A 55,073-nucleotide genomic window follows, 5' to 3' on the forward strand; every position below is an offset into this window, starting at 1 on the left:
TCGGCGCCGGGTCGGTCAAGGTCCATATCGCCAACCTCGACGGCATTCGCCGCACCTTCACCATTGACGAACTTCTGCCTGCCGGCTTCGCGCTTCACGACTGAGGCGGCCGGCGGCCTGATCCCTTGAGCATAAGGACGATGAGACCCATGAGCGGCTCTGGTCACGATTGCGCGGCAGTAGTCCGCGCCGCCCGCCCGGGCACCTATCGCATTGGCATGATCCTCGGCTCCGGCCTCGGCGAGCTCGCCGGCGAGCTGGAAGATGCCGTGCATATTCCGTATTCGCAGCTCCCGGGCTTCCCGGTCTCGACCGTGTCCTCGCATGGCAGCGAGCTCGTGGCCGGCACCATGCACGGTGTTCCGGTGGTCATCCTGTCGGGGCGCGCGCATTACTACGAGAGCGGCAATCCTTCGATCATGCGCACCCCGGTCGAGACGCTGAAGGCGCTCGGCTGCGAGATCCTGTTCGCCACCAATGCGGCCGGCTCCCTGCGTGAGGAAGTCGCCCCCGGCCATCCGATGCTGATCACCGATCACATCAATTGGTCCGGTCTCAATCCGCTCATTGGCGAGGAAGACGAGAAGCGCTTCCTCGACATGACCACCGCCTATGACCTGGAGCTGCGGGCCGCCATGCACCGCGCGGCCAAGCACGAGGGCGAGCATCTGGCCGAAGGCGTCTACATGTGGTTCTCCGGCCCGTCCTTCGAGACGCCGGCCGAAATCCGCATGGCCCGCATGCTGGGCGCTGATGCGGTCGGCATGTCCACCGTGCCGGAGGTGATCATGGGGCGCTTCCTCGGGATGCGCGTTGCCGCCATGTCGATCATCACCAATCTCGGCGCCGGCATGCAGGCCCACGGCCTGTCGCATGACGAGACCAAGTCCGTCGCCAAGCTCGGTATGGAGCGCATGAAGCGTCTGGTGCGCGGCTTCGTGAAGGAGATCGCCCATGGCTGACCAGTCCGCTTCCGCCGCACTGGCCGCCCGCGCTCTGGCGCTGGTTGACCTGACCAACCTCAACGACGGCTGCACGGATGCCGACATCGATGCGCTTTGCGCCCGCGCCGTGACGCCGCATGGTCAGGTCGCCGCCGTCTGCGTCTACCCGGCCTTTGTCGCCCGCTCGAAGGCGCGCCTCGCCGGCACCGGCGTGAAGGTCGCCACGGTGGTGAACTTCCCCGCCGGCGGCGATGACACCGCCGCTGTCGTCCGCGAGACGCAGCTGGCCATCGCTGACGGGGCCGACGAGATCGACCTCGTCATGCCTTACCGCGCCTTCGTGGCTGGCCGCCGCGGCTTTGCCGAGGAGCAGATCATCCGCGTCAAGGCGGCCATCCTGGCGCCCGCCCAGCTCAAGGTGATCCTGGAGACCGGCGAGATCGGCGACCCGCTGCTCATCCATCAGGCCTCACAGGTGGCGATTGCTGCCGGGGCCGATTTCATCAAGACCTCCACCGGCAAGGTGAAGGTCAATGCCACGCTCGAGGCGGCGGAGATCATGCTCACCGTCATCGAGGAGACCCGCCGCGATCACGGCCGGCCGGTCGGCTTCAAGCCCGCCGGCGGCATCCGCACGCTGGACGATGCCGCCGCCTATCTGGCGCTGGCCGACCGCATCCTCGGGCCCAACTGGGCCACGGCCGCGACCTTCCGCTTCGGCGCCAGCGGCCTGCTCGATGCGCTTCTCGACGTGATCAAGGGCGGAACGGGTTCCGCACGCGAAGGATACTGACATGCTCGCCCAGGAAATCATCCGCAAGAAGCGGGACGGCGGCCAGCTCAGCCGCGAGGAAATCGGGTTTTTCGTCAAGGGTCTGGCCAGCGGTGGCGTCACCGAGGGGCAGGTCTCGGCGCTGGCCATGGCGATCTTCTTCCGTGGCCTCACCATCGACGAGCGCGTGTCGCTGACGCTGGCCATGCGTGACAGCGGCACCGTGCTGGACTGGTCCGATGTCGATGCTCCCGTGCTGGACAAGCACTCGACCGGCGGCGTCGGCGACAATGTCTCGCTGATGCTGGCGCCGGCGCTGGCCGCTTGCGGCGCGGCCGTGCCGATGATCTCTGGCCGTGGCCTTGGCCACACCGGCGGTACGCTCGACAAGTTCGACAGCATCCCGGGCTACAAGACCCAGCCGGACAACGAGCTGTTCCGCAAGGTGGTGAAAGAAGTCGGCTGCGCCGTCATCGGCCAGACCAGCGACCTCGCCCCGGCGGACAAGCGGTTCTATGCCATCCGTGACGTGACAGGCACGGTGGAAAGCATCGACCTCATCACCGCCTCGATCCTGTCGAAGAAGCTGTCGGCGGGTCTGCAGGGCCTGGTGCTCGATGTGAAGTGGGGCACGGGCGCCTTCATGGCGACGCTTGACGATGCGCGCAAGCTTGCTGAAAGCCTCGTGCTCGTTGCCAATGGCGCAGGCCTCAAGACCACCGCGCTGCTCACCGACATGAACGAGCCGCTGGCCTCCGCCGCCGGCAACGCCGTCGAGATGCAGAACGCTGTCGACTTCCTGAAAGGCACCGCCATCGACAGCCGCCTGTGGGATGTCACCGTCGCCCAGGGCGGCGAGCTGCTCGCAACTGGCGGTCTCGCCGCCACGGCCGAAGAGGGCTGCGAGCAGATGCGCGCTGCCTTCGAGAGCGGGCGTGCGGCCGAGAAATTCGCCGAGATGGTCACAGCGCTGGGTGGCCCGGCCGACTTCATGGAGAAGTCGGAACTGTACCTAGCCAAGGCCCCGGTGGTTGCGCCGGTCTATGCGGAGCGTCCTGGCACCGTGATTGGCGTTGATGCCCGCGCCGTCGGTGTGGCGGTGGTGGAGCTGGGCGGCGGCCGCCGCACCGCTGCCGACATCATCGACCCGTCTGTCGGCTTCACCGAGCTGGCGGGTATCGGACATACGGTCGATGCCGACAGCCCGATTGCCATCGTCCATGCCGCCAGCGAGGACGCGGCCCGCAAGGCCGCCGCTGCCCTCAACGCCGCCTATGTCACCGGCGACGCCAATGCTGTCCCTGACAACAGGATCGTGGCTGCCCGCATTGCGCCGTAGGCGCAATGCAAGGATTGATGCCATTGCGCCGTAGGCGCAATGCAAATTGAAAGTGCGATTGCGCTGTAGGCGCCGTGCCGGTGTCTCCCCCCCACCCCTAACCCCTCCCCACGAGAGGGAGGGGGACTTCCGGTGCGAGGGTTGAGTGCCGAGCCACTCGCCGCAGCCTGTTCCCCTCCCCCTTGAGGGGAGGGGCCAGGGGTGGGGGTGAACGGCGCAAGCCGAAGCAGCGCAAGCACGCCAGACCGTCCGAGGCAAGCGCCTCACGATGAAAGGACTAAGGAAATGCCCCGCGCCATACTCGTTGTGCTCGATAGTTTCGGCATCGGCGGCGCAGAAGATGCCGACCGTTTTGGCGATGCCGGCTCCGACACGCTGGGTCACATTGCGGCCCGCTGTGCCGCCGGAGAAGGGGACAAGGCAGGCTTGCGCTCCGGACCGCTGACCCTGCCCAACATGTCGCGTCTCGGCCTCGGCGCAGCAGCAAAGCTGTCGACGGGCCAGCCGGTTCCAGGCCTTGGCAGCGACGTCATCCCGGAGGCCCTGTGGGGCTATGCGGCGGAAGTCTCCAACGGCAAGGACACACCGTCCGGTCACTGGGAGATCGCCGGCGTGCCGGTGCGCTTCGACTGGGGCTATTTTCCGCCGACCATCCCGACTTTCCCGGCCGATGTGATTGCTCAGATCGTCGCCGAGGCTGGCCTGCCGGGCATCATCGGCGACAAGCATGCCTCCGGTACCGAGATCATTGCCGAGCTTGGCGAGGAGCACATCCGCACGGGCAAGCCGATCTTCTACACCTCGGCGGATTCCGTGGTGCAGATCGCCGCCCACGAGACGCATTTCGGTCTGGAGCGCCTGTACCAGGTCTGCGAGATCACCCGCCGGCTGATCGACCCGTACAACATCGGCCGCGTCATCGCCCGACCGTTCCTGGGCGAGACCTCGGCGACGTTCGAGCGCACGGCCAACCGGCGCGACTATTCGGTGCTGCCGCCCGAGCCGACCCTTCTCGACCGCCTGACGGTGGCCGGACGCACGGTGATCGGCGTCGGCAAGATCTCCGACATCTTCGCCCATCAGGGCGTGGCCAAGGTGCTAAAGGGCGCCGGCAACGACCAGCTCGTCGACAAGACGCTGGTGGCCATGGACGAGGCGAAGGACGGCGATCTGGTCTTCACCAATCTGATCGACTTCGATTCCCTTTATGGTCATCGCCGCGACGTGCCGGGCTATGCGGCCGCTCTCGAGCATTTCGACGCCCGCCTGCCGGAGATCATGGCGAAGATGCTGCCGGGCGATCTTCTGATCCTCACAGCCGACCACGGCTGCGACCCGACCTGGCGCGGGACGGACCACACCCGCGAGCATGTGCCCGTGCTGGGCTGGCGTCCGGGCGTTGCCGGACATGCCATCGGCGGCCGCAAGACCTATGCGGACATCGGCGAAACCGTCGCAGATCACCTGGGTGTGGCGCTCGGAGCCAATGGCGTCAGCTTCCTGCGCGCCTGACATCCGGATGATGTTCCTGCTGCGCCCTTGACGGACGCGAAGACACGGCGGAAGAACAGTGCGCGGGGCAGGCAACCGGCCCCGCGCTGAGTCGCAGGTGGCGGTTGCCAGCAGTGAGGCACGGACAGCGCATGGCTGGTGAGGTAAACGTCCCGAAGGCGGAACTGCATTGCCACATCGAAGGTGCGGCACCGCCCAGTCTCGTGCGCAAGTTTGCACAGCGGGAAAACGTCGACGTATCTGCGATCATTGACGCGAACGGCCGTTACGTCTGGTCCGATTTCACCACCTTTCTTTCGGCCTACGACCTGGCGAGTTCCGTCTTCCGCCGTCCGGGCGACTACGCCCAGCTCAGCGAAAGCTATTTCCGCATGCTGGCTGCGGAGGGGGCGATCTATGGCGAGATCTTCATCTCGCCCGACCATGCCACTGCGGCGGGCCTCTCCTACAAGGCCTATGTCGAAGGTCTGGCTGCCGGCATCGAGCGGGCGAAGGCCGAGACGGGCATTGAAGGCCGCATGATCGCCATCGGCGTCCGCCATTTCGGCACGACGGCGGTCGAAAAGGTGGCAAAGGACGTCATCGCCAATCCGCATCCACTGGTCACGGGCTTTGGCCTCGCCGGCGATGAGCGCGAAGGCCATCCGGCCAATTTCGCCAAGGCCTTCCGCATGGCAGGCGAAGCAGGTCTCGGGCTGACGGCGCACGCCGGCGAATTCGGCGGACCGGAAAGCATCATGGCGGCGCTAGATTTCCTGCGCGTCAAGCGCATCGGCCACGGTGTGCGGGCCATCGAGAACAAGGCGCTGGTTGAGCGTCTGGCGGAAGAGCGCATCGTGCTGGAGGTCTGCCCGGGATCCAACGTTGCGCTTGGCCTTTACCCGGTGTTGCGCTTCCACCCGATCAATTTGCTGCGCCGCGCCGGCGTGCGGGTGACGCTCAATTCGGACGACCCGCCGTTCTTCCACACCACCCTTGGCCGCGAATACTCGCAAACGGCCAAGACATTCGGCTGGAGCCCGGAAGATCAGCGCGCCATCACCCGGACAGCCATCGAGGCTGCCTTCTGTGATCGCGGCACCAAGGAACGCCTGCTCGCCCGCCTCGACAGCGCCAAGACCTGAACAGCGTAGCCTGAGCAGCCCTCAGGCCGCTCGTTCGTCCGCGCGTGGGTCGAGCACGGACGATTCCGGCGTCGAGAACCGCGCGGTGGCAATGACGGGCACGAAGTCCGACTTCTCTTCCACCCGAACGGCAGCGCGGCGGGTCATGCGCCAGGCGGTGAACAGCACCATCGACAGATGTGCAGCCGCCGTGACGTGGAACAGGGCGCCGGGGGTCGATGCGCTCATCAGCGCGGCCGCGGCCACCGGCCCTACCATCGTTCCGGCGCCAAAGATCAGCAGCAGGCCACCTGATGTCTTGAGGAAGTCGCCAGGCGCAGCATGATCGCTGGCATGGGCCAGGATCACCGGATACATCGAATAGATCATCCCGCCGAAGGCCGACACCAGCACGATCACGGCAATCGGTCCCATGCTGTCGGCGACCGACAGGGCCAATCCGGTTATGGTGGCAAGGATGCCCATGCCCACGAGCACCGCACGCCGGTCCACCCTGTCCGACAGCAGGCCGACGGGGATCTGGATGATCGCGCCGATCAGCAGCGCCAGTGACATCATTACCGCGATATCGCTGATCGACAGTCCGATCTTGCGGCCATAGACGGCACCGAGCGTGCCGAACGCGCCGTTGGAAATTCCGATCAGCAGCACCGCGACCACAGCGACCGGCGAATTGCGCCAAAGCGCGCCGATGTCGAGCCGCGCTTGCGTCAACGGCGTCGGTGTTGCCGCTGTCGACAGGGCGGTGGGCAGCAGCGACAGCGAATAGATGATCGAGCCGACGACGAAGAAGACGAAACCCGTCGCATCGCCAAGCGTCAGCAGCATCTGCCCGACTGTTGTCGCCCCCAGGTTGATCATCGTGTAGATGCCGAAGATCCTGCCGCGCGTCTGGTTCGAGGCACGTTCATTCAGCCAGCTCTCGACGATCATCGCGGCGCCGGCGAAGCAGAAGCCGGTGACCGCGCGCAGCGGCACCCAGACCATCGGCGTCAGGAACAAAAGGTTCAGCAGCATGGTGATCGCCGCCACCGAGGCCAGCACGCCGAAGGTGCGGATATGCCCGACGCGTTTGACGATCACCGGAACGGCCAGACAGCCGGCGACATAGCCAACAGCCCAGCCCGCCCCCAGCATGCCAAGCGAGGTGTCGGAAAACCCCTCCGCAAGGCCGCGGATCGGCAGCAACAGACCATGCAACCCGCCCGCCATCAGCAACAGGGCTGACCCGATGAGAAGTGAGGCAATCGAGAGAACGGTAGACATCAGGAGCTTCCGACTTGCGAAGGAGAGGGGCGCCAAACCGGAGGTCAGAACGGCGAGTGGCGCGCGAAGCACGTCCCTCATGCTGCCTCAATGACTGTGGCCGCGACAAGGCCACTCCGGATCCCGCCTTCATTTTCAACTGTTGTGTCCAGCGTTTGATGCCGGACGCCTTTTCATTGTCAGCGATTCCCGACACAGTTTGACGGCACTCCTGCTTGTCTTGGCACCGGCCGTCTGGTTGCCGCCGCTCTGTATCGGACCCCGTCTTGTCGAACCCTTCCGCTGTCTCGCCCGCGTTGTCTCTCCTGTCCGCCGCTGCTGTTCGCGCACGGGCCGACCGCCTTCTGGAGATCGGGCTTGCCGGCGAGCTGCGCCACTTCGCGGTCGATCTTTCGAAGCTTCCAGCGGTTGCGGGCCGTGTCATCGCACTCACCCGCCACCGCTATCCGGATTTCGCCGTGCCGCTGCACTCGCGCTGGCGGCATTTCGAGGCGGGTGGCGTGGACCGCTGGGACATGCTGGCCAGTGCGCGGGGGTTCGACGATGTGCGGCAGATGGGCCGCGCGGCCTTTGATCTTGCCATCGTCTCCTGCCTGACTGATGCCGCAGCCGGTACCGGCTGGACCTACATGGAAGACGCCACCGGCCTGCCTTTGGCCCGCTCCGAAGGGCTGGCAGTCGCAACGCTCGCGATGTTCGCCAGTGGCTTTTTCTCGGCGAACCCGGCAGATCCCCTGCGCGCCGACGCCCACGCGCTGATGCGGCTTGACGAGCAGGAGCTTGCCGAGGGCTTCAAAACGGACGCTGCCAATCCGCTTGCCGGTCTGTCTGGCCGCGTGGCTCTGCTCACCCGCCTGGGTGAGGCGACGGGGTTGCGTCCCGATCTCTTTGCCACGCGGGATGAACCGCGACCGGGCGGCCTGTTCGACATACTCTATGATGAAGGTCAGGACGGGCCTGTTCCGGCATCGCGCATCCTCGATCTGCTGCTAGATGGGCTCGGCCCCGTCTGGCCCGGCCGCATCGAGCTTGAGGGCGTTGGTCTTGGCGATACCTGGCGCCATGCCGGCCTGGTCACGCCGGATGCGACGTCCGGGCTGGTCCCCTTGCACACGCTGTCGCAATGGATGGCCTGGTCCCTGATCGAGCCGCTCGCCTGGGCCGGTGTCGAGGTCAGCGAACTGGACGGGCTCACCGGTCTGGCCGAACACCGCAATGGCGGGCTCTTCCTAGATGCTGGAGTTCTGACCTTGCTCGACCCGGCTGAAGCTGCCCGGACGCATGCTGTCGACAGCGAGCTGGTCGTCGAGTGGCGCGCGTTGACCGTTGCCCTTCTCGACCGGCTCGCCGATCAGGTCCGCATGGAGCTGGATGCATCCCCCGAGGAGCTGCCGCTCGGCTGCATTCTGGAGGGGGGCACCTGGGCCGCAGGGCGCGAGATTGCGCGGGAAAAACGTGAGGACGGCACGCCGCCACTCACAATCCTCAGCGACGGGACTGTATTTTGAAGCCTGACCGGGGCATAGGGGAACACACCAATTGCGGCCGGTGAGGCCGCACAAGAACCGCACACACGGACCGAAGGAGCAAGCCAACATGTCTGGAGCGATTGTCGTCGATCACCCGCTGGTCCAGCACAAGCTGACGATCATGCGCAACAAGGCCACCTCCACCCAAGGGTTCCGCCGCCTGCTGCGCGAGATCTCGACCCTGTTGTGCTACGAAGTCACGCGCGGCCTGCCGCTGACCCAGATCACGATTGAAACGCCGCTGTGCGAGATGCAGGCGCCGACGCTCGCCGGCAAGAAGCTGGTGTTCGCCTCGATCCTGCGCGCCGGCAACGGCCTGCTCGAAGGCATGCTGGATCTGGTGCCGTCTGCTCGCGTCGCCCACATCGGTCTTTACCGCGATCCGGAAACCCTGACCCCGGTCGAATACTACTTCAAGGCTCCGGAGGATCTGGGCGAGCGTCTGGTGATCGTTGTCGATCCGATGCTGGCGACGGCCAATTCGGCGATTGCCGCTGTCGAGAAGCTGAAAGGGCGCGGGGCCAACAACATCCGCTTCCTCTGCCTGCTGGCAGCTCCCGAAGGTGTCGCCAAGTTCAACGCGGCCCATCCGGATGTCCCGGTCTACACCGCCTCCATCGATGAGAAGCTGAACGATCACGGCTACATCGTTCCCGGTCTTGGTGACGCGGGCGACCGGATGTACGGCACCAAGTAAACCAGAACCAACCCGGAAGGAGGCGTGCGATGATCATCGTTTTCGGCTCGATCAACCTTGACCTCGTCGTCATGGTCAAGCGGTTGCCTCTTCCGGGCGAAACTTCGGCCGGCCCAGATTGCCAGATCTTTGCCGGCGGCAAGGGGGCCAATCAGGCGCTTGCGGCCCGGCGTGCTGGAGCACAGGTAAAGTTGATCGGGGCGGTCGGAAACGACAGTTTCGCCGCCCCGGCGCTTGCCAACCTCGAGGCTGTTTCCGTCGATCTTTCCGCCCTGCATCGGCTGGAAGGGGCGACCGGGATCGCCATGATCGGGGTGGAGAGCAGCGGCGAAAACCTCATCATCGTTGGCAGCGGGGTCAACGCGCGTGTTTCCGCCGCCTGGCTCAACGGGCAGCTGTCGCCATCCACGACCCTGTTGATGCAGGCGGAAATTCCTCTGACTGAGGCCAGCGCTGCAATCGACGCAGCCCATGCGGCGGGAGCCAGGGTGATCTTCAACACCGCGCGCCGGCCACCGATCCGGCCGTTGCCCACCTGGCGGCCCGCGCGGATGTCGCCATCTCCAACGAAAGCGAAGCCGCCGACATCGCCCGTATCCTTGGTCTGCCGCAGGAGCCTCAGGCCTATGCTGCTGCCCTGGCCGCAACCGGGCGCATTGCGGTGGTCACACTCGGATCAAAGGGTGTCCTTGCGCACGATGGGACATCGCTGTTCACGCTGGCTCCGCCCAAGGTCGACGTTGTCGACACGACCGGCGCGGGCGATGCGTTCTGCGGAGCCTTTGCCGCGGCTCTGGATCGCGGCGGCGACCTCGTGCAGGCCCTGACCGAGGGTGTTGCGGCGGGCAGTCTTGCCTGCACGGTGACCGGCGCACAGTCCAGCGCGCCGGCCGCAAGTGACATTGCCCGTCTTGCGGCGACACTCTCTGTCGATCGCAGCTGACGTCTGTCTGCCTGCTGCTGCAGAACTGACAATGCCGTTCATTGGACGTTCAGGTTGATCGTCTATTGTCGCTCCCCGGAAAGCCCCTGTGGGGTTGAAGCGGAGGCGGAATGGTCCGGTATCTGGTGCTCCTGGTGGCGTTGATGGCCCTCGTGCCATTTGTGCCGCAATGGGCAGACAAATGGGTTCCCGGCCAGCAGGAAGAGGTTGCCCCGCAAGTGGCAATCGCCTCCAAGACCCGCACCCTGAAGATCCCGGCTGATGCCAGCGGCCATTTCGTCACCGAAGCCGAACTCAACGGCCGGCAAGTCGAGATGCTCGTGGATACCGGCGCGACGACCGTGGCTCTGCCACAGTCCGTGGCGCGTCGCATTGGCCTCAATCCGAAGAAGGAGGACTTCAGTGCCTCTGTCACAACGGCAAATGGATCCATTCCGGCTGCCCGCGTCGTCCTGAAGGATCTTCGTCTGGGTTCAATCCGGTTGTCCGAAGTGGAAGCCATCGTGTTGCCTGATGCCTCACTGTCGAAAGCCTTGCTTGGGATGTCTGCCTTGCGCAGGCTTGAGCGTTTCGACATTTCAGATGACACGCTTGTGCTTGTTCAATAAGGTCCAACCGTCTGCCGTTTCCTCGCATTGTTTAGGTTTTCCAGTCTGAAGCCCCGATGAGGTTTTGCATGTTTCCCAAGCCCGAAGCTCTTTTGAAGCCGAACACTTACGCCTACGAATCCCGTCCCATGGTCAAGCCGACGGGCTTCCGCGAGTATGACGCGCGTTGGCTGTTCGAAAAGGAAATCAACCTGATGGGCATGCAGGCCCTCGGGATGGGCATTGGCACGTTGATGCACGAGCGCGGTGTGCGTCCGGACATCGTCGTCGGCCATGATTTCCGGGGCTACTCCGCTTCCATCAAGATGGCGGTGATCAACGGCCTGATGGCTGCCGGCATCAATGTGCATGACATCGGTCTTGCCCTGTCGCCGATGGCCTATTTTGCGCAGTTCGCGCTGGATGTGCCGGCGGTTGCCATGATCACGGCGTCGCACAACGACAACGGCTGGACCGGCGTGAAGATGGGCATCAACCGCCCGCTCACTTTCGGGCCGGACGAAATGGGCCGTCTGAAGGATATCGTTCTCAACGCGACCTTCACCCTGAAGCAGGGTGGCAGCTACCGCTATGTCGAGAACTTCCCGGACATCTACATCAAGGACCTGACGGACCGCGCCAAGCTGAAGCGCCCGATCAAGATCGTGGCAGCTTGCGGCAACGGCACGGCCGGCGCGTTCGCGCCGCGCATTCTCGAGATGCTGGGCGCCGAGGTCATTCCGCTGGATGCCGAGCTGGATCACTCCTTCCCGAACTACAACCCGAACCCGGAGGACATGAAGATGCTTCATGCCCTGCGCGACAAGGTTCTGGAAGTTGGTGCGGAAGTCGGTCTCGGCTTCGACGGCGATGGCGACCGCTGCGGCGTGGTCGACAACGAGGGCGAGGAAATCTTCGCCGACAAGGTCGGCGTCATGCTGGCCCGCGACATCTCGGCGATCTACCCGAACTCGAAGTTCGTCGTCGATGTGAAGTCGACCGGCCTCTTCAACACTGATCCCGTGCTGAAGGCCAACGGCGCAGTGACCGACTACTACAAGACCGGCCACTCCTACATCAAACGCCGCGTCACCGAGCTGAACGCCATCGTCGGCTTCGAGAAGTCGGGTCACTACTTCTTCAACGCCCCGATCGGCCGCGGCTATGACGACGGTCTGGTGTCGGCTATCGCCATCCTCGACATGCTCGACCGCAACCCGGGCAAGACCATGGCTGACCTGCGCCGTGACCTGCCGAAGACCTGGGGTTCGCCGACCATGTCGCCGCATTGCGACGACGAGATCAAGTACGGCATCGTCGACAAGGTGGTTGCCCGGTTCCAGGACATGAAGGCCAAGGGTGAGAAGATCGGCGGCCACACCATCACCGACCTGATCACCGTCAACGGCATCCGTGTCGTCACCGATGATGGCACCTGGGGTCTGGTGCGCGCGTCGTCGAACAAGCCGGAGCTGGTTGTCGTGATCGAGAGCCCGGCCTCCGAAGCGCGCCTGCACGAGATGTTCAAGGCCGTGGACGCCGTGCTCCGGGAAAACCCGGAAGTCGGCGCCTACAACCAGACGATCTGAGCTGGAGCTTTTGGAATGATCCGGCCCTTTGGCACCCTTCACGGCGTCGCCGTCGATGAAGTCACCCTGCGGGCCGGATCGCTGGAAGCCAGCATCCTGACCTATGGAGCCACCCTGCGCGACTTGCGTCTCGCGGGGCGGCCCCTGGTTCTTGGTCTTTCGACGCTCGAAGAGTATGTGGCGCACGGGGCCTATTTCGGTGCGCTGTGCGGACGCTATGCCAACCGCATCGCCGGCGGTCGCTTCACGCTGGACGGCACCGCGTGTCAGGTGACCTGCAACGAGCGCAGCCGTACCCATTTGCATGGCGGCGCTACCGGCTTTGACAAGCGGATCTGGACTGTCGACGAGCTGGCCGCAGATTGCGTGCTGCTCTCCCTCGTCTCGCCAGACGGTGAAGAGGGCTATCCCGGCACAGTTACGCTCAAGGCGCGGTTCTCCCTTCTTCCGTCAGCCGTACTGAGCCTCTCGATCACGGCTGTCACCGACGCGCCCACATTGGTCAACATCGCCCATCACAGCTACTTCAATCTGGATGGCTCGGCCGATGTGCTGGCGCATCGCCTGCAGATCCTCGGCGAGGACTATCTGCCGGTCGACGGCCATGGCATTCCGACCGGTGACGTCGTCCCGGTTGCCGGCACGGACTTCGATTTCCGCCATCTGCGCAGTGTCTCAGGTCCGCGAACCTACGACCACAATTTCTGCCTCAGCCGGGATGTGGCCTTGGAACCGCGCCTTGCCGCGGTGCTTGAAGGCGCGACATCCGGTGTTTCCATGGAACTCTGGACCACGGAGCCGGGCTTGCAGTTCTATGATGCCTCCGGTCTCGGGCTGCCCTTCACCGGTCCGGACGGCCGCCGGTTCGGCCCGCATGCCGGCCTCTGCCTCGAGCCGCAGCGCTGGCCGGACAGCCCCAACCATAAGGACTTCGCCGGGGCTGTTCTTCGTCCGGGCGAGACCTATCATCAGCTGACCGAGTTCCGTTTTCATCCGGGAGAGTAGACAAGATGAAAACCGTTTTCTCATCTTCGCAACTGGTTCACGCGCCGAAGATGGAGATCGCCGACGGCCAATTGACCGAAGCGGTGGAAATTCCCCAGCGCGCGGAAATCGTCCGCGACGAAATCCTTCGCCGCAAGATCGGGCCGATCTGGACGCCGCAGGACTTCGGCCGTGCGCCACTGGAACGGGTCCATACGCCCGAATACCTGACCTTCATGGAAACGTTCTGGTCCCGCTGGACGGCCGCAGGGCGTGACCGGGATGCCTTTGCCTATGTCTGGCCCGTTCGCCAGCTGCGCGCCACCCCGGCACCGGAGAGCATCGATGGCCTGCTCGGGCGCTTTTCGTTTGACACCGGAACTCCGCTGACGGCCAACACCTGGGAAGCTGCAACCGCCAGTGCCAACACGGCGCTGACCGCGGCGCGCTTCCTGCGCGAGGGAGACCGTGCCGCCTTCGCCCTTTGCCGCCCGCCCGGCCATCATGCGGCAGCGGATTACTTTGGCGGCTATTGCTTCCTGAACAACGCAGCCATCGCGGCACAGTGGCTGCGCGACCAGGGCACAGCCCGCGTTGCCATCCTCGACATTGACTATCACCACGGTAACGGCACCCAGTCGATCTTCTACGAGCGTGCCGACGTGATGGTCCTCAACATCCACGCCGACCCCAGGCACGACTATCCCTTCTTCCTCGGCCATGCGGACGAGACAGGCGAGAAGGCGGGCAAGGGCTACACCCAGAACTGGCCGCTGCCTCTTGGCACCGACTGGACCGGCTACTCGGCCGCCTTCGAGGAGGCCTATCGCTGGCTCGGCGTCTATTCACCCGATGTCCTGATCGTCTCGCTTGGTCTGGACACCTATGAGCACGATCCGATCTCGAAGTTCCGGCTCGTCTCCGACGACTACCTCAGGATCGGCGCACGGCTTGCCCGCCTTGGCAAGCCGACGCTCTTCGTTCTGGAAGGCGGCTACGCCGTCGACGCTCTCGGCATCAACTGCGTCAACGTTCTGGAAGGTTTCCTGAACGGCTAGTGGCCTTTGCGGGCCACCGCGACGTGCCCCCTCAAACGCCAAACCCCATGCGCCGGAGTTCGAGACGCAATGGCTCGGCTCCGGTGAAATGGATCGCCGCCATGCCGACGGCGCGTGCACCTTCGACATTCTTCAGGCTGTCGTCGATGAAGACGCAGGCCTCGGCGGTCAGGCCGTTTCGCTCCAGCAGCACCTCGTAGATGCGTGGATCGGGCTTCAGCAGCCGTTCTTCCGCCGACACCACCGTGTCGCGGAAAGAAGTCGCAAGGAACGGAAAGCGGGCCTTGGCCTCCGCGAACTTCTCGTTCGAGAAGTTGGTAATCGCATAAAGCGGCACGTCCGCCGCAACCAGCTCCTCCAGTAGCCCCGCAGTGCCTGGCACCTCGCCCGGGACCATCTCGTGCCAGCCTTCGTCATAGGCGCGGATCAGGTCGGCATGGCCCGGATGGCGCGCGACGCATTCGGCAACAGCTTCGGACCAGCTCCGCCCACGATCCTGTTCGAGGTTCCAGGCCGGTGAACAGATCTCTGTCAGGAAATGCCGCCGTGCAGCCTCATCTGGGATCAGGCGCCGGTACAGATACTCCGGGTCCCACTCGATCAGCACATTCCCGATGTCGAAAACAACGGTTGTCACGGGGGATCTCATGCGGGGACCTCGAAGGTTGCGGGCTCAGACCCGTCTGCCAGTGTAGGATGCTAAGGGAATCAGAAAAGGTGACGACACCATGACCGCCCTGATCGGCCGTGTCATTCTTATCGTGAGCGCTCTGCTGACCGTTATTGTCCCGGCTCGCAGCGAAGACGTTGCGGCGGGCTTCCGGTTGCGTCTGGCCGTTGTTGCCGGCGTGGACGAGGACGTGCTGGAGCGCGTCGAGCCCTTTCGCGAAGAGCTGCAATACCGCCTATCTGTTCCGGTAGACCTGTTCCTGATGGACACGCTGGGGGCGGCTGCAGACGCGCTGATGCGCGGCGAAGTCGACATGCTGCGCCTGTCCGGTTCTGCCTATGGTGCGGCGCAGACCGCATGTAACTGCCTCGATCCGCTCGTCGTTGCAAAGGACGGGGAGGGAGCGGAAGGGTTCCATGCCGTTCTGGTCGGACGGGCCAGCGAGGCCAGGCGCGTTGAGGATCTTGCCGGTCGGCGCCTTGCGGTCGGAGATCCTGCCTCGGTTGCGGCATTCCGCGTTCCCCTTGCAGCCTTGGCTCGTGAGGGCGTCGACCCCGCAACTTTCTTTTCCGCTCTGGTGCGTGTCGAGGGACCGCGTGAGGGGTTGCGGGCCTTGTTTGACGGGCGTGTCGAGGGCGCGCTGGTCTGGTCAACGCTCATGGGGGAAGCGGAATTCGGCTATTCGGCGGGCACTCTCAATGAGGCTTACCTGTCCACCCGGCTGGACATGAACCGCCTCACCGTCATCTGGCAGTCGCCACGGCTTCCCTATGCGGTCCACGCGGTGAGGGCAGACCTGCCGCCGGCCTTGCGGGCAAGGCTGAAGTCCGTGCTGACAACCCTGATTGACGATGCGCCCGGCGCCTATTTCGCCATCGAGCCGGATCTGGGCGGTGGCTTTGCCGCAACCGATGCGGCGGCCCTGGCCGGGACCCTGTTGCCCTTTTCGCCGCAGGCGCAGGCCCTGCTGTCCAAACTGGCCGGACCTGCCACAACGGACACATCCGGCCAGCCCTGAGATAACGCTCAGTCCAGCAACGCGGCCGTATGCCGGCGGATCATCTCTTCCTCGTTGGTGGCCACCACCAGCACCGTGACGCGCGAGCCATCGCGGGAAATCGTGGTCTGCCGCGCGGCATTGCGGTCCTCGTCGAGATCCACACCCAGCCAGCCGAGATCACGGCAAACTTCAGCGCGTATGTTCACCGCGTTTTCGCCAATGCCACCCGTGAACACCAGCGTATCGATGCCGGACAGGATCGCGGCCATAGCGCCGATTTCGCGCTTCACGCGGAAAACGAAATAGTCGATGGCCTGACGGGCTTCCGGTGTTCCGGCTGCCTCCAGCTCGCGCATGTCCTGCGACAGGCCCGAGAGCCCCTTCAGTCCGGACTGCTTGTAGAGAAGGTCCGAGATGGCTGCGGCATCCATGCCCTTTTCGGCCATGAGATAGAGCACCACGCCGGGATCCAGCTGGCCGCACCGCGTGCCCATCGGCAAGCCGTCAAGCGCCGTAAAGCCCATCGTGGAGCCGATGCTGCGTCCCCCGTTGATGGCACACATCGAGGCTCCGTTGCCCAGATGGGCAACAACGAGCCGGCCCGTTGCTGCAGAAGGCATCACGCTCCGCAAATGCTCGGTGATGTACTCATACGACAGGCCGTGGAAGCCATACCGCCGGACACCTTCATCGTAGAGGTCGCGGGGCAGGGCAAAGGTGTCGTTGACCCAGGGGTGCGCCCGGTGAAACGCCGTGTCGAAACAGGCGACCTGCACGGCTTGCGGAAAGGCTGCGGCCGCCGCGCGAATGCCGGCAAGATTGTGCGGCTGGTGCAGCGGTGCCAGCGGCACCAGTCGTTCCAGTGCAGTCATCACCTCGTCCGTGACGATCACCGGCACCTCATGGGTGATGCCGCCATGCACCACCCGGTGCCCGACGGCATTGACCGCAAGACCCGGGGCGGCGTCGTTGATGAGCGCAAGCAGTACGCCGAGGGCTGCCTGATGGTCGCTGCCCTCATCGTCCGACAACGGCCGGGATAGATCCAGCCCATCCTCAAGCCGCTTGGCCTTCAGTCTCGGGGAAGCCCCAAGGCCTTCGATCTGACCACGCATAAGATCAGTGCTGCCTGAAAAGAGGTCGAACTTGATCGACGACGATCCGGCGTTGAGCACCAGTATGACGGGCCCCGTCGCTGCAGCGACGGCGCTCATTCCGCCGCCCCCAGTTCGCCGGTCACTGCCGTCTTTCCGGTTTTCAGCCAGTGATCATAGAGCAATGCTAGGGCGCAGGAGGCGAGCCGTGCCCGGTCGTCGTCCGAGCGGCTGGTCAGCATGACCGGCACCTTTGCGCCAATGACCAGACCAGCGGCTTCCGCATGGGCGATGAAGGTCAGTTCCTTGGCCAGCATGTTGCCGGACTCAAGGTTCGGCACGATCAGCACTTCCGCCTGTCCGGCCACCAGCGAGGTAATCCCCTTGGTGCGGGCCGCCTGAAGATCGATGGCGTTGTCCATGGCCAGAGGTCCGTCTACAAGGCCACCGGTGATCTGGCCACGCTCTGCCATCTTGGACAGGATGGCGGCATCAAGGCTGGAGGGGATCGCTGGGTTCACCGTCTCGATCGCCGACAGGATGCCGACCTTCGGCTGTTCCATGCCAATGGCCAGGCCGACGTTGATGGCGTTCTGGATGATGTCCACCTTGGTCATCAGGTCAGGCGCGATGTTGATCGCAGCGTCCGAGATGATCACCGGTGTCTTGCGTCCGGGAACATCCATGACGAACACGTGGCTGATCCGCCGGCTCGTGCGCAGGCCACCGTCGCGCTTGACGACGTGATGCAGCAGGTGATCGGTGTGCAGATGCCCCTTCATGACGGCGCTGACCTTGCCCTCATGCACCATGGCAACGCCGCGGGCAGCAGCCTCGGACTCGTCGGCAATGTCGATAAGCTCGATCCCGGTCAGGCTTTCCTTCAGCTCGGCAGCTGCCGCCTCGATGCGGGCCCGTGCGCCGATCAGGATCGGGATGATCAAACCTTCGCGCGCCGCCAGCAGCGCGCCGCCAAGCGAATTGACGTCGTCCGGAGCAATGACCGCCGTTGTCAGGGAGGGCAGCATCCTGGCATAGCCGACAAGCCGGTCGAAATGCTGGTGACGCTCGACCAGGAGCGAAGGCAGATCGGTTGCGTCAAACGTGATCGTCTGGTCCGGAGCGGTCACCTCGGCAATGCCATCAGCGATAGGTGTGCCATCGGCCCGGTTGACGGTGGTGGCAAGCCTCACAAGCCGGTCTGCTTCCTTGGCCAGAACGCGCACGGTCACCGTCAGCGCATCGCCCAGGATCACACGGTTGTAAAAGGCAAAGCTCTGGGTGCGGTAGACGGTGCCGGGGCCAGGCAGGATGTTGCCAAGCACAGCCGAGATCAGCGCGCCGATCCACATCGAGGGGGCAAACGGCGGATCGATCTTGCCGTCGCCTGTCCAGTCGGTGTTCGGAAGGTGCAGCGGATTGGTGTTTCCTGACGCATGCGCGAAGATATAGAGATCATTCGCGGTGCAAACCCGGGTCACGGTGGCGCTGTCGCCGACCGAGATCTGGTCATAGGTCTTGTTGCTGGCCATCAGCCCTGCTCTTTCGGTTCGAAACTGGGCAGCACGGGGAGGCGCGCCGCGCCTCCTTTTTGCAGCACTTCGACCAAAGGCCTATGACACAGCGCAAGGACGGCTGCTGCAGTTTGCAGCAGCGGTTTGAGGTCAGTTCAGCGTCACTGACTCAGTGAAGCGCGGGCGCAGGAAGTAAAGACCTTCCATGTCAATCGACGTGGCACGGGGCATCATGTTCTGCGCCAGTTCGGCGAAAGTCGGAATATAGGTTCCGTTGGTCTTGCCGACGATGATTGTTGTGTTTGGGTTGTTAAGGCCCGACGGAATGACAATTGGCGGCTTGCCACCTTTCGCCCAAGGTGTGCCACCGCTTTCATTGATGCTCCAGCCAACCTTGGCTTCGCCCTTGGCGTTAAATTCGATACTGGCGACGATCACCTTCACATTTGAAGTCGAGAAGGGCGCCATGATCAGACCGGATGCATACATGACATCGGCCATTTCAGCCTTTGTAACGCTCTCGGCCTGCGCAACGAGGTCCGCAACCGCAATTGCCACCTGATTGAGCTTGCGTTTGTAGTTCAGCGCTTCGGTCGTCTCGGCCGATCCGATCATCAGGATCAACATCAAAGGCAAGGTAAGGGCGAATTCGACTGCGGCAATACCCTTGCGGTTCTCCAGGAAGGCAAACCAGGACGAGCGGCAATGATTGGTTTGCGTCCCCGCCATCCGGTTGCTTGGATCATTGCTGGTCCAGAAGCGTAGGTTCACCATGGGAAGGGCTCGTTTCTGAAAACCTGAGTGGAGTAGAGATGGCGCGTCGTGCCAGAGTCGCCTCCATCGGTTCCAAGCAGTGCGGTAAACATCGGCCAAGCATAGACCGCGCGCGCAACAATGATCTGTCCGCCACTGCTCTGCGTGTAGTTCATATTACCGGCGAAGTTTCCATCATTGTCGACCATCGGTGGCAAGTTCTTGATCGCAGAAAAGGAGTCGAATGTCCGAACATCGATTTCGAGTTTCGCCGGAATGCAAAAGGCAGACATGTTCGCGCAGACGGTGGCCTTGAACTGGGCCTTGTCGAAATTTGCCTTCTGCGCCTGGCCAGTCTTGATCAGACGAGTGCTCTCGGCGACAGCATGGTCCAGCGTACGATTGACAAGAAACGCAAGGCCGAACTCGATGATCCCGGCCATAAGAGCCAGGAAAGGCATCGCAACCAAGGCAAATTCGATAGCAGCGACGCCCTTGCGATCCCGACCAAAGCGACGGACCCGACTTTTATTGTCATTTCGCGGGTTGAGGTTTGGCATTTCAAGCTGTCGGGTCATTGGCTTGAGCCTCATTTCCCGCCAGCAGCTTCAACAGCCATCTGGTTTCTTGTCGTGATCTGTTTGGCGGTAGTTTCAAATGCGTCCTTTTCGTCGCCAACCTGGGCTGCGGCATCACAATACGGCGCACAAGCATAGGTAAACCGACTTGTTCCGCGCATCACGGTGACAAGGTCTGTTGGTGACGGGCCAACGTTGATCAACTCGTCAATGATCGGCTTGGAATCCTTGTCGAGGATAATCAGGTTGGTGCTGCCGGCAGTTTTGCCAGTGACAACGACGGTGTACCGGTCATGCATCGTAACGTCGGCGATCATGGGATTGCCGACGATGACCGTATCGGCAGGCTGCTGGATCCGAAAGACCTTGGCCCGGTCGACGAAGACATCAACGGACGTACTTTCTGCAGATGCGCTGCCAGAATGCATGATCTGAGCGGCACCGGCTGCGATCGCAGCAATGACAAGAATTGTCGTGCGGGGCATGAGCCACTCCAATACCAGGTCAAACCGTTAACAGTTTCCGGGTGCTTCGAACGCGTCTCCGGCTGTGTGTTGAGCGCCATGGTGCCTTGGTTTGGTGAATGAAGCCCTAACGGTATGGATTGCATTCAATCGACGTGCAGCGTTTGACATGGGTTTCTGTTGGTCCAAGTGGCCCGTTGATGCCAATTAAACTTAACAAATAGATATAATGGAAAATCTGACATACTCAGTAAATGCAAGATTAACCAAAATGACGACTGCGGAAAACAAAGCTATCGATAGCGACAATTTTAACGAGATCGAAAGATATGGGGTCTAAGTTGTGATCATGTTCGATCGGTTGGAAACAAGGCCGACGAACAAGAGCTGTCAAAACATGTGATAGGAGCAAATCATGCAGAACATTTTCGCCCGTTTCGCCAAGGATGAGTCTGGTGCCACCGCAATCGAGTACGGCCTGATCGCCGGCCTGATCTCGGTCGTGATCGTCGGCACTCTTGTCACCATTGGCCAAGACCTGGGTTCAGTCTTTACCAAGATCAGCACCGAACTGAAGAAGGGCGTCGCCAAGTAAGCTGATCGCCTAGACATTGCCCGCCCGGACCCCGGGCGGGCCGGTGGCCAGGCCGTCTCCTGGTTTTTTTATGCAGCGTTCAGAGCGTGCGAGGGTCCTCATGCTTGAAGCCGCCATTCTCGTCGTCTTTCCAGTGCTTGTCGCCTTCGCCGCAGCATCGGATCTGCTGACCATGACAATCCCTAACCGGGTCTCGGTCATGTTGGCTGCGGCTTTCCTCGTTATGGCTCTGGCAACGAGCATGCCGTTTGCCCAGCTTGGTCTTCATCTGGCTGCAGGTTCACTTGTCCTCGCCGTTTGTTTCGGCATGTTTGCCGCTGGCTGGATGGGTGGAGGCGACTCCAAAGTCGCGAGCGCGATTGCTCTCTGGTTTGGCTTTTCCAACGACTTGATGGTTTTTCTGATCTTTACCGCCTTCTATGGCATGTTGCTCACGCTTGTACTTCTGTCAGCGCGTGCACAGATGCCCTATCTGCCTGGTCTGCTTCGAAAGCAGGAGTGGGCATTGCGGTTGCATGATTCCCGCAGCGGCATCCCTTACGGGATCGCCATTGCTGTCGCTGCTCTTCAGGTTTATCCGCAGTCCATCTGGTTTAAATGGGTTTCACTCGGATAACCTATTCTTGATGCATTCCGTATTTGCAGATCGCGATTGCTGTCGCGATCTTTTTTATTTGTAAAATAATTCTTAATTGTTGTTAACCAAATTCGCTTATGTTCAGTTAACCATGTTTTGACCATTTGCCATCCACATTACCCGAGAACGCAATCCGTGGCGTTTCGAGTGTGGGTGGTTTGCGATGAGATATGCCCGTCTTCTTGTTCTGGGAGTTGCCCTGGGTGCCGGCCTTTTGGCCGCGCGCATGGTGATGACGTCCGGCTCCGAGGAAGTCGCGGCAGTCGGTCCCGAGGTTGCGCCAACAACGCTACCGGTCCTCGTTGCCACGCGCGACATCAAACTGGGTGACCAGATCGCGCAGGGTGACTTCAACTGGGTGGACTGGCCGATCCAGGTCGTTCCTCAGGGCGCGATCACTCGTGAAAACCAGCCGGATGCGGAACAGACCCTGATTGGCCAGATCGCGAAGGCGCCGATTTATGTTGGCGAGCCGATCAGCGAACAACGCCTGATCAAGACCGACCGCGGATTCATGGCTGCCATCCTGCCAAAAGGCATGCGGGCAATTGCCGTTTCGATTGAATCGGAAACGGCTGCTGGCGGCTTCATTCTCCCCGGCGACAAGGTTGACGTCATCCTGACGAAAGCGGGTGAAACCCAGGGGCGCGGCTCGTCCGAAACAATCTTGGAAAACGTCCGCGTTCTGGCGATCGACACGACGACGGCTGGCGAAAAGTCGGAAAAGACCCTGGAGCCGGACCGGACTGCGACGTTGGAACTTTCTCCTCCGCAGGCGGAAACCGTGTCGCTCGCCCAGCAACTTGGAAAGATCTCTCTCGCTCTGCGCAGCGCGCAGGATTCCGCCGATGGCGCACCGTCAGAGGAGCGCACGCGCGGCGGCGTCAGCTTCGTAAAGTATGGCGTCTCCAGCCAGGTCGGAGGGCAGTGACATGCAATCTGGAACGACTGGACGGATTGCCGCAGCAAAGGACTGGACGATGGCCTTGAAGCGCGTAACCGCTCTTGCCTTCGCTGTTGTGGCGTTGTTCGCGGCCACAGTCGTGGCTCCAATGCCTGCGCAGGCGGACGATTTTCCGAAGACGGTCTACGTTGCCGCTGGCGACAGATCCGGCGAACGTCTGCTGCGCGTTGGTGTCGGCCGGTCAGTCACGGTCGAGATCGCCGATGCTGTCGCAGACGTTCTGGTTTCCGATCCAGCCGTTGCTGATGGCGTTGTGCGCAGCCGGAACCGTGTCTTCATCGTGGGCAAGCGATTTGGCCAGGGCAACATCGTTCTGTTTGGCGCTGCCGGTCAGGAGCTGGCGTCCTTTAGCGTCCGCGTGGAGCCGGACACGTCCGACCTGAATTCGATTCTTCGCCGCCTGTTGCCGAACGCAAACGTTCGGGCAGAGACCATCAACGGCAACTACATCCTGACCGGCACCGCGCCGTCGACGGGAGATGCCCAGCGCGCCATGGACATTGCGAGCCGCTTTGCCCGTCAGGCAACCCAGTCTGGCCAGGGCACGGCCGCCCAGAGCGGCACGACCGGCGGTGGCAATATGGGAGAAGATCTCGCTGTCCTCAACATGATCGTTGTTGCTGGCAAGGACCAGATCCAGCTCAAGGTGACCGTAGCGGAAGTTGATCGCTCGATCATCAAGCAGCTCGGCGTCAGCATGTCCGGGACAATCGGTGCCGGCAATTTCACGCCGTCGTTCAATTCTCCTGTACAGTTCCCGATCAACACGGGGTCCGTGGTCCAGGCTGCGACGGGTCTGGGATTCCTGGCGGGCGGCACCAACATCAACGCGCAGATCCGCGCCTTGCAGCGCGACGGTGTCATCCGCACGCTTGCCGAACCGACCTTGACGGCCATTTCGGGCGAAAACGCCAGCTTCCTCGCCGGCGGTGAGTTTCCGATCCCGGTGAGCCAGGACAGCGACACGATCGGTGTCGAGTTCAAGAAGTTCGGTGTCGGCCTCGACTTTACCCCGGTGGTGCTGAGCGAAGGCAACATCAGCATGCGCATCAAGACCGAGGTCAGCGAGTTGTCGGACGAAGGCTCCGTCAACATCGGAACCCTGGTCTTGCCAGCGATCAAGGTGCGTCGCGCGGAATCGACGGTTGAACTGCCGTCCGGCGGTACGTTGGTTTTGGCTGGATTGCTGCGTGAGAGCTACAAGCAATCGATCTCTGGCGTGCCGGGCCTGATGCAGTTGCCGATCCTCGGCGCTCTGTTCAAGAGCCGTGACTTCCTGCGTCAGCAGACCGAGCTGGTGGTGTTCGTTACCCCCTATGTCGTGAAGCCGGTTGCCGCCAACCAGGTGTCCCGTCCGGATCAGAACCTGGCTCCGGCAAGCGATGCTGAAACCGTGTTTCTGAACAGGCTGAACAAGGTCTACAGCACGCCCGGTCTCAGGGGCGCTTACCACGGCCAGGTCGGCTTCATTTACGAGTAAGGAGTGGTCGATGCGCATTTCGATTAAGGCCCTCGGAGCCATCACCTCGCTCGCCGCGATGCTGGCCGGATGCCAGAGCGCCCAGAACTCGGCCTCCATGGCCTCCAACGACTACCGTTTGCGTCATCCGATTCTGGTGACCGAGCAGCCGGAGACTCTGGACTTGCCTGTAGCGCCTGGAACGCGCCAGTTGAGCCACGACTACACTGCCCGGATCGCGGCCTTTGGCAGCGAAGCGCGGTCGCAGGGCATTGGCGGTGTCCAGATCCTGGTCCCGTCAGGCTCGGCCAATGAATCTGCTGGCCACTCGCTGGCGCCGCAAATCCGCTCTGCCCTTGCAAGGGGAGGCGTTCCCGCCCGGCAGATCGAGGTCAAGTCCTATCCGGTTGGCGACCCGTCGGCCGCAGCCCCCATTCGCATCGGCTATGACCGGGTCAAGGCAAGCGCGGGGACGTGTGGCCATTGGCCCGACAATCTTGGCGGCGGCATCGGCGCCAATGTCGACAACTACAACTTTGGCTGCGCCACGCAGGCCAACCTGGCGGCGATGGTCGACAATCCGGCTGATCTGTTGGCCCCCCGCGCGGTGGGCGCTGCTGACCAGAACCGTCGTGCAGTCGTGTTCGGTAAGTATCGGGCGGGTGAACGCACCGCATCCGACTACAAGGAAGGCGATGGCGCGAAGATTTCAAGCGCCGGCGGTAACAACTGATGACACACGGGGAAACCAGCAGATGAGCAGTGCTCTGAGCCAGAACCTGCAGGACGAGCCTCTTGATGTCGATGGCGCTCAGGCGGCCGGCTACAGCACTTATGACGTGCGTCCAGTTCCGCGCGTATCCATTCAGGCATTCTGCATGGATGCCGAGACGGCCCGCACGATCGAGGCTGCAGGCGAAGACCGTCGCATGACCAAGGCACATCTCAAAGTGCATATGGGCGGCATTCCCGGCGCCATCGAATTCTATTCGCAGGCTCCAACGCCCAACCTGATCATGCTCGAGGCTGGTGCGAACCCCTCAACACTGATCCCCGAACTCGACCGTCTGGCGGAATATTGCGATTCCGGCACCAAGGTCGTGGTCATTGGCCATCTCAATGATGTTGCGCTTTACCGGGAACTGATTTCGCGGGGCGTCAGCGAGTATCTCGTCTCACCGGTATCAATCCTCCAGGTCATCGGTGCCGTTGGCTCGCTCTACAGCGACCCGCAAGCCGAACCGCTTGGGCGAACAGTTGCTTTCTTTGGCGTGAAGGGCGGAGCAGGGGCATCGACGATCGCGCACAATGTCGCCTTCGGCATCTCGAGATCCTTCGAGAACGAGGTCGTCCTCGCTGATCTTGATCTGCCTTTCGGTACCGCCGGTCTCGATTACAATCAGGATCCGCTGCAGGGCGTATTCGAAGCAGTATCGTCACCTGAACGTCTCGACGAGACATTCCTTGACCGCATCCTGTCTCGCTGCTCCGATCACCTCAGTCTGCTTGCCGCACCTGCATCGCTTGAGCGGACTTACGACTACGGCGATCATTCTTTCGATCAGCTGGTCGATGTGATGCGGCAAGGCACGCCGTCGATCGTTCTCGACCTGCCGCACTCCTGGAACGGATGGGTCCGGCATTTGCTGGTCGCAGCCGATGAAGTTGTGATGGTCGCCGAGCCAGATCTTGCCAACCTCCGCAATGCGAAAAACCTTGTCGACACCTTGAAGCAGATGCGTCCGAACGATCATCTGCCGCATCTGGTGCTGAACCGAGTTGGAATGCCGAAGCGGCCGGAGATCAAGCCTGACGAGTTTGCCAAGGCACTCAACCTGCCGGTTCTGGCCGCAATTCCGTTCGATCCGCATCTGTTTGGAACGGCCGCAAACAACGGCCAAATGATCGCCGAGCTCGATGGTCGCCATTCGGTAAACGACTTGTTGAACCATGTGGCCCAAGTTGTGTCGGGCAAGGTCGATCCGCGCAAGAGCCGCCGTTCGCCGCTGGGTGCGCTGATGGGATTGCTGAAAAAGAGCAAGGGAGCCTGACGGCTCGCTGAAGGGAAACGGTAAGGACTATGTTCGGCAGACGAGGCACCACGACGACTGGCCCCATGCCTGGCGCGCAACATGCGCCGGCGGTGACGCCTCAGCGTGAACTCGCGGCACAGCTCGTTTCCGACATGCGTCAGGCCGTCGACGGCGGCGAGGCTCCGGCGGTGAAAGCCGCTCCAGTTTCCGCAGCGCCGCCTCCGCCTCCGCCTCCTGCGCCGCCAAAGCGCGAAGAAGAGCCGCAGCGTCGGCGGTCTGCAGAGTATTACGAAACCAAGGCATCCATCTTCAACGCGCTGGTCGAAGCAATCGATCTGTCGCAGTTGAGCCGCCTTGGCCCGGAAGACGCACGCGATGAAATCCGCGATGTCGTCAATGACATCATCGCGCTGAAGAATGTCGTCATGTCCATCGCCGAGCAGGAAGACCTGCTCGAGGACATCTGCAACGACGTGCTCGGCTACGGACCTCTCGAGCCTTTGCTGGCGCGCGATGACATCGCCGACATCATGGTCAACGGCGCCCACACGGTCTACATCGAAACCGAAGGCAAGATGCAGAAGACCGGCATCGCCTTCCGTGACAATGCGCAGCTGATGAACATCTGCCAGCGTATCGTCAGTCAGGTCGGACGCCGCGTCGATGAAAGCTCGCCGATCTGCGATGCGCGTCTTCCCGATGGCTCACGCGTCAACGTGATTGCGCCGCCGCTTGCGATTGACGGCCCGGCCCTGACAATTCGTAAGTTCAAGAAGGACAAGCTGACACTCGACCAGCTCGTCCGCTTTGGATCGATCACGCCGGAAGGCGCGACCGTCCTGCAGATCATCGGGCGGTCGCGCTGCAACATTCTCGTGTCAGGCGGCACCGGTTCGGGCAAGACGACGCTGCTTAACTGTCTGACGGCCTACATCGACACGACTGAGCGCATCATCACCTGCGAAGACTCTGCGGAGTTGCAGTTGCAGCAGCCGCATGTGGTGCGTCTCGAAACGCGTCCGCCCAACCTCGAGGGCGAAGGCGAGATCACCATGCGTGATCTCGTCAAGAACTGCCTGCGCATGCGTCCCGAACGCATCATCGTCGGTGAAGTGCGTGGCCCGGAGGCCTTCGATCTTCTCCAGGCCATGAACACCGGTCACGATGGTTCCATGGGCACCCTGCACGCCAACTCGCCGCGTGAGGCGCTGTCCCGACTGGAATCCATGATCACGATGGGCGGCTTCTCGCTTCCGTCCAAGACGTTGCGCGAGATGATCTGTTCCTCGATCGACGTTGTCGTACAGGCAGCCCGCTTGCGTGACGGGTCGCGTCGCATCACCCACATCACCGAGGTGCTGGGGATGGAAGGCGAAGTCATCATCACCCAGGACATCTTCCTCTACGACATGGTCGGGGAAGATTCGAATGGCAAGATCATCGGCCGGCATCGCTCGACTGGTATCGGCCGTCCCCGGTTCTGGGAACGCGCGCGCTACTATGGCGAAGAAAAGCGCCTTGCCGCAGCACTCGATGCTGCAGAGGCGACGGAGGCCAACTGATGGACGCGCTGAACGAGTTCATGACGCCCCAGCTCACCATGGTGGCCGTCGCCATCCTGGTTGCATTCAGCATTGGCGGCATCCTGTACGCTCTGCTTGAGCCGCTGCTATCTGGCTCCAAGAAGCGCGACGAGCGCCTTGGCCAGATTGCCACACGGCCTTCAACCTTGGCGGAGCGCCGCCCGGTACGTGACGCTGACCGTCGCCGCAAGTCGGTGCAGGACCAGCTGAAAGAGTTCGAGGACAAGCAGAAAGCGCGTAGCAAGAAAGCATCCAGCCTGACATTGAATGCCAAGTTGGAGCAGGCCGGACTTGCCTGGGAGCAGAAGCACTTCGTCTATCTCAGCATCGGGAGCGCAGCGGCGTTTACGATCCTGGGTTTTCTGATGACGGGGTCATTGCTGTTTACTGTTGGCTTTGCGTTTGTCGGTGGTTTCGGGTTCCCGCGCTGGTACCTGGCGCATCGTCGCAACAAGCGATTTGAAGCGTTTCTCCTCGAGTTGCCAAACGCCGTCGAGATCATCGTGCGCGGCGTCAAGGCAGGCTTGCCCCTGGCTGATTGCATCAAGGTCGTTGCCACGGAATCTCGTGAACCGGTCGCGTCCGAGTTCCGCAAGATCGTTGAAGCGCAGCTGATGGGCCTGACCCTGACAGAAGCGGTTGGTCGCATGCCGGAGCGTGTGCCGCTTGCAGAAGCAAATTTCTTTGCCATCGTCGTCGCCATTCAGCAGCAGGCAGGCGGCGGTCTGTCTGAAGCGCTAGGTAATCTTGCCAAGGTTCTACGTGCGCGCAAGACGCTCAAAGGCAAAATCAAGGCTTTGAGTTCCGAAGCAAAATCGTCCGCGGGGATCATTGGATCTCTGCCGTTTATCGTTACGTTGATCCTGTATCTTGTCGCGCCCGATTACATCATGCTGCTTTTCACTGAAACGGCCGGAAATTACATTATCGCGGGTGGCCTGTTCTGGATGTTTGTTGGCATCATGGTGATGCGCAAGATGATCAACTTCGATTTCTAGGGGGCTTCCATGACTTTCGCCGGTCTCAGTGACAGCCAGCTTGTCATTGCCGCCCTGACCATGATTGCCGTCGCCGGCACAATGTTCACGTTGGTCATGCCGCTGTTTGAGCGTGACGGTCTCAAGGGCCGGATGAAGTCCGTTGCCCTGGAGCGCGAAAAGATGCGTGCGCGTGAAAGAGCGCGCATGGCAACCGAAAAGAACCAGGATGCCCGCTCGTCGCTGCGCAATCAGCCCAAGCAGCACGTCAAGAGCATCGTGGATCGGCTCAATCTGAAGACTGCGCTCGCTGATGAAAATACGCAGGACAAGCTGCGTATGGCCGGCTTTCGCGGCCCGGGTCCGCTTTACACGTTTCTGTTTGCCCGCGTCGTCGCGCCCGCTGTTCTGTTCACCGTTGCGCTTTTCTATGCCTTTTCGGTTCTGCCAGACACGCTTCCAGGTTTCACAAAATTCTGCGTAGCGCTGGTCGCCGGCGGTCTTGGGGTTTTTGCGCCGAACATCTACCTGCAGAACCTGATCACCAAGCGTCAGCAGTCTATCCGTCGTGCTTGGCCTGATGCACTCGACCTGATGCTGATCTGCGTTGAATCCGGCATGTCGATCGAGGCAGCGTTCCGCAAGGTTGCCGAGGAGATTGGCATTCAGTCGGTCCCGCTCGCTGAAGAGTTGACGCTCACCAACGCCGAGCTGTCCTATCTCCAGGAGCGCAGGCAAGCTTACGTCAATTTTGCCAAGCGTACGGGTGTTGAGGGCGTCAAGAACGTCACGATGGCCCTCATTCAGGCCGAACGGTACGGCACGCCTGTTGCTACAGCGCTGCGCGTGATGTCGGACGACGTGCGCGAACAACGCATGCAGGAAGCAGAAAAGAAGGCCGCGTCGCTGCCGCCGAAACTGACCGTGCCGATGATTGTGTTCTTCCTGCCGGTCCTGTTCTTTGTGATCATGGGACCGGCGGTCATGCAGATCATGGCCACCTTCAGGTAAGGCTTACGCCTAGCCGCGCTGCGGCTTTTGGCCCTGTGATGCGCCAGCGCCCTGCTGGCGGCGCGCATCAAGCATCGCCCGGACATAGGCAATGTTGGAAGCCGCCTGCTGCGGATCCAGCTCGGTCGTGGCCACTTGCTCTGCCTCCTGGAACTTGCCCTGCAGGGCAAGTGTGAGGGCGAGGTTCTGCCGGATCCTGCTGTCGGCCCGCGGGTTCTGCGCCGCCCGGCGCAAGGCATATTCGGCATCGGGCAACTGGCCCGACAGAAGATACGACAGGCCCAGGTTGTTCATGATCGACGGCTCATTCGGCGCGATCTTCAAGGCCTGGGTGTAAAGCTGGCGCGCCTTTTCATTGTTGCCCATCTGGTCATGAACCGCAGCCTCTGCCGACATCAGGCGCCAATCCGGCTGTGTCGGCGTCTGGGCATCCTGCAGCACGTTGAGTGCCTCGCCGAAATTGCCGGTCATCGCGAGAAGCTTGCCGTAGGCCGAGGCGACGTCCCGGTCGTTGCCGTTCTTGATGATGAACTGGCGCAGGACGGCGCTCGCCTGATCCAGTTGACCATTGCGGCGCAGCGCGTTGGCGTAACCGATCGCGGCGTTGCGATCAGCCGGGTTGGACTGGTAGGCGCCGCCCCAGCGATCAACTTCAGCGCGGGCCTCGGACGATCCAGGTGCGATATAGTTCACGTCGGGAGCCGCATGGGTGCCCGTCGTGCCCCGTGTTGTCTTCGCACATCCCGCAACCAGTGCGAGGGCAAGGCCGGCAGCTGTGAGGGTGAGGATCCTGCGCGGACGGAACACAGCGCTGGTGGACATGTCGGGCTCCTGGGATTGCTCCGGGACTGCCGCAGCTGGGCGGCCTTGATCCGAGCAATAACTCGTTAACCCTAATGCTTTGTTAATCCGCTGCAGTTTGCGAAACAGCACGACCGTGGCCATGCCCGTCGGCAATTGCATTGCCGCTTCCAGGGGATTACCTCTGGTGCTCCCACCTTCAGACGCCAAGGAGCGTTCCCGTGTCCGTTTTGCCCGTCGCCCCCGCCGATTTGCTGCGTTCCGTTGAGCCCGCAGTGACGCCGATCCTGATCCATGCCGTCTCTGGTGACACACTGGCCGGCAAGCTCGACGCGCTTGGACCCGTCGCAGCCGGCTGGGCCTCGGTTCAAGGCTACAAGGCTGCTGCAGGCACTGTTCTCGTTGTTCCGGGGGCAGGTGCAACGCCCGCGGCTGTTCTGTTCGGCGTGCCGGAGGATGGGGCAGGCGACCTCATGACTGGCAGCGCCTTGTCTGGCCTTCCTGCTGGCGACTATGCCTTCGCCCCGGGATTTCCGGGCGAAGAGCAGGCAGCGCTCGCCTTTGGCCTCGGCGCCTATCGCTTCACACGCTACCGTTCGGGCGACCAGAAGGAACAGCCGCGTCTACACCTTGAAGACGAGGCGATGCTTACCCGTGTCCGGCGCATCGTGACGGCCGTCGCCTTTGTCCGCGATCTCGTCAACACGCCCTCAAACGACATGGGGCCGGCTGAGCTTGAGACTGCGGCGACCGGGCTTTTTGCGTCCCATGGCGGCACCAGCCGTGTCGTGCTCGGCGATGACCTGCTCTCGCAGAATTTTCCGATGATCCATGCCGTTGGCCGCGCAGCGGACGCGGCCCGGGCGCCGCGCCTTATCGACTGCACCTGGGGCGACGAAACTCATCCCAAGATCACGCTGGTCGGCAAGGGTGTCGTCTTTGACACGGGCGGTCTCGACATCAAACCCTCCAGTTCCATGCTGCTGATGAAGAAGGACATGGGCGGCTCGGCCAACGTGCTCGGGCTGGCGCATCTGATTATGGATTCGGGGCTCCCCGTTCGCCTGCGGGTGCTGATCCCGGCAGTGGAAAACGCCATCTCCGGCGACGCCTTCCGTCCCGGTGACGTGCTGCCGAGCCGCAAGGGCCTGACTGTCGAGATCGGCAATACCGATGCGGAAGGCCGGCTGGTTCTGGCCGACGCCCTGACCCTGGCCGATGAGGAGGCTCCGGACCTGCTCCTCGACATGGCAACGCTGACCGGCGCCGCCCGTGTTGCGCTCGGACCGGATCTGCCGCCCTTCTACACGGCCGATGAGGCCTTGGCGGCGGACATCGCAGAGCATGCCGAAAAGGTCGCGGATCCGCTGTGGCGCATGCCGCTGTGGCAGCCTTACATGAAGTACCTCGACAGCAAGGTCGCGGACATGAACAACGTCAACCAGTCCGGTGCCGGCTTCGCCGGATCGGTCACGGCAGCGCTGTTCCTGTCCCGCTTTGTCGAGAACGCCGCTGCCTGGGCCCATTTCGACATCTTTGCCTGGACGCCGATCGAGCGGCCCGGCAAGCCGTCCGGAGGCGAGGGCCAGGCCCTGCGCGCCCTGTTCTCGCTGCTGAGCGAGCGCTATCCGGTCAAATAATAACGCGGGCGAAACGATTGTGTGGTCTGCTTGCGCTGTCCGATTCTCTTGAGGGAGCGCGCCAGACCCATGGCGGTGGAGATCCGCGCCTCGCAGGCGCTCAAGCTCTGGCACGACGTCAATCTTTCCCTCGTCCGCGACGAGGAGCAGGATCTGTCGGCGCGCCAGATCACCATCCTGCTGACCGTCTATCTGGAGCCGCCCCCGCACACGGTGCGGGGGCTGGCCGCCCGCCTTGGCGTCACGAAGCCTGCGATCACGCGGGCGCTCGATACGCTGGGTGGCATGCGGCTTCTCTCGCGCAAGCGCGACGAGGCCGACAAGCGCAACGTCATCATCACCCGCACGGTTGAGGGGGCTCTGTATCTCGACCGTCTGGGCGATCTCGTGGTTGAAAAGGCAAAGTCCCTGCCACGGTGAAGGAGACAGGAAATGTCCGCAACCTTTGACCGCCGCCGTCACCCGGTGCGCGCCGATCTGGCTGCAACAAGCTACCGGGGACGTGCCGAGGCGGAGCGCTATGCCGATCCGGTCCCCTATCGTGTTACGGCAGCCGCGACAGCGCTGCGCCGTGATCCCCGCCCGGATTGCGGCATCGACACCGAAGCGCTGTTCGGCGAGGTCTTCGACATCTTCGAGACGACGATGGAAGGCTGGGCCTGGGGGCAGTTGCGGACCGACGGCTACGTCGGCTGGCTCTCGTCCGATGACATCGCGCCGCTCGACCAGGTGACAACACATTGCGTCGGCGCCTTGCGCACATTCCGTTATCCCGGCCCGGATCTGAAGCTTCTGCCAATCGGATATCTCTCGCTCGGCTCGAAGGTTACCGTCGTCGCGGAAGCTGAGACGCGGGGGCTAGCCTATGCGCGCCTGGCCGATGGTTCCTTCGTCGTCGCGCGGCATCTGGTCGCCGAAGGTCATGTCGAGACGGACTGGGTCGCGATTGCGGAAAGCCTCGTTGGCACCCCTTATCTCTGGGGCGGACGCTCATCCCTCGGGCTCGACTGTTCGGCCCTGGTGCAGCTGTCGGCGGCCTTTGGCGGCCATGCGCTTCCGCGTGACAGTGACATGCAGGAGGCAGAGGCAGGCACCGCGCTATCCTTCCGCGAGGGGGATCCGCTGCCGGCTGACCTTCGCCGCGGTGACCTGCTGTTCTGGCGCGGGCACGTCGGCGTGCTGTCAACGCCCGATCTTCTTACCCATGCTAACGGCTTCACCATGACCGTATCGCAGGAGCCGCTCGCCGAAGCCCTCGTCCGCATCGGCGCGAAAGAGTATGGCGCGCTGACCGGCATTCGCCGCCTTTGATGCATTGCCGGGGATGGGTCACTCCTCCCCGGCCATCAACCGGATGCGCTCGCCACTGGTGCTGGGCAGGGGCGCGGCCTTGGCCTCCCGCGCCACTTCCCCGAGGTCCAGATCCTCGATCCTGCGGCCACGCTTGCCGATCTTTTCGGTCGAGATCAGGATTTGGTCGATGTCCTTGTTGGCTTGCGTAAAATGCGACTGCAGCTTGCCGACGCGCTCGTTCAGACGAACGATGTCATCGGTGAGATGCCGGACCTCGGCCTGGATCAGATGCGCCTGCTCGCGCATCCGCGCGTCACGCAGCACGGCCTGGATGACCTGGATCGACAGCATCAACAGCGACGGCGAAACGATCACAACCCGCGCCCGGTGCGCCTTCTGGATCAGATCCTCGAAGTTCTCGTTGAGTTCAGCAAAGATGCTTTCTGAAGGAACGAACAGGAAGGCCGTGTCCTGGGTCTCGCCGGGGATCAGATAGCGGTCCTTGATGTCGCCAATGTGCTTGGAGAAGTCCCGGCGGAACTGCGCTTGCGCCTGCTTCAGCTCCTCGTCGCTGGCTGCCTGTCGCAGCAGGTTGAAGGCTTCAAGCGGAAACTTGGCATCGATGGCCAGCGGCGGTGCGCCATTGGGCATATGGACGAGGCAGTCCGGGCGTGAGCCGCCAGACAGCGTGGCCTGGAAGCTGTAGCCGGAGGGCGGCAGTTGATCCTGGATGATCGCTTCCATCCGCGCCTGCCCGAAAGCACCACGCGTCTGCTTGTTGGACAGGATCGCCTGCAACTGGCCAACCTGGCCGGACAGGTCAGAGATTGTCCGTTGCGCCCGGTCGATCACCGCCAGCCGCTCATGCACTTGCATGAGGCCCTCATGGGTCTGTTTTGTGGTGTCGGCCATGGACAGGCCAAGCTTGTGGCCCATGCCATCCAGCCGTTCGTTGACGGCCCGCATCAGGTCAGACTGACGAGACCCGAAAACCTCGGCCATGGTCTGCATCCGGCCGGTCATCTCGCCTTGCGTCTTCAGCATCAGCGACAGGTGCGCTTCCAGCTCCTGGATGCGCTCGGCTGCGATGGCCTCGCTCGTCGCGCCTTCGCGAATCTGACGCAGGGTCTTGAAGGCCACAAGCAGCAGGATGGCGAGCAGCAGGAGTGCGGCAGCGACGGTCGCTTCCAGCACGCTGACAGGCCGATTGCCGAAGATGAAAAGGGTGTCTTGCATGAAACAAACATAGAACGATTCGGCGCCTTGTGCAGGTCCGCTCTTGTTGTCGCTGATCCTGCAAGAATTCCTGCGGTTGCGGCTTCGCCACATAAGGAATGCCGTTGACCGCTGGCGCGGCTTTGCCTATCTCGTCAGCATGAGCAAACGCGATATCCTCATTCTCCCTGACCCGGTCCTGCGCCAGGTCTGCGATCCGGTTACAACCGTGGACGACAGCATCCGGCAATTGGCCGACGACATGCTGGAGACCATGTATGCGGCGCCTGGTATTGGCCTTGCCGCCAGCCAGATCGGTGAGTTGAAGCGCCTGTTCGTGGTCGATGTCGCCAAGGAGGACCAGCCGAAGGCGCCGATTGTCTTCATCAATCCGGAGATCGTCTGGTCGTCGCCTGAGCTGTCCGTCTATCAGGAAGGCTGCCTGTCGATCCCCGAATACTACGAAGAAGTCGAGCGCCCGGCCGAGATCAAGGTTCGCTTCCTGGATCGCACCGGCGGGGAGTGCGAAATCCACGCTGATGGCCTGCTGGCAACCTGCATCCAGCACGAGCTTGACCATCTCAATGGCAAGCTTTTCATCGACTATCTGTCGAAGCTGAAGCGCGACCGCGTTCTGAAGAAATTCCAGAAGCAGGCCCGTCTGTCAGAAAAGGCCTGACCACGGGCCAGCAACTTACTGCGGCTGGCCGTGACGGACGGCCGTAAAGGACTTGGTCAGACCAAAGAACTTCTCTTTTTCGATTTCGCCGTCCGGGAACAGGTAGCGCATCTGGCGCAAATCCAGCATGCGCGCGTCCTCCAGTGACGCCATCGCCTGATCAAGGTCTGCTGCCTTGGGATAGAAGCCCGTCGTCATCGCAAGGTGGATGCGGTAGCGCAGCGGATCCGGCAGCCAGTGCAGGAACGGTGTACGGGCGTGTGGCTCCACCGGGAAGGCGAAGCTTGGCGTCTGGATCGCGTAGGAGGGGGCAACGCGGCGGGCTTCCCGCGCGAAGGCCTTCTTGTTGCTCCAAGAGCCAACATGCTCGATCACGGAGTTCGAGAACGCAATATCGTAAGCGTTGTCTGCCACATCCGCGAGGTCGCAGGCATTGCCGAGACGCATGTGGACATTTTCCATGTCTTCCGGCAGCGGGTCGGTCTCGGGAAACAGGTTGACGCAGTCGACCGTGATGTTGGTAAAGTCGAGTTCATCCCGCCAGACCAGCCAGAACCCGCGAACACCACCAATATCAATGATGCGGCAGTGTCCCTTGGTGCGGATCACGTCATTAATCATCCTGGCGAGAGACTGAATACGCTTCTTGCGGAAACTGTTCTGCGCGGAAACGGGCGACAGATCGAGCACGTTGAACTCCTGACAAACCAACGGACCGTGCCGGCAATCTGTCCGGACGGAAAAAGACGACGAAAAACGCAAGGGACGAAGGCCCCCGCCGCGTCCTGACTGTCTAGCAGTCCCGGGATAATTCCCGATTAACGCAGGGCCTGTGTGCTTTTATCTGCCGCTATGCCGGTCTTCACGCCCGGATGACGAGGACGCCGATCAGGATGGACAGAAGAAAATCCAGTGCCACGAGGCCAATGCAGACGCTGATGGGAGCGCCGAAGGCGAGCCGGGCGATGCGGTAACGGAAATGGAGGACCAGCGGCACAGTTGCGATGCTGGCAAGGAACAAGCCGGCCTCCGGGATTAGCCCCGCGAGATACAGCAGGGCCGCCAGAACGAAAGGAAAGGCGCACAGCAAGCTTGTCCAGTTGCGAAGGACAACAAAACGGACAAACCCAGTCGAAAGTCCAAGTGGACCCGCCAGAAACGCGAGCACCAAGGGGAACAATACCCAATCAATGCCGAGCGATGCAGCCTGAGAAAACCAGAAATGGGTCTCCGGAAAATTCTCGGGCAGGATCTGACCATCTGACAGAAGCAGCTTTTTCTCTGACAGGGCGTTGATGAAATACAGCGGCGCTAAGGGCACAATTACAAGAAACGACCGCCAGAAGCCCGACATCGAAATGTCGAACGCATTGACGGCGGACGCATCACCGCGGAACAGGGCCCAGCTTGCTGCCAGTGCTGTCTTCAGCTCGCCGGGCCTGAACATCGCTTACTCCGCACTCACGGGAAAATAGGCTTCAAGGAAACGACGGTAGATCGCGGCCAGCTTGTCGAGGTCGTCGACGGCAACACATTCGTCGATCTTGTGCATCGTCTGGCCGACAAGACCGAACTCGACGACCGGGCAGTAGTTCTTGATGAAGCGGGCATCCGAGGTGCCGCCACCGGTCGACAGCTCGGGCCGGCGGCCGGTTTCGGCCTCGACTGCGTCCGACAGGCTGCCGATCAGGGTATCGTCGCGCGTCAGGAAGGACTCGCTGGCGTCGCGCTTGAATTCCAGTGTATATTCAAGGCCTTGCGGCGCGGCGGCCTGCAGCGTCGCGGTGATCTTGTCCTTCAGGCTGGCCAGCGTCCACTCGTCGTTGTAGCGGATGTTGAACCGCCCCTCGGCGCGCGCGGGGATCACGTTGAAGGCGGAGTTGCCGACTTCGATGTTGACGATCTCGAGGTTGGACGGCTCGAACCGTTCGTTGCCCTGATCAAGCGTCAGGTTTTCGAGGGCCGAGAGCAGGGTCAGCAGTCCCGGGATCGGGTTGCGCGCCAGATGCGGGTAGGCGACATGGCCTTGCGTTCCGGTCACGGTGACGACGCCGGAGAGCGAGCCGCGGCGGCCGATCTTGATGGCATCACCCAGGGCAGCCGGGTTCGTCGGTTCGCCGACGATGCAGGCATCGAATTGATAACCTTGAGCTTTTGCCCATTCGAGCAGCTTGACCGTGCCATTGACCGCGGGCCCTTCCTCATCGCCGGTGATGAGGAACGAGATCGTGCCGCCGAACTCTGTGCCGCGATCTTCCAGAAACTCCAGAGCTGCAGCTGCGAAAGAGGCGATGCCGCCCTTCATGTCAACCGCGCCGCGGCCGTACAGGATGCCGCTCTCGATGGTCCCGTCAAACGGACCGTGGCGCCAGGCGGAGAGGTCGCCGGGGGGGACGACATCGGTGTGACCGGCGAAGACGAAGTGCGGCTTGCCGCTGCCAATGGTGGCGAAAAGGTTCTCGATGTCCGGCGTGCCGGTATCGGAAAAAGTCACGCGCGTGACCGCGAAGCCAGCGGATTGCAGCGTCTTTTCAAGAGCTTGCAATGCCCCACCCTCGGCAGGCGTGACAGAGGGGCAGCGCAGCAGGTCGCGGGCGATGGTGACGGCGGTGGAGAGAGGCTGGGTCATGATGATCTTTCTGTAGCCCTGCCAATGGTTTGCCGTCAATCGGCCTGCGTGGTGACTAGCTGCGGCGGTAGTAGCTGTTGGTCATCGGGCCGTAGCGATTGGGGCCGGTGTTGCCCGGAACGAAGCCGAGGACAAAGATGCCGATGATGTTGATGCCAGGCACGAAGGCGAGCAGGGCCAGCAATCCGGGCAGCCCGAGATCCTGCAGCCGCTTGATCACCAGCGCCAGCTCGACAGCGGTGATGGCCAGAAAAAGAAACGGGAACAAGGGGTTGGACGACAGGAAGTCCGCCATCTGAAGGGCGGCGAGATCCGTCTCCGGCGGCAATGACTTGACCCACATGTTGGCCGCGATGGCGATGACGATCCACAGGAGGACCAGCGCGAGCCAATAGGGCTTGCGGCCCAGACGGCCGATCGGGCTGAGGAACAGCCAGAGAAAGCCGGGTGCCGTGTTGGCTGGGGGGAGGTCATGCTGCATCTGGAAACCGGTCTGTTCGAAACTTTCGCCTCCCGCAGGTAGTGCCAAGCGGTCGGCGGATCAAGCGGAAGCGTCGAAGGGGCAGAAAAAGACACGGTCAGACTACCGGAAACTACGGTTGGCCTTGCGACAAATTCAGGTCAATCTGGGAGAAAACAACGACACTTCCGGAGAAAACGCAGCCATGCAGATCGAGGACACCGCGCCCGCTTCTTCCACCCCCCCTTCCGCCCCTGCGGCACCGGTGACACGGCCCGATCCGGTGGTGATGGTGATCGAGGTGGAGGACATCGTCGACGCACTGGCGGAGGGCCTGCGCGACTTCCGAAGGGCACCGCAGTACGGCCTGTTTTTCGGAGCGATCTATGCGCTCGGCGGGTTGTTCATCATCCTGACCGCCTCCGCGCTGCACATGAGCTACCTCAGCTATCCGCTCGCCGCCGGCTTTGCGCTGGTCGGGCCTTTCATTGCCTGCGGCCTCTATGAGGTCAGCCGCCGGATCGAGAGCAACCAGCCGCTGAGCTGGTCAGACGTGCTCGGGGTGATCTGGGCGCAGCGGGGCAAGGAAATCGCCTGGATGGCGTTTGTGGTGCTGTTCGTGATGATCATGTGGATGTACCAGGTGCGCTTGCTGCTGGCGTTGTTCCTTGGCTTCCAGTCCTTTGCCTCGTTCGGCGAGTTTGTCGAGACCGTGATCTCGACGCCCGAGGGGCTGATGTTCCTGGCGATCGGCCATGTGGTCGGGGCGTTGCTGTCGGTGGTGCTGTTCTCGCTGACGGTGATCTCGTTCCCGCTGCTGATGGATCAGGACCGGGATTTCATCACGGCGATGATCACCAGTGTCCGGGCGGTGGTGGCCTCGCCGGTGCCGATGATCGGCTGGGCGCTGGTGGTGACCGTGACGCTGATCATCTCGATGGTGCCGGCCTTCATCGGCCTGATCATCACCCTGCCGGTCCTCGGGCATACGACCTGGCACATCTACCGCAGCTGCGTGCTGCCGGCTCCGCCGGTCGAGGCGGATCAGCCGTCCGAGCCCTCGCCGTCGTCGTCGTCCACGTCGACTGCATCTGCCTGAACATCCCCGCGCGCTGCCGCAAGCCAGGCGGCGCGCGAGGCCAGATCCACCTCGGCCGGCCGGTAGTCCACTCGCGTCAGATAGAGCCCGTCGGGCGGGGCAACCGGACCGCAGGCCTTGCGGTCGCGCGCGGCAAGCGCGGCACGGACGTCATCGGCGGTCCAGCGGCCTTCCCCTACCAGGCGCAATGTGCCGACCATCGAGCGGACCTGATTGTGCAGGAACGACCGCGACGCGCATTCGGCGATGACCTCGTCGCCCTCTCGGCGCACGGTAAAGACCTCCAGCGTCTTCTCGGGGCTTTTCGCCTGGCAGCGGGTGTGGCGGAAAGTCGTGAAGTCGTGGTGGCCGACAAAGACCTGCGCAGCCTCATGCATCGCGGCGGCGTCGAGATCCGGCTTCACGTGCCAGACCAGCCCACGCTCGAAGGTGACCGGGGGAACCCGATTGAGGATGCGATAGCGATAGGCGCGGCGGATGGCGGAAAACCGGGCATCAAAGCCGTCATGCATCTTCTCGCAGGCCATGATCGCCACCGGATCCGGCAGGCAATGGAAGTTCAGGGCGCCCATCACCGTCTCGGCTGGCCAGTCGCGCGTCAGGTCGACATGCGCGACCTGCCCGGTGGCATGGACGCCCGTGTCGGTGCGGCCAGCGCCGCCGATGGTGATGTCCTCGCCGCAGAAGGATTTCACGGCGCGTTCGATCACGGCCTGGACCGAGGGACCGTTGGCCTGCCGCTGCCAGCCGACAAAGGGGCGGCCGTCATATTCGATGGTCAGCTTGTAACGCGGCATTGCCCTATTCGAACTCCTCGAAGGGAGAGGCGAAACTGACCTCGACGGGCAGATCGTGGCTGCCCGCTTCGCTGAGGGCCAGCGCCATGAAGGCCGCACCGGCATAGGGCGCCTGGACCTTTTTTGCCAGCTCAGCATCGAAGCCGAAGCGCGGGTAATAGGCCGGCGGACCCAGAACAAGGACCAGATCCTCGCCAAGCCGGCGCAGGTCCTCAAGGCCGGCCCGGATCAGGGCCGAGCCTATGCCGGTGCGCTGCAGGTCCGGATGTACCGAAACGGGAGCAAGGCAGGAAATCTGCAGCCGGTGGCCAGCTCCAGCCCCGGTCACGCGGCTGAAGGCGACATGACCGGCAACGCGGCCATCGTCTGTGCGGGCGAGCAACTCGAGCACCAAGGCCCCGCAATGGCGCAGGTTGTGCACGAGCCTGACCTCGGCCTCCTGCCCGAAGGCCGCCCGAATGACATCGGCCACCGCCGCCTCGTCATTGGCGCCAACCGGGTGAATGCTGATCCTTGGCGTGTTGCTCAGATCGCTCATACGGTGTCCTTTTTTCGCTCTTCCTTCAGGAACACTGCTTCGATTGCAGATCCTGTTCCGATGGCGAGGCCTTTCCGCGCCCCTCCCCCTGGTGGGGAGGGGGGAGGGGTGGGGGGAATGCATCTCCCGCCGGTATAGTATCGAACCGCCGTCCTCTGCCATTGCATCTTTTAAAAGAGAACCGTCAAGGACTACCGCCAGCACCGAGCCCCCCACCCCTTACCCCTCCCCACCAGGGGGAGGGGGGCTGAGAGGCTGTGCCACACGGTCTTAGCGCTTTCGTTTCTCGCCCCGATCAGGCGATCACGTCGCCCGCTGTCAGCTTGGCGCCGCGCTGGAATTCCTCGCCCGGCATCGGCTTCTTGCCGGCGCGCTGGACAGTGACCAGGCGGATGGCGCCGGTGCCGCAGGCGATCACCGGGTCGCCGGAGACATCCAGCACGGTTCCAGGTGTGCCGGACCCGTCGGCCAGCTTCGAGCGCAGAACCTTGACCCGTTCCCCCTTGCCGGCAAGCACGGGCTCGCACCAGGCGCCGGGGAAGGGCGACAGCCCGCGGATGTGATTGTGGACCTCGGTCGCCGGCCGCGTCCAGTCGATCCGCGTTTCATCCTTGGAGAGTTTGGAGGCGTAGGTCACGCCGTCTTCGGACTGGGGCGTCTGGCCAAGCGCATTGCGCGACAGGGCGGCCAGGGCGCGGACCATGAGATCGCCTCCGAGCGCCGACAGCCGGTCATGCAGCTCGCCGGCGGTCATGTCCGGCCCGATGGCCAGCGTCTCGGACATGCAGACCGGACCCGTATCGAGGCCGGCTTCCATGCGCATGACCTGAACGGCGGTTTCCGTGTCGCCGGCCATGATGGCGCGGTTGATGGGAGCAGCACCGCGCCAGCGCGGCAGCATCGAGGCATGAAGGTTGAGGCAGCCTTCGCGCGGAGCATCCAGCACCGCCTGCGGCAGCAGCAGCCCATAGGCGACCACCACGGCGACATCAGCGTCGTGGCTGGCAAAGACATCCTGTTCCTCGGTGCCTTTCAGCGATTTCGGCGTGAACACCGGGATGCCAAGCGCCTCGGCGGCTTCGTGCACGGGCGACTTCTTCAGCTCCATGCCGCGGCCGGCGGGCCGGGGCGGCTGGCTGTAGCAGGCGACGATGTCATGGCCCTGGCCGACGATTTCCATGAGGGTGGGCACGGAAAAGTCCGGGGTACCCATGAAGACGATGCGAAGGGTCATGTGCGTCCAGTGTCCAGGTTTGGAGTGCCGCTCTTATGGCGCAGTCAGGCAAGGCCCGGCAACAGCACTTTGAGGCTGGCGACCATCATTTCCATGGCGATGGCGGCCAGCAGCATGCCCATGATGCGGCTCATGATGCTGGTGGCGGTCTCGCCCATCATGCGGCCGAGAAGGGGGGCGGCCAGCAGCGTCGCGGCCATCAGGGCGATGGTGAGGCCGAGCGCCGCAGCATAGGCGATGTCATCCGCCCGGTCGACGGCTTCGCCGCGGAAGATGATCAGCGTGGTGATGGTGCCAGGACCCAGCAGCATCGGCACGGCCAGGGGATAGATGCCGGGGTTGCCGGCAAAGGCCTGGCGGCGGCGCTCCTCGTCGGTGCCATGGTGCACGTTGCTCTGCTCGCCCGAAACCAGATTGATGGCAATCAGGAGGATGAGGAAGCCACCGGCCAGGCGGAAGGCATCAAGAGAAATGCCGAACAGCGTCAGGATGGCCTCACCGGTGAAGGAGACCACAACGGCACCGATGGTCAGGCCGGCGATGGCGGTGATGGCGACGCTGCGTTGCTCCGCCGGGGTGCGGCCGGCGGTCAGGCTCAGGAACACAGGCAGGTTCGCCGGCGGGCTGACGATGGCGATCAGTGCGGCAAACATCTTCAGGAAGAAGGCCTGATCCATGAGGGCTCCGGTGCAAAAAGCCCGCGCAGTGGCTGGCGCGGGCACATGATGGCATGGACCCGGTTTACACGCAGAATGGCGGAACAGAAAGGGGGAGGGGCCGTCTGGGTGGGGGACAGGTGTTTTGCGGCTTTGCCCGGAGTTGGGCGCGGTATGGATCCCCGCACGGGGGCGGGGATGACCGGAGTGGGTGGAGGAATGCCGGGACCCTGAATGCCTCAGCGCTTAAGGCTTGCGGTTGATCGTGCCGCAGCGCTGCGTGGATCCCCGCACGGGGGCGGGGATGACCGGAGAGAATGAGGGTTCTACTGGTTGCGGCAAACTTACGACTTTCCTGCCTCCAGTTACTGCCCAATTTCCAAACACATCCTTTCGGCGGTCATCCCCGCCTTGTGCGGGGATCCACATCTGCCTATCGTTTCGAGATGGCCTTTTATGTCTATCTGCTGGCGAGCGGCAGACAGGGAACCTTTTATGTGGGCGTGACCAATGATCTCGCCCGCCGGGTTCACGAACATAAGGAGAAGACGGGGAGCGTCTTTACGCGCCGCTATGGCGTCGACCAGCTTGTTTACTACGAAACCTACGACAGGCCTGACGAGGCCATCCGCCGCGAGAAGCGGCTGAAGCGGTGGCCGCGGGACTGGAAGGTCCGGACAATCGAGGCATTCAATCCCGGCTGGCGAGATCTTTATGAAGACTTGAACCTCTGACCGGTTCTTGCCGCAGCGTGGATCCCCGCACGGGGGCGGGGATGACCGGAGTGGGTGTGCCAGGGACGGCGAGGCGGCCGTGGGTATTACGGCGTCGCGTCGATCCCCGCACGGGGCGGGGATGACTGCGGTGAGAGGGGCAAGTGCCCCAATCGGTCCCGGACGACGCGCGGAGGCTGCTCAGTCGCGCAGGAGTTCGTTGATGGCGGTCTTGGCGCGGGTCTGGGCGTCGACGCGCTTGACGATGACGGCGCAGGACAGGCTCGGGCCCGGGGTGCCGTCCGGAAGCGGCTTGCCCGGCATGGCGCCCGGGACCACGACGGAATAGGCCGGCACTTCGCCGATGAAGACTTCACCGGTGGTGCGGTCGATGATCTTGGTCGAGGCGCTGATGAAGACGCCCATGGACAGGACCGCGCCTTCGCGCACGATCACGCCTTCGACGACTTCCGAACGGGCGCCGATGAAGCAATTGTCCTCGATGATGACCGGGCCGGCCTGCAGCGGCTCGAGCACGCCGCCGATACCGACGCCGCCGGACAGATGCACGTTCTTGCCGATCTGGGCGCAGGAGCCGACGGTGGCCCAGGTGTCGACCATGGTGCCTTCATCAACATAGGCGCCGAGGTTGACGAAGGAGGGCATCAGCACCACGCCCTTGCCGATGAAGGCCGAGCGGCGAACGATGCAGCCCGGAACGGCGCGGAAGCCGGCTTCCTCGAAGTTGACACCGCTCCAGCCGTCGAACTTGGACGGAACCTTGTCCCACCAGGTCGCCTGACCCGGGCCGCCCTTGATCACGTCCATCGGGTTGAGGCGGAAGGACAGAAGCACAGCCTTCTTTGCCCACTGGTTCACGTGCCAGGCGCCGTTCTCCTGCTTCTCGGCAACGCGCAGCTGGCCGCGATCAAGAAGGTTCAGCGTGGTCTCGACCGCGTCGCGGGCCTCGCCCCGGGTGCTGGTGTCGATCGTGGCGCGGTTCTCGAAGGCGGCGTCAATGGTGGCGGCAAGCTGGGCAAGATCGTGCGACATGGGTTTGTGCGGCTCCGCAGAGGAATGAAGATCTGTTCGCGCGGATAAAAGGCGGCGTACCGGTTTGAGTCAATGCTTGATGCGACTTGAGAAGCACTCAAGTGCGGCATTGGTGCCGGGCGTCTAGGGTGCAGCGCTGGCGAAGGCGGGAATCGGTCCCGTGTCCACGCCAGCCGGAGCCGGACATGCCCCTGTGGATCGTCGTTACCCTGTTTGCCGCCTTCTGCCAGAACCTGCGCTCGGCCTTGCAGAAACACCTGAAGGGACGGCTCGGCACGACGGGCGCGACGTTCGTGCGGTTTGGCTACGGTTTCCCTTTCGCGCTTGCCTATGTCGGTGTGCTGCATTGGGGCTTCGGCATGGCGCTGCCGGTGCCGGGGGCAGACTTTGCGGTGGCGGCGGTGCTGGGCGGGCTGGCACAGATCGGCGCGACCTTCCTGCTGGTGCATCTGTTTTCCTTCCGCAACTTCGCGGTCGGGACGGCCTACAGCAAGACCGAGCCGGTGCAGGCGGCGCTGTTCGGCGTCTTGATCCTGGGCGAGCATGTCGATCTCTCGGCCGCGATTGCCATTGCGGTCGGGGTGGCGGGCGTCATCCTCATTTCCATGGCGCGGGTGCCGATGACGGCCAAGGCGATCCTGGCCTCGCTGACGGGCAAGCCGGCGCTGATCGGGCTCGCCAGCGCGGCGTTGTTCGGCGCATCGGCCGCCTTCTACCGCGCCGCCTCGCTGGCGCTGGAGGGGCCGGGCTATCTGATGCAGGCCGCCTATGCGCTGGCAGTGGTGACGGCGTTCCAGTCGGTGGTGATGATCGTGTGGATGGCGCTGCGCGAACCGGATCAGCTGAAGGCGAGCTGTGTCCACTGGCGGCAGGCGGTGTGGGTCGGGCTGGTGGGCGTTGCCGGATCGGCGGGCTGGTTCACAGCGATGACGCTGCAGCAGGTGGCCTATGTGCGGGCGCTGGCACAGGTGGAGCTGGTGTTCACGCTGGCCTTCTCGTGGTTCGTGTTCCGCGAGCGGGCGAATGGCCGCGAGCTGGCCGGCTGCGTGCTGATCGTGGCCGCGATCCTTGGCCTGTTATGGGGCCGGATGGGCTGAGGCCTGGCCGGTCGCGTCCTTTGAGGCGGCGGCGAAGAGCCAGTCGCGGAAGCCGGAGACCGGGCGGCTGAGCGGACGGCCGGGCGAGCGGACGAACCAGTAGCCGGTGTCGAGCTGCATCATCGGCCAGTCCGGCATGACCAGATGCCCGGCGGCCAGTTCCTGTGCCACGAAGCGGCGGTCGATGGCGATGGCCCCCATGCCGGCGACGGCGGCCTGGATGGCAAGATCGCGGCTTTCCAGCACCATCCCAGACCCGGCGTCCGCGTGTTTCAGCCCGGCGTGGGCAAGCCACTTCGGCCAGTCATCGCGGCGCGAGGCGCTGTGCAGCAGGCGAAGGCCGGAAAGGCCGGGCTGGGCGGCGTTCATCTCGGGCTTCAAGAGGCGCGGCGCCATGGCGACGGCGAGATGCTCGCGCCACAGCAGCGTGCTCTCGATGCCGGGCCAGTCGCCGGTGCCAAGGCGAATGGCGCAGTCGTAGTTCTCGCGGTCGAGATCAATGACGCGGGTGGTCGCCGACAGCAGCAGTTCCACATCCGGCTGCACCGCCTGGAAATCCGGCAGGCGCGGGATCAGCCAGCGGGTGGCGAAGGTGGAAACGGTCGAGATGCGCAGTTCGGTCCGGCCCCGGCGGCGGAAACTGTCGACGGCGGTCTCGATGCGCTCGAAGGCATCGCCAAGGCCAAGGGCGAGGCGCTTGCCTTCCTCGGTCAGGGTCAGGCCGCGGCCATCGCGCAGGACGAGGGTCGCGCCGAGCTCGCTCTCCAGCTTGCGCAGGAGATGCGACAGGGCGGAAGGCGAGACGCCGAGATCATCCGCCGCCTGCGCCGCCCGGCCGTGGCGGGCGAGGAGCGCAAAGGCATGAAGGGCGCGCAGGGAGACCATGGTGGCTTTCGGCTGATGTGACTTGATGTTTTCTCAATACAGCCAAGGACGGTGTTGCGTCTATGGGTGGCGTTTGGGGCCGTCTCAGCCGGTCTTCAGGGCCCCCAGCACCGCGTGCAGGAAGCCGCCGAGGTCGTCGGTGGCAAAGTCCACATGGGGGGCGTCCTGGCCCTCCATTTCCCAGGCCTCGCGGAACACCTCGCGCGTGCCCTGCGGCACGATCAGCACGGTGCGCATGCCGAGCTTGTGCGGCACGAGCAGGTTGCGGGTGAGGTCCTCGAACATGGCCGCGCGCGCCGGGGCGACGCCGGTCTTCTTCAGGAACAGCTCGTAGGTCTCGCGGTTCGGCTTCGGCATCAGGCCAGCGGCGACGATGTCGAAGATATCCTCGAAATGGTCGGTGATGCCGAGGGCCGCGGCCGTGCGTTCCGCGTGGGGACGGTCGCCGTTGGTGAAGATGAACTTGCGGCCCGGCAGGGCAGCAATCGCCTCGCCAAGCTTCGGGTCCGGCTGCACCGGCGAATAGTCGATGTCATGGACATAGGCGAGGAAGTCGTCGGGCTCGATCTGGTGTTCCAGCATCAGCCCGCGCAACGTCGTGCCGTAGTCGCGGTAATATTCCTTCTGGCGGATCCGCGCGGTGACCTCGTCCATCGACAGCAGCCTGGCGATATACTCCGAGATGCGCTTGTCGATCTGCGCGAACAGGTTGACATGCGCCGGGTAGAGCGTGTTGTCGAGGTCGAACACCCAGGCCTCCACGCCAGTGAAGGCGCGAAGGTCGTAGGTGTGGGCGTGGCCGCCCTCGCCGGATCCGGGGGCGCCGCTCACTTGCAGAGCAGCGTGCCGACGCCGCGGTCGGTAAAGAGTTCGAGGAGGACGGCGTGCGGAACCTTGCCGTCCAGGATGACGACGCCTTCCACGCCCCGGTCGAGCGCCTCGATGCAGGTCTCGACCTTCGGGATCATGCCGCCGGAGATGGTGCCATCGGCGATGAGCTCATGGGCGCGGGCAACGGTGAGTTGCTTGATCAGCTTGCCGTCCTTGTCGAGAACGCCGGGAACGTCGGTGAGGAAGAGAAGGCGCGAGGCGTTCAGCGCGCCGGCAATGGCACCGGCAAAGGTGTCGGCGTTGATGTTGTAGGTGGCGCCATCCTCGCCGGGGGCGACAGGGGCCACGACCGGGATCAGGTCTTCCTTCAGCATCAGTTCGAGCATGGTCGGATTGACGACAGCCGGTTCGCCAACGAAGCCGAGATCAACGATCTGCTCGATGTGGGAATTGGGGTCGACCATGGTGCGCGTCAGCTTGCGCGCCTTGACGAGGTTGCCGTCCTTGCCGCAGAGGCCGACCGCGCGGCCGCCTTCGGCGTTGATCGACTGGACGATTTCCTTGTTGATCGAGCCTGCGAGGACCATCTCGACGATCTCGACGGTGGCCTTGTCGGTGACGCGCAGGCCGCCCTTGAACTCGGAGACGATGCCAAGACGGGTCAGCATGCTGCCGATCTGCGGGCCGCCGCCGTGGACGACCACCGGATGCACGCCCGACTGGCGCAGCAGGGTGATGTCACGGGCGAAGGCGCGGCCAAGTTCGGCGTCACCCATGGCATGGCCGCCGTACTTCACCACGACGCGCTTCTTGTCGTAGCGCTGCATGTAGGGCAGGGCCTGGGCGATGATATGCGCGTTGCTGAGGAAGTCCTGGCTGGTCATGGGGCTGCTCATGGGCGGGGGCACTCGCTGCTGCGGTGGCTGGGGCTGACCGGTTACGGCCGGTCAGCGTCTATAGCCCGTTTGAGGGTGCTACTCAACGCGCTTTGGCCGCAGCTCAGCCCGCAAAGGCCTGGCTGAGTGGCTGATCGTTCTTGTCGTCACGTGCCAGCAGACGAATGAAGGCTGCCTGCGACTTGAGGGGTGCCGATGGCGCCAGCAGGTATTCGTCGCAGCCGGCCAGGGCAAGTGTCCGCTCCTCCGCACGCGAGGTGATGCCTTCGGCAGTCACGCAGACCCCGAGGTCCAGCGCGAAGCGGGCGAGAGCCTGTGCAAGGCGCAGGGGCGCCTCCGCACCGGGGACAGCGGCTGCGGACAGATTGAGACCAACCCGGCTGACACCAGCAGCCAGAAGCAGCGCTGGCGGCGTTCCGCCGTTGCCATAGCCGGTCAGGCCGACATGCACGCCGTCACTGCGCAGCTGGGCGAGATTGGTCAGCATGTCCTGGGTCAATGCGCCGAGCATGCCGGCACCGAGATCCAGCTGCAGGGACACCGACGGGAAACCCTGCCGAACCAGCACGGAACGAACCCTGAAGGGCAATCCTGGGTCGGCAAGTTGCGCCGGGGACAAGGCAACGCGCAGACGCACATGCCGTCCGGCAAGCCTGTGCCAATCCTTGGCAAGACTGACCGCATCCTCGAGCAACCCGTTGCCGACGTCGAGCGCCTCGCGGGAGGAGCCAAGGTCTTCATGCAACTGGTCAAGCACCCGTCGGCTGCCATCGGGGCGGGTCCAGACGGGAACGGCCTGCGCACCGATCAGAGTGTTATCGCAAAGGCTGCGAATCTCGCGAAAGCCGATTTCAAGCGCGCCATCGCCCCGCGCGCGCAACACACCGCGCCGCAGGCGATCGAGATTTTCGATCCGCTCGCGCATCGGTGGCTGGAACACCTTGTATCGCCCGCGTCCTTCCGCCTTTGCCGCGTAAAGGGCAAGATCCGCGTTGCCAAGCAGCTGGTCCGGCGTGCCCCCGTCGCGCGGAAGCAGCGCAACGCCGATGCTGACGCCGCACGAGACGTTGCGGCCATCAAAATGAACTGGCTCGGACAGGGCCCTGACGAGACTGGTCGCGCATTCCTCTATGGCAAGATCGCGCCGGAGGGCCGGGTCCAGGATGGCAAACTCATCGCCGCCGAGCCGGCCGATTGTCGCTTCAGCAGAGACACAGGCCCTGAGCCGGCCTGCAACGACCTTGAGAAGCTCGTCACCCGCAGCATGGCCATAGGTGTCGTTGATGATCTTGAAATTGTCGAGGTCGAGCAGCAGGAGCGTGGCGGGGTCGCCGGTCTCCTGCCAGTCCGCAAAAGCCGCATCAACGGCGCTGTGAAAGCCGATCCGGTTGGCAAGCCCGGTCATCGGATCGTGGCGGGCCAGATATTCCATCTGGCGGCGGCTCTCTTCCTCGACGGTGACATCGCGGCAGATGCCGCGATAGCCGACGAAGGTGCCATCGCGCCCGAACCTTGCACGGGCTGTCACGCTGATGCTGTGGACCTGGTCGCGGTACGTCGTCTGATAGCGCCGGTCGCGCAAGGGCTGGGTCGGGTCGTGGCTCGCCAGCAAGGCAAGGAGTTCCGGACTTGCTTCGTATTCGACCGTATCCGAACCGTCCGCCGACCGGCAGGTCCGGGCCGGCGTGTTGACCTGTGTCGGCAAGAAGGTAACCCCGTGCACGGGATCGTGTTCCCAGATCCAGTCCGAGGCGATGTCGAGAAAGTCGCGCAGCCAGGTGGTGTGGTTGCGCGTAATCAGGACGCGCGAGGCAATGACGCCCAGATGGCACAGCATGGCGTGGGTGCCACTCTCCATGCCATCAGGGCGAGCGGCAAAGTCCTGGACGCACAGGGACGCTATGATCTCGCCGTCGGCATCACGAAGCGGAATGCCGGCGTAATAATTCAATCCAGAGTTCAGGCTTGGATGACCGGCAAGATGTGACTCGCGTCGAAGGTCTCTGTACTCGACGGGTTCGCCTTTGCGGACCACATCGCAACACAGGGTTTCGTCCGTGTTGAGGACGCGCGTGCCGCCGTTTCCGGCGTTTATGACGATGGTCTGGGGACCTTCGATGATGGCAACGAACCCGCGGGCGCATCCCGTGATGCCGCGCGCAAGCTCGGCCAGTGCCTGAAGGTCGAGGTCACCGCGATCCTCGAGCGCTGCAAGCATCGTCTCGACACGGTCATTCCGCGCTGTGTCAGACGCGATGCTGTTCTCGGCCAACGAGCGTGGGCCGGGGGCGTCATTTTCACCCGCCTCAGAAGGTTTGCGCGTCACGATGCCTTGACCATTGTTGGTTCTGTCAGGCTTCAGTTTCGCGTCCTGCTCGTTAAAGTTACGTGTATGTCGTTAGGTAAATTTGCTGAAACGGCTAGGGAATGCCTGCGGTTTCTAGATAAAATTACGGAGAGGTCACTCAGCGTTCGAGTAGGGTTGCAATCTCAGCGCGCAGTACATCGACGCCGTTTGCTTTTTCGGAAGATGTCGGAATGATCAAGGGGAAAGCGGCGGGACGCTTGCGCAGTTTTTCCGCCGTTGCGTCAAGAAGGGTGGCAAGCTGGGTCGGCTTGATCTTGTCGGTCTTGGTCAGGACCACCTGATAGACGACTGCCGCCTTGTCGAGCAGTTGCATGGCGTCAATGTCGTTCTGCTTGATGCCATGCCGGCTGTCGATCAGCAGGAAAACGCGGCGCAGGTTCGGCCGGCCGCGCAGATAGGAAAACACCAGCGCAGTCCACGCGTCGACCATCGCCTTGGGTGCTTCGGCGTAGCCATAGCCTGGCATGTCGACGAGGGTCATGCCGGTTTCCGGCGCGGCAAAGAAGTTCAGCATCTGCGTGCGGCCGGGCGTGTTCGAGGTGCGGGCCAGATCCTTGCGCCCGGTGAGGGCGTTGATCAGGCTCGACTTGCCCACGTTCGAGCGTCCCGCAAAGGTGATCTCGACACCGACCGAAGCGGGGAGCTGGCGCATGTCCGCGACGCTGGTGACAAAGTTCCAGGGCTTGGCGAACAGAAGGCGGCCGGCTTCGAGCTGATCTTCGGTGAATTCAGGTGTGTGGGTCATGATGCGTTTCTATCCTGTTGCCCGGCTGCCGTCGAGCGCAGCGCCTGAGCCTCAATGCAGAACACCCCGCGGCAGGCCGCGGGGTGTTGCTGGCGTTTGCTTGACTTGAGCGGATCAGCTGTCCGTTCAGCCCTTGGTTTCTTCCGCGGGCTTTTTCTTGAACGTGTCCCGCAGATTGTCCCAGAGCTCCACCTTCACGCCCTGACGGCGCATGATGACATACTGCTGGGTGATCGAGAGGCTGTTGTTCCAGGCCCAGTAGATCACCAGACCAGCCGGGAACGAGGCCAGCATGAAGGTGAACAGGACGGGCATCCAGGTGAAGATGATCTGCTGGGCCGGATCGGTCGGCGCCGGGTTCATCTTCATCTGCACGAACATGGTGACACCCATGATCAGCGGCCAGACGCCGAGCATAAGGAAGGTGGGCGGATCCCACGGGATCAGGCCGAACAGGTTGAACAGCGTGGTCGGATCCGGCGCGGACAGGTCGTGGATCCAGCCAAAGAACGGCGCATGGCGCATTTCGATGGTGACGAACAGCACCTTGTAGAGCGCGAAGAACACAGGGATCTGGATCAGGACCGGAAGACAGCCGGCGAGCGGATTGATCTTCTCGGTCTTGTACAGCTCCATCAGGGCTTGCTGCTGCTTTGCCTTGTCGTCCTTGTATTTCTCGCGGATGTCCATCATCTGCGGCTGCACGAGCTTCATCTTGCTCATGGAGACATAGGACTTGTTGGCCAGCGGGTAGAACAGCAGCTTGACGAGAACCGTGACCAGCAGGATGGCGACGCCGAAGTTGCCGACGAGGTGGAACAGCCAGTCGATGACGAAGAACATCGGCTTGGTGAGGAAGTAGAACCAGCCCCAGTCGATCAGCAGCTCGAAGCCTTCGATCTTGAGGGTGTCCTCATAAGCGTCGATGAGCTTGGTTTCCTTGGCTCCGGCGAACAGGTAGGAGACAGCCTCCCCCTTGGCGCCCGGCTGGACGGCAACCGCATCGCCGAGGAAATCGCTCTGGTAGATGTCGGTGCCGGCATTGTAGCTGAAGCTCGGCTCGAAGCTGGTGCCCGGCACCGGCGCGAGGGTCGAGGCCCAGTACTTGTCGGTGATGCCCAGCCAGCCCTTGTCGGACTTGCCCGGCTTGACCTGCTTTTCTTCCTGCACCTCGTCGTAATCGACTTCGGTAAGGCCCTTCTCGCCGACAACGCCGATCAGGCCTTCATGCAGGATGTAGAAGTTCTCGGTCTTCGGCTTGCCGCGGCGCGCGATCAGGCCGTAGGGGTACAGCGACACCGGCGTCGCCGTGCTGTTCGAAACGCCCTGCGTCACCGTGAACATGTAGTTCTCGTCGATGGCGAAGCTGCGGGTGAAGACGAGACCTGCGCCATTGTCCCAGGTGAGGGTGACCGGCGAAGACGGGCTGAGCGTGGTGCTGCTGGCGCTCCAGACAGTGTCCGGGCCAGGCAGGGCGACGGTGGCGCCTGCATCGGCGACCCAGCCGTAATCGGCGTAATAGGCCTGATGCGTACCCTTCGGCGAGAACAGCACGATGGTCGGGCTCTTCGGGTCGACGGTCTCGTGGTAGTCCTTGAGGCGGATGTCATCGACGCGGCCGCCGGTCAGGCTGATCGAGCCGGACACGCGCGGGGTGTCGATCGCAACACGCGGCGAGGCGGAAAGAGCTGCATCACGGGTCTGGGCGACAGGCTGGGCCTCGGCGGCACCGGGAATGGCTGCAGAGCCGGCAGTGCCGGCAGGAGCCGGAGCCTGAGCCTGCGGATTTGCCGCCTGGCGCGCCGCTTCCTGCTGGGCCAGCTCGGCCCGCTGCTGTTCCATCTGCGGGCCGACAATGAAGTACTGCCAGCCAAGCAGGATGACCAGCGACAGAGCGATGGCGATGAACGTATTGCGATTGTCAGCCATGAGCTGCCGTCACCCCTTGTGTTTGTCGGCCTTGTTGCGTTCCGGACCTGTTGTCTTTTCCGGGGCCTTGCCGCCCGAACGACCTGTGCCAGATCGTTGGCCGTGCCGCTGACCATGCCGTGGCCGCGCGCTCTTTGGATCAAGCGCCGGCTTGAGCCCCGACATAAGGTCACGAACGAGATCGGTAAAGGGCAGGGACAGTGCGGCCCGGCGGCCGATGATGACAAAATCGGCACCCTGCGGCACCGTGTCATCGCCAAGCTGGGCGACTGCAGCCCTGAGGCGGCGGCGAATCCTGTTCCGCTCCACCGCGTTCCCGGTCTTTTTCGTGACCGTATAGCCCACGCGCGAGGTGGCATCCTCGTCACCACGCGCAAGGCCCTGTAATGCAAAAGCGCGCCGGTCTGTCCGTCCACCATTGGCGACGGCCAGAAACTCGGAGCGCTTTTTAAGAGTTTTCATGATTGGCTGCGGCGGCGTTGTTGGTCCATGTCCCAAAAGGTCCGGTCACAAGCGCCGCTGCCGGGCGCTTTACGCGCTCAGGCGCTTGCGGCCCTTGGCCCGGCGACGGGCGAGAACCTGACGGCCATTCTTGGTGGCCATGCGGAGGCGGAAGCCGTGACGGCGCTTACGAACGAGGCGGCTCGGCTGATACGTACGCTTCATTTTTGTTATCCGCGCCGTCGCGCGGCCCTTTTGGATTAAGAAAGTCTGGGCTGGACGCACCCCAACCAGGCCGGTGATCCGAGTGACCTGTCTAAAAAAGACATAGCCATACGGTCTGGACGAGTGGGTGCAAGTCCGGGTCGAGCGCGCTTATACGGGGGCTCTGCTGCCAAGTCAACGCGTTCCGCGCGCTTTCCGGCCACTGCCGGCAACGGCGCAGGCATGCAAGTCCGGTCATCACGTCCCGGTGACCACCGGGCTCCACAGGGCTCAAATATCGGTGACAGCAGAGCTTTTGCGCAAACTTCCGGCTATTCTGTGCCCGAACGCTCGCTTCCCGTCCATGGCGGGATGGCGGCATAATTGTTTTCACGGCAAAGCCATCTGCCCGGTGGAGCCCCAACACGACAGCGGAGCCGCATGCCCGATCCTGTCCGGTCCCACCGATTCCCGACGGCGCTCGCCTTGCGCTGGGGTGCGCTTGCCCTGCTGCTGGCATTGATGCTGATTGGCTACCTCAACGGCTGGCACGAGGTGCTGAGCCTGTCCGGGCTGATCCGGCACCGCGAGGCGCTGGCCCAGCTGGTGGCCGACAACCGCTACGAGGCCATGGGCCTGTTCACGCTGGCCTATGCCGCGGTGGTGGCCATGTCCTTCCCGGGCGGTTCGTTGCTGACTGTTGCCGCCGGCGCAATGTTCGGCTGGATGATGGGCGGCATGGTCGCGGTTGTCGGGGCAACGATCGGCGCGACCATCGTGTTCCTGATCGCGCGCTCCTCCGTCGGGTCGGTGCTGGCCGACCGGGCCGGTCCGTTCCTGCGCAAGCTTTCCGACGGGTTTCGCCGGGATGCGGCGAGCTACCTGCTGTTCCTGCGGCTGACGCCTGTGTTCCCGTTCTGGCTGGTCAACATTGCCCCGGCGCTGTTCCAGGTTCCGCTGCGCATCTATGTGGTTACAACCGCACTGGGGATCTTGCCGGGAACCTTTGCCTTCGCCATGGTCGGATCAGGATTTGACAGTGTCATCGCCGCGCAGGAGGCTCTGGATCCGGGATGTGCCGGACGTGGCACCTGCCGGGTCAGCCTGACGGCCCTGTTGACGCCGCAACTGGCCACCGCTCTTGTTGTCATGGGGCTGGTGGCGCTGCTTCCGGTCGCGCTGCGCCTGTGGCGC

57 protein-coding genes and 1 pseudogene (2 of these 58 only partly in view) are annotated in these 55,073 nt (G+C 63.1%); 32 read left to right on the top strand and 26 right to left on the bottom strand.

Features of this window, described 5'->3' with window-relative positions:
• The 6 genes from OVA12_RS17610 to OVA12_RS17635 form a co-directional block, all read left to right on the top strand.
• Positions 1-104 carry the end of a cytidine deaminase gene (locus OVA12_RS17610; RefSeq protein ID WP_268139602.1) on the top strand. It extends 286 nt beyond the left edge of the window, so 104 of the gene's 390 nt are visible here — the last part of the coding sequence; its start codon lies off the left edge, out of view; the stop codon is at positions 102-104.
• Positions 105-149: 45 nt separating this feature from the next.
• Positions 150-962, top strand: a complete 813-nt coding sequence (locus OVA12_RS17615; RefSeq protein ID WP_268139604.1) for a purine-nucleoside phosphorylase — start codon at positions 150-152, stop codon at positions 960-962.
• The gene (gene deoC / locus OVA12_RS17620; RefSeq protein WP_268139606.1) at positions 955-1,737 is read left to right on the top strand and encodes a deoxyribose-phosphate aldolase; all 783 of its coding nucleotides are present in this window, start codon (positions 955-957) and stop codon (positions 1,735-1,737) included. Before OVA12_RS17615 ends, deoC begins: the two co-directional genes overlap by 8 nt.
• 1 nt (position 1,738) lies before the next feature.
• Positions 1,739-3,055 carry a thymidine phosphorylase gene (gene deoA, locus OVA12_RS17625; protein WP_268139608.1) on the top strand — a complete coding sequence of 439 codons (1,317 nt, stop codon included), beginning with the start codon at positions 1,739-1,741 and terminating at the stop codon, positions 3,053-3,055.
• Positions 3,056-3,340: 285 nt separating this feature from the next.
• Complete coding sequence (locus tag OVA12_RS17630) at positions 3,341-4,567, top strand: phosphopentomutase (protein WP_268139609.1); 1,227 nt, start codon at positions 3,341-3,343, stop codon at positions 4,565-4,567.
• 131 nt (positions 4,568-4,698) lie between these two features.
• Complete coding sequence (locus tag OVA12_RS17635) at positions 4,699-5,691, top strand: adenosine deaminase (protein WP_268139611.1); 993 nt, start codon at positions 4,699-4,701, stop codon at positions 5,689-5,691.
• A gap of 21 nt (positions 5,692-5,712) precedes the next feature.
• Here OVA12_RS17635 and OVA12_RS17640 read toward each other — a convergent pair whose 3' ends face one another.
• The gene (locus OVA12_RS17640; RefSeq protein ID WP_268139613.1) at positions 5,713-6,957 is read right to left on the bottom strand and encodes an MFS transporter; all 1,245 of its coding nucleotides are present in this window, start codon (positions 6,955-6,957) and stop codon (positions 5,713-5,715) included.
• Positions 6,958-7,223: 266 nt separating this feature from the next.
• Between OVA12_RS17640 and OVA12_RS17645 the strand changes: the two genes are divergently transcribed.
• From OVA12_RS17645 to OVA12_RS17680, 8 genes and pseudogenes are all read left to right on the top strand, one after another.
• Positions 7,224-8,465: a DUF1688 family protein gene (locus OVA12_RS17645; protein ID WP_268139615.1), complete on the top strand. Its 1,242-nt coding sequence runs from the start codon at positions 7,224-7,226 to the stop codon at positions 8,463-8,465.
• Positions 8,466-8,553: 88 nt separating this feature from the next.
• On the top strand, positions 8,554-9,183 hold the full coding sequence (upp, locus tag OVA12_RS17650) for a uracil phosphoribosyltransferase (protein WP_106753920.1): 630 nt from the start codon (positions 8,554-8,556) through the stop codon (positions 9,181-9,183).
• Between the two features lie 71 nt (positions 9,184-9,254).
• Positions 9,255-9,608, top strand: a pseudogene (locus OVA12_RS17655) (PfkB family carbohydrate kinase); the annotation flags it as partial.
• Positions 9,609-9,718: 110 nt separating this feature from the next.
• A complete protein-coding gene (locus OVA12_RS17660) occupies positions 9,719-10,126 on the top strand; it encodes a PfkB family carbohydrate kinase (RefSeq protein WP_268141398.1) in 408 nt (135 codons plus the stop codon).
• A gap of 110 nt (positions 10,127-10,236) precedes the next feature.
• On the top strand, positions 10,237-10,734 hold the full coding sequence (locus tag OVA12_RS17665; protein ID WP_268139617.1) for a retropepsin-like aspartic protease family protein: 498 nt from the start codon (positions 10,237-10,239) through the stop codon (positions 10,732-10,734).
• A gap of 68 nt (positions 10,735-10,802) precedes the next feature.
• Positions 10,803-12,302 carry a phosphomannomutase/phosphoglucomutase gene (locus tag OVA12_RS17670; RefSeq protein WP_268139619.1) on the top strand — a complete coding sequence of 500 codons (1,500 nt, stop codon included), beginning with the start codon at positions 10,803-10,805 and terminating at the stop codon, positions 12,300-12,302.
• Between the two features lie 15 nt (positions 12,303-12,317).
• Positions 12,318-13,307, top strand: a complete 990-nt coding sequence (locus OVA12_RS17675) for an aldose epimerase family protein (protein ID WP_268139621.1) — start codon at positions 12,318-12,320, stop codon at positions 13,305-13,307.
• Positions 13,308-13,312: 5 nt separating this feature from the next.
• Complete coding sequence (locus OVA12_RS17680) at positions 13,313-14,344, top strand: histone deacetylase family protein (protein WP_268139623.1); 1,032 nt, start codon at positions 13,313-13,315, stop codon at positions 14,342-14,344.
• 31 nt (positions 14,345-14,375) lie between these two features.
• Here the strand turns inward: OVA12_RS17680 and OVA12_RS17685 are convergent, their stop codons facing one another.
• Positions 14,376-14,981: an HAD family hydrolase gene (locus OVA12_RS17685; RefSeq protein ID WP_326493921.1), complete on the bottom strand. Its 606-nt coding sequence runs from the start codon at positions 14,979-14,981 to the stop codon at positions 14,376-14,378.
• Between the two features lie 91 nt (positions 14,982-15,072).
• Between OVA12_RS17685 and OVA12_RS17690 the strand changes: the two genes are divergently transcribed.
• Complete coding sequence (locus OVA12_RS17690; RefSeq protein ID WP_268139627.1) at positions 15,073-16,032, top strand: phosphate/phosphite/phosphonate ABC transporter substrate-binding protein; 960 nt, start codon at positions 15,073-15,075, stop codon at positions 16,030-16,032.
• Between the two features lie 8 nt (positions 16,033-16,040).
• On the opposite strand, the gene OVA12_RS17695 is transcribed toward OVA12_RS17690, so the two are convergent.
• The 5 genes from OVA12_RS17695 to OVA12_RS17715 form a co-directional block, all read right to left on the bottom strand.
• On the bottom strand, positions 16,041-17,228 hold the full coding sequence (locus tag OVA12_RS17695) for an acetate/propionate family kinase (RefSeq protein ID WP_268139629.1): 1,188 nt from the start codon (positions 17,226-17,228) through the stop codon (positions 16,041-16,043).
• Complete coding sequence (locus OVA12_RS17700) at positions 17,225-18,640, bottom strand: bifunctional enoyl-CoA hydratase/phosphate acetyltransferase (protein WP_268139631.1); 1,416 nt, start codon at positions 18,638-18,640, stop codon at positions 17,225-17,227. The genes OVA12_RS17695 and OVA12_RS17700 overlap by 4 nt, the downstream gene beginning before the upstream one ends.
• A gap of 132 nt (positions 18,641-18,772) precedes the next feature.
• Entirely contained in the window at positions 18,773-19,396 is a 624-nt protein-coding gene (locus OVA12_RS17705; RefSeq protein WP_268139633.1) for a TadE/TadG family type IV pilus assembly protein, read from the bottom strand.
• Positions 19,390-19,953, bottom strand: a complete 564-nt coding sequence (locus OVA12_RS17710; RefSeq protein WP_268139635.1) for a TadE/TadG family type IV pilus assembly protein — start codon at positions 19,951-19,953, stop codon at positions 19,390-19,392. The genes OVA12_RS17705 and OVA12_RS17710 overlap by 7 nt, the downstream gene beginning before the upstream one ends.
• A gap of 11 nt (positions 19,954-19,964) precedes the next feature.
• Positions 19,965-20,438 (bottom strand): pilus assembly protein N-terminal domain-containing protein, encoded by a 474-nt coding sequence (locus OVA12_RS17715; RefSeq protein WP_268139637.1) that lies wholly within the window; start codon positions 20,436-20,438, stop codon positions 19,965-19,967.
• Positions 20,439-20,832: 394 nt separating this feature from the next.
• Here OVA12_RS17715 and OVA12_RS17720 point away from each other — a divergent pair, with 394 nt between their 5' ends.
• The 9 genes from OVA12_RS17720 (at position 20,833) to OVA12_RS17760 (ending at position 29,676) form a co-directional block, all read left to right on the top strand.
• The gene (locus OVA12_RS17720; RefSeq protein WP_268139639.1) at positions 20,833-21,012 is read left to right on the top strand and encodes a Flp family type IVb pilin; all 180 of its coding nucleotides are present in this window, start codon (positions 20,833-20,835) and stop codon (positions 21,010-21,012) included.
• A 100-nt stretch (positions 21,013-21,112) separates the two neighbouring features.
• Positions 21,113-21,628: an A24 family peptidase gene (locus OVA12_RS17725; protein WP_268139641.1), complete on the top strand. Its 516-nt coding sequence runs from the start codon at positions 21,113-21,115 to the stop codon at positions 21,626-21,628.
• A 184-nt stretch (positions 21,629-21,812) separates the two neighbouring features.
• On the top strand, positions 21,813-22,580 hold the full coding sequence (gene cpaB / locus OVA12_RS17730) for a Flp pilus assembly protein CpaB (RefSeq protein WP_268139643.1): 768 nt from the start codon (positions 21,813-21,815) through the stop codon (positions 22,578-22,580).
• Between the two features lies 1 nt (position 22,581).
• Positions 22,582-24,093: a type II and III secretion system protein family protein gene (locus OVA12_RS17735; protein ID WP_268139646.1), complete on the top strand. Its 1,512-nt coding sequence runs from the start codon at positions 22,582-22,584 to the stop codon at positions 24,091-24,093.
• Between the two features lie 10 nt (positions 24,094-24,103).
• Complete coding sequence (locus tag OVA12_RS17740) at positions 24,104-24,805, top strand: CpaD family pilus assembly protein (protein ID WP_268139648.1); 702 nt, start codon at positions 24,104-24,106, stop codon at positions 24,803-24,805.
• Between the two features lie 22 nt (positions 24,806-24,827).
• Entirely contained in the window at positions 24,828-26,123 is a 1,296-nt protein-coding gene (locus OVA12_RS17745) for an AAA family ATPase (RefSeq protein WP_268141400.1), read from the top strand.
• A gap of 29 nt (positions 26,124-26,152) precedes the next feature.
• A complete protein-coding gene (locus tag OVA12_RS17750) occupies positions 26,153-27,667 on the top strand; it encodes a CpaF family protein (RefSeq protein ID WP_442793894.1) in 1,515 nt (504 codons plus the stop codon).
• Positions 27,667-28,686, top strand: coding sequence for a type II secretion system F family protein (locus OVA12_RS17755; RefSeq protein ID WP_268139650.1), 1,020 nt, complete (start codon positions 27,667-27,669; stop codon positions 28,684-28,686). The genes OVA12_RS17750 and OVA12_RS17755 overlap by 1 nt, the downstream gene beginning before the upstream one ends.
• Before the next feature lie 60 nt (positions 28,687-28,746).
• Positions 28,747-29,676 carry a type II secretion system F family protein gene (locus tag OVA12_RS17760; RefSeq protein WP_268139652.1) on the top strand — a complete coding sequence of 310 codons (930 nt, stop codon included), beginning with the start codon at positions 28,747-28,749 and terminating at the stop codon, positions 29,674-29,676.
• A 9-nt stretch (positions 29,677-29,685) separates the two neighbouring features.
• Here the strand turns inward: OVA12_RS17760 and OVA12_RS17765 are convergent, their stop codons facing one another.
• Complete coding sequence (locus OVA12_RS17765; RefSeq protein ID WP_268139654.1) at positions 29,686-30,498, bottom strand: tetratricopeptide repeat protein; 813 nt, start codon at positions 30,496-30,498, stop codon at positions 29,686-29,688.
• 254 nt (positions 30,499-30,752) lie between these two features.
• Between OVA12_RS17765 and OVA12_RS17770 the strand changes: the two genes are divergently transcribed.
• From OVA12_RS17770 to OVA12_RS17780, 3 genes are all read left to right on the top strand, one after another.
• Positions 30,753-32,117: a leucyl aminopeptidase family protein gene (locus OVA12_RS17770; RefSeq protein WP_442793920.1), complete on the top strand. Its 1,365-nt coding sequence runs from the start codon at positions 30,753-30,755 to the stop codon at positions 32,115-32,117.
• A gap of 69 nt (positions 32,118-32,186) precedes the next feature.
• Positions 32,187-32,537, top strand: coding sequence for a MarR family transcriptional regulator (locus OVA12_RS17775; protein WP_106753942.1), 351 nt, complete (start codon positions 32,187-32,189; stop codon positions 32,535-32,537).
• 12 nt (positions 32,538-32,549) lie between these two features.
• Positions 32,550-33,428 carry a C40 family peptidase gene (locus OVA12_RS17780; protein ID WP_268139658.1) on the top strand — a complete coding sequence of 293 codons (879 nt, stop codon included), beginning with the start codon at positions 32,550-32,552 and terminating at the stop codon, positions 33,426-33,428.
• 18 nt (positions 33,429-33,446) lie between these two features.
• Here OVA12_RS17780 and OVA12_RS17785 read toward each other — a convergent pair whose 3' ends face one another.
• Positions 33,447-34,646, bottom strand: coding sequence for a DNA recombination protein RmuC (locus OVA12_RS17785; RefSeq protein WP_268139660.1), 1,200 nt, complete (start codon positions 34,644-34,646; stop codon positions 33,447-33,449).
• 139 nt (positions 34,647-34,785) lie between these two features.
• On the opposite strand from OVA12_RS17785, the gene def reads away from it, so the two are divergent.
• Complete coding sequence (gene def, locus OVA12_RS17790) at positions 34,786-35,304, top strand: peptide deformylase (RefSeq protein ID WP_268141406.1); 519 nt, start codon at positions 34,786-34,788, stop codon at positions 35,302-35,304.
• Positions 35,305-35,319: 15 nt separating this feature from the next.
• On the opposite strand, the gene OVA12_RS17795 is transcribed toward def, so the two are convergent.
• The 4 genes from OVA12_RS17795 to OVA12_RS17810 all read right to left on the bottom strand — a co-directional run bounded on the left by OVA12_RS17795 (position 35,320) and on the right by OVA12_RS17810 (position 38,414).
• Complete coding sequence (locus OVA12_RS17795) at positions 35,320-35,994, bottom strand: class I SAM-dependent methyltransferase (protein WP_268139662.1); 675 nt, start codon at positions 35,992-35,994, stop codon at positions 35,320-35,322.
• A 172-nt stretch (positions 35,995-36,166) separates the two neighbouring features.
• A complete protein-coding gene (locus tag OVA12_RS17800; protein ID WP_268139664.1) occupies positions 36,167-36,751 on the bottom strand; it encodes a hypothetical protein in 585 nt (194 codons plus the stop codon).
• Between the two features lie 3 nt (positions 36,752-36,754).
• Entirely contained in the window at positions 36,755-37,933 is a 1,179-nt protein-coding gene (dapE, locus tag OVA12_RS17805; protein ID WP_268139666.1) for a succinyl-diaminopimelate desuccinylase, read from the bottom strand.
• 55 nt (positions 37,934-37,988) lie between these two features.
• Positions 37,989-38,414: a DUF805 domain-containing protein gene (locus tag OVA12_RS17810; RefSeq protein WP_268139668.1), complete on the bottom strand. Its 426-nt coding sequence runs from the start codon at positions 38,412-38,414 to the stop codon at positions 37,989-37,991.
• 268 nt (positions 38,415-38,682) lie between these two features.
• Between OVA12_RS17810 and OVA12_RS17815 the strand changes: the two genes are divergently transcribed.
• Positions 38,683-39,492 (top strand): DUF2189 domain-containing protein, encoded by an 810-nt coding sequence (locus OVA12_RS17815; RefSeq protein WP_268141408.1) that lies wholly within the window; start codon positions 38,683-38,685, stop codon positions 39,490-39,492.
• Here OVA12_RS17815 and truA read toward each other — a convergent pair.
• The 4 genes from truA to OVA12_RS17835 all read right to left on the bottom strand — a co-directional run bounded on the left by truA (position 39,438) and on the right by OVA12_RS17835 (position 42,738).
• Positions 39,438-40,289: a tRNA pseudouridine(38-40) synthase TruA gene (gene truA, locus OVA12_RS17820; protein WP_268139670.1), complete on the bottom strand. Its 852-nt coding sequence runs from the start codon at positions 40,287-40,289 to the stop codon at positions 39,438-39,440. The genes OVA12_RS17815 and truA overlap by 55 nt on opposite strands.
• A gap of 4 nt (positions 40,290-40,293) precedes the next feature.
• Positions 40,294-40,827, bottom strand: a complete 534-nt coding sequence (locus OVA12_RS17825) for a GNAT family N-acetyltransferase (RefSeq protein ID WP_268139672.1) — start codon at positions 40,825-40,827, stop codon at positions 40,294-40,296.
• A 295-nt stretch (positions 40,828-41,122) separates the two neighbouring features.
• On the bottom strand, positions 41,123-42,061 hold the full coding sequence (fmt, locus tag OVA12_RS17830) for a methionyl-tRNA formyltransferase (RefSeq protein WP_268139674.1): 939 nt from the start codon (positions 42,059-42,061) through the stop codon (positions 41,123-41,125).
• Positions 42,062-42,105: 44 nt separating this feature from the next.
• Positions 42,106-42,738 (bottom strand): MarC family protein, encoded by a 633-nt coding sequence (locus tag OVA12_RS17835; protein WP_268139676.1) that lies wholly within the window; start codon positions 42,736-42,738, stop codon positions 42,106-42,108.
• A 296-nt stretch (positions 42,739-43,034) separates the two neighbouring features.
• Here OVA12_RS17835 and OVA12_RS17840 point away from each other — a divergent pair, with 296 nt between their 5' ends.
• A complete protein-coding gene (locus OVA12_RS17840; protein WP_326493922.1) occupies positions 43,035-43,451 on the top strand; it encodes a GIY-YIG nuclease family protein in 417 nt (138 codons plus the stop codon).
• 180 nt (positions 43,452-43,631) lie between these two features.
• Here the strand turns inward: OVA12_RS17840 and dapD are convergent, their stop codons facing one another.
• Positions 43,632-44,483 (bottom strand): 2,3,4,5-tetrahydropyridine-2,6-dicarboxylate N-succinyltransferase, encoded by an 852-nt coding sequence (gene dapD, locus OVA12_RS17845; RefSeq protein WP_268139678.1) that lies wholly within the window; start codon positions 44,481-44,483, stop codon positions 43,632-43,634.
• Between the two features lie 185 nt (positions 44,484-44,668).
• Between dapD and OVA12_RS17850 the strand changes: the two genes are divergently transcribed.
• The gene (locus tag OVA12_RS17850; protein ID WP_268139680.1) at positions 44,669-45,580 is read left to right on the top strand and encodes an EamA family transporter; all 912 of its coding nucleotides are present in this window, start codon (positions 44,669-44,671) and stop codon (positions 45,578-45,580) included.
• Here OVA12_RS17850 and OVA12_RS17855 read toward each other — a convergent pair.
• The 8 genes from OVA12_RS17855 to rpmH all read right to left on the bottom strand — a co-directional run bounded on the left by OVA12_RS17855 (position 45,560) and on the right by rpmH (position 53,900).
• Positions 45,560-46,465, bottom strand: a complete 906-nt coding sequence (locus OVA12_RS17855) for a LysR substrate-binding domain-containing protein (protein ID WP_268139682.1) — start codon at positions 46,463-46,465, stop codon at positions 45,560-45,562. The genes OVA12_RS17850 and OVA12_RS17855 overlap by 21 nt on opposite strands.
• An 84-nt stretch (positions 46,466-46,549) precedes the next feature.
• Positions 46,550-47,296 (bottom strand): pyrimidine 5'-nucleotidase, encoded by a 747-nt coding sequence (locus tag OVA12_RS17860; protein WP_268139684.1) that lies wholly within the window; start codon positions 47,294-47,296, stop codon positions 46,550-46,552.
• On the bottom strand, positions 47,293-48,180 hold the full coding sequence (gene argB, locus OVA12_RS17865) for an acetylglutamate kinase (RefSeq protein WP_268139686.1): 888 nt from the start codon (positions 48,178-48,180) through the stop codon (positions 47,293-47,295). Before argB ends, OVA12_RS17860 begins: the two co-directional genes overlap by 4 nt.
• A gap of 115 nt (positions 48,181-48,295) precedes the next feature.
• Positions 48,296-50,464 carry a sensor domain-containing diguanylate cyclase gene (locus OVA12_RS17870; RefSeq protein ID WP_268139688.1) on the bottom strand — a complete coding sequence of 723 codons (2,169 nt, stop codon included), beginning with the start codon at positions 50,462-50,464 and terminating at the stop codon, positions 48,296-48,298.
• Positions 50,465-50,657: 193 nt separating this feature from the next.
• Positions 50,658-51,305, bottom strand: coding sequence for a ribosome biogenesis GTP-binding protein YihA/YsxC (gene yihA, locus OVA12_RS17875; RefSeq protein ID WP_268139691.1), 648 nt, complete (start codon positions 51,303-51,305; stop codon positions 50,658-50,660).
• A 126-nt stretch (positions 51,306-51,431) separates the two neighbouring features.
• Complete coding sequence (yidC, locus tag OVA12_RS17880) at positions 51,432-53,234, bottom strand: membrane protein insertase YidC (RefSeq protein WP_268139693.1); 1,803 nt, start codon at positions 53,232-53,234, stop codon at positions 51,432-51,434.
• 9 nt (positions 53,235-53,243) lie between these two features.
• Entirely contained in the window at positions 53,244-53,696 is a 453-nt protein-coding gene (gene rnpA / locus OVA12_RS17885) for a ribonuclease P protein component (RefSeq protein WP_268139695.1), read from the bottom strand.
• 69 nt (positions 53,697-53,765) lie between these two features.
• On the bottom strand, positions 53,766-53,900 hold the full coding sequence (gene rpmH, locus OVA12_RS17890) for a 50S ribosomal protein L34 (RefSeq protein ID WP_106753960.1): 135 nt from the start codon (positions 53,898-53,900) through the stop codon (positions 53,766-53,768).
• 420 nt (positions 53,901-54,320) lie between these two features.
• Here rpmH and OVA12_RS17895 point away from each other — a divergent pair, with 420 nt between their 5' ends.
• On the top strand, positions 54,321-55,073 hold the 5' portion of the coding sequence (locus OVA12_RS17895) for a TVP38/TMEM64 family protein (RefSeq protein WP_268139698.1). 33 nt of this gene lie beyond the right edge of the window; 753 of the gene's 786 nt are visible here — the first part of the coding sequence; the start codon lies at positions 54,321-54,323; its stop codon lies off the right edge, out of view.

The sequence above is a fragment of the Pannonibacter sp. SL95 genome, assembly GCF_026672425.1.
Taxonomy (GTDB): Bacteria; Pseudomonadota; Alphaproteobacteria; order Rhizobiales; family Stappiaceae; genus Pannonibacter.

Excerpts from the sequence above, each read along its gene's own strand:
- OVA12_RS17780 (WP_268139658.1), top strand. The coding sequence starts at position 32,550 with ATGTCCGCAACCTTTGACCGCCGCCGTCACCCGGTGCGCGCCGATCTG.
- OVA12_RS17745 (WP_268141400.1), top strand. The coding sequence starts at position 24,828 with ATGAGCAGTGCTCTGAGCCAGAACCTGCAGGACGAGCCTCTTGATGTC.
- OVA12_RS17825 (WP_268139672.1), bottom strand. The coding sequence starts at position 40,827 with ATGAGCGATCTGAGCAACACGCCAAGGATCAGCATTCACCCGGTTGGC.
- OVA12_RS17800 (WP_268139664.1), bottom strand. The coding sequence starts at position 36,751 with ATGTTCAGGCCCGGCGAGCTGAAGACAGCACTGGCAGCAAGCTGGGCC.
- OVA12_RS17760 (WP_268139652.1), top strand. The coding sequence starts at position 28,747 with ATGATTGCCGTCGCCGGCACAATGTTCACGTTGGTCATGCCGCTGTTT.
- OVA12_RS17815 (WP_268141408.1), top strand. The coding sequence starts at position 38,683 with ATGGTGATCGAGGTGGAGGACATCGTCGACGCACTGGCGGAGGGCCTG.
- yihA (WP_268139691.1), bottom strand. The coding sequence starts at position 51,305 with ATGACCCACACACCTGAATTCACCGAAGATCAGCTCGAAGCCGGCCGC.
- argB (WP_268139686.1), bottom strand. The coding sequence starts at position 48,180 with ATGACCAGCCAGGACTTCCTCAGCAACGCGCATATCATCGCCCAGGCC.
- OVA12_RS17640 (WP_268139613.1), bottom strand. The coding sequence starts at position 6,957 with ATGTCTACCGTTCTCTCGATTGCCTCACTTCTCATCGGGTCAGCCCTG.
- OVA12_RS17840 (WP_326493922.1), top strand. The coding sequence starts at position 43,035 with ATGAGGGTTCTACTGGTTGCGGCAAACTTACGACTTTCCTGCCTCCAG.
- OVA12_RS17635 (WP_268139611.1), top strand. The coding sequence starts at position 4,699 with ATGGCTGGTGAGGTAAACGTCCCGAAGGCGGAACTGCATTGCCACATC.
- truA (WP_268139670.1), bottom strand. The coding sequence starts at position 40,289 with ATGCCGCGTTACAAGCTGACCATCGAATATGACGGCCGCCCCTTTGTC.
- OVA12_RS17675 (WP_268139621.1), top strand. The coding sequence starts at position 12,318 with ATGATCCGGCCCTTTGGCACCCTTCACGGCGTCGCCGTCGATGAAGTC.
- OVA12_RS17775 (WP_106753942.1), top strand. The coding sequence starts at position 32,187 with ATGGCGGTGGAGATCCGCGCCTCGCAGGCGCTCAAGCTCTGGCACGAC.
- OVA12_RS17850 (WP_268139680.1), top strand. The coding sequence starts at position 44,669 with ATGCCCCTGTGGATCGTCGTTACCCTGTTTGCCGCCTTCTGCCAGAAC.
- OVA12_RS17700 (WP_268139631.1), bottom strand. The coding sequence starts at position 18,640 with ATGGCCAGCAACAAGACCTATGACCAGATCTCGGTCGGCGACAGCGCC.
- OVA12_RS17715 (WP_268139637.1), bottom strand. The coding sequence starts at position 20,438 with ATGCCCCGCACGACAATTCTTGTCATTGCTGCGATCGCAGCCGGTGCC.
- rpmH (WP_106753960.1), bottom strand. The coding sequence starts at position 53,900 with ATGAAGCGTACGTATCAGCCGAGCCGCCTCGTTCGTAAGCGCCGTCAC.
- OVA12_RS17695 (WP_268139629.1), bottom strand. The coding sequence starts at position 17,228 with ATGAGCGCCGTCGCTGCAGCGACGGGGCCCGTCATACTGGTGCTCAAC.
- OVA12_RS17785 (WP_268139660.1), bottom strand. The coding sequence starts at position 34,646 with ATGCAAGACACCCTTTTCATCTTCGGCAATCGGCCTGTCAGCGTGCTG.
- OVA12_RS17835 (WP_268139676.1), bottom strand. The coding sequence starts at position 42,738 with ATGGATCAGGCCTTCTTCCTGAAGATGTTTGCCGCACTGATCGCCATC.
- yidC (WP_268139693.1), bottom strand. The coding sequence starts at position 53,234 with ATGGCTGACAATCGCAATACGTTCATCGCCATCGCTCTGTCGCTGGTC.
- OVA12_RS17740 (WP_268139648.1), top strand. The coding sequence starts at position 24,104 with ATGCGCATTTCGATTAAGGCCCTCGGAGCCATCACCTCGCTCGCCGCG.
- OVA12_RS17705 (WP_268139633.1), bottom strand. The coding sequence starts at position 19,396 with ATGGTGAACCTACGCTTCTGGACCAGCAATGATCCAAGCAACCGGATG.
- fmt (WP_268139674.1), bottom strand. The coding sequence starts at position 42,061 with ATGACCCTTCGCATCGTCTTCATGGGTACCCCGGACTTTTCCGTGCCC.
- OVA12_RS17630 (WP_268139609.1), top strand. The coding sequence starts at position 3,341 with ATGCCCCGCGCCATACTCGTTGTGCTCGATAGTTTCGGCATCGGCGGC.
- dapD (WP_268139678.1), bottom strand. The coding sequence starts at position 44,483 with ATGTCGCACGATCTTGCCCAGCTTGCCGCCACCATTGACGCCGCCTTC.
- OVA12_RS17755 (WP_268139650.1), top strand. The coding sequence starts at position 27,667 with ATGGACGCGCTGAACGAGTTCATGACGCCCCAGCTCACCATGGTGGCC.
- OVA12_RS17710 (WP_268139635.1), bottom strand. The coding sequence starts at position 19,953 with ATGACCCGACAGCTTGAAATGCCAAACCTCAACCCGCGAAATGACAAT.
- OVA12_RS17750 (WP_442793894.1), top strand. The coding sequence starts at position 26,153 with ATGTTCGGCAGACGAGGCACCACGACGACTGGCCCCATGCCTGGCGCG.
- OVA12_RS17810 (WP_268139668.1), bottom strand. The coding sequence starts at position 38,414 with ATGCAGCATGACCTCCCCCCAGCCAACACGGCACCCGGCTTTCTCTGG.
- upp (WP_106753920.1), top strand. The coding sequence starts at position 8,554 with ATGTCTGGAGCGATTGTCGTCGATCACCCGCTGGTCCAGCACAAGCTG.
- OVA12_RS17725 (WP_268139641.1), top strand. The coding sequence starts at position 21,113 with ATGCTTGAAGCCGCCATTCTCGTCGTCTTTCCAGTGCTTGTCGCCTTC.
- OVA12_RS17615 (WP_268139604.1), top strand. The coding sequence starts at position 150 with ATGAGCGGCTCTGGTCACGATTGCGCGGCAGTAGTCCGCGCCGCCCGC.
- OVA12_RS17720 (WP_268139639.1), top strand. The coding sequence starts at position 20,833 with ATGCAGAACATTTTCGCCCGTTTCGCCAAGGATGAGTCTGGTGCCACC.
- OVA12_RS17690 (WP_268139627.1), top strand. The coding sequence starts at position 15,073 with ATGACCGCCCTGATCGGCCGTGTCATTCTTATCGTGAGCGCTCTGCTG.
- deoA (WP_268139608.1), top strand. The coding sequence starts at position 1,739 with ATGCTCGCCCAGGAAATCATCCGCAAGAAGCGGGACGGCGGCCAGCTC.
- dapE (WP_268139666.1), bottom strand. The coding sequence starts at position 37,933 with ATGACCCAGCCTCTCTCCACCGCCGTCACCATCGCCCGCGACCTGCTG.
- OVA12_RS17670 (WP_268139619.1), top strand. The coding sequence starts at position 10,803 with ATGTTTCCCAAGCCCGAAGCTCTTTTGAAGCCGAACACTTACGCCTAC.
- rnpA (WP_268139695.1), bottom strand. The coding sequence starts at position 53,696 with ATGAAAACTCTTAAAAAGCGCTCCGAGTTTCTGGCCGTCGCCAATGGT.
- OVA12_RS17665 (WP_268139617.1), top strand. The coding sequence starts at position 10,237 with ATGGTCCGGTATCTGGTGCTCCTGGTGGCGTTGATGGCCCTCGTGCCA.
- OVA12_RS17855 (WP_268139682.1), bottom strand. The coding sequence starts at position 46,465 with ATGGTCTCCCTGCGCGCCCTTCATGCCTTTGCGCTCCTCGCCCGCCAC.
- cpaB (WP_268139643.1), top strand. The coding sequence starts at position 21,813 with ATGAGATATGCCCGTCTTCTTGTTCTGGGAGTTGCCCTGGGTGCCGGC.
- def (WP_268141406.1), top strand. The coding sequence starts at position 34,786 with ATGAGCAAACGCGATATCCTCATTCTCCCTGACCCGGTCCTGCGCCAG.
- OVA12_RS17680 (WP_268139623.1), top strand. The coding sequence starts at position 13,313 with ATGAAAACCGTTTTCTCATCTTCGCAACTGGTTCACGCGCCGAAGATG.
- OVA12_RS17765 (WP_268139654.1), bottom strand. The coding sequence starts at position 30,498 with ATGTCCACCAGCGCTGTGTTCCGTCCGCGCAGGATCCTCACCCTCACA.
- deoC (WP_268139606.1), top strand. The coding sequence starts at position 955 with ATGGCTGACCAGTCCGCTTCCGCCGCACTGGCCGCCCGCGCTCTGGCG.
- OVA12_RS17735 (WP_268139646.1), top strand. The coding sequence starts at position 22,582 with ATGCAATCTGGAACGACTGGACGGATTGCCGCAGCAAAGGACTGGACG.